This is a genomic window from Streptomyces sp. NPDC093225, from assembly GCF_044753805.1.
Classification (GTDB): Bacteria; Actinomycetota; Actinomycetes; order Streptomycetales; family Streptomycetaceae; genus Streptomyces.
This window is the reverse complement of sequence record NZ_JBIVNX010000055.1, coordinates 1-49,600: the sequence shown is the minus strand read 5'-3', so window position 1 is coordinate 49,600 and position 49,600 is coordinate 1. Positions and strand designations below refer to the sequence as shown.

Annotated in this window: 37 protein-coding genes and 1 pseudogene; 15 read left to right on the top strand and 23 right to left on the bottom strand. The window is 69.5% G+C overall.

Annotated elements, in window-relative coordinates; translation table 11 throughout:
• Positions 1-440 precede the first annotated feature (440 nt).
• Together ACIQCH_RS32895 and ACIQCH_RS32890 are read left to right on the top strand one after the other, a co-directional pair.
• Entirely contained in the window at positions 441-761 is a 321-nt protein-coding gene (locus ACIQCH_RS32895; protein WP_402587016.1) for a hypothetical protein, read from the top strand.
• A 189-nt stretch (positions 762-950) separates the two neighbouring features.
• Positions 951-3,473 (top strand): Helicase associated domain protein, encoded by a 2,523-nt coding sequence (locus tag ACIQCH_RS32890; protein WP_402587014.1) that lies wholly within the window; start codon positions 951-953, stop codon positions 3,471-3,473.
• A gap of 572 nt (positions 3,474-4,045) precedes the next feature.
• Here the strand turns inward: ACIQCH_RS32890 and ACIQCH_RS32885 are convergent.
• The 5 genes from ACIQCH_RS32885 to ACIQCH_RS32865 form a co-directional block, all read right to left on the bottom strand.
• Positions 4,046-4,273, bottom strand: coding sequence for a hypothetical protein (locus ACIQCH_RS32885; protein ID WP_402587012.1), 228 nt, complete (start codon positions 4,271-4,273; stop codon positions 4,046-4,048).
• A 94-nt stretch (positions 4,274-4,367) separates the two neighbouring features.
• Entirely contained in the window at positions 4,368-4,712 is a 345-nt protein-coding gene (locus tag ACIQCH_RS32880; RefSeq protein ID WP_402587010.1) for a hypothetical protein, read from the bottom strand.
• A complete protein-coding gene (locus ACIQCH_RS32875) occupies positions 4,709-6,013 on the bottom strand; it encodes a hypothetical protein (protein WP_402587009.1) in 1,305 nt (434 codons plus the stop codon). The genes ACIQCH_RS32880 and ACIQCH_RS32875 overlap by 4 nt, the downstream gene beginning before the upstream one ends.
• Before the next feature lie 22 nt (positions 6,014-6,035).
• A complete protein-coding gene (locus ACIQCH_RS32870; RefSeq protein ID WP_402587007.1) occupies positions 6,036-7,442 on the bottom strand; it encodes a mobilization protein in 1,407 nt (468 codons plus the stop codon).
• A 17-nt stretch (positions 7,443-7,459) separates the two neighbouring features.
• Positions 7,460-7,792, bottom strand: coding sequence for a hypothetical protein (locus ACIQCH_RS32865; RefSeq protein ID WP_402587005.1), 333 nt, complete (start codon positions 7,790-7,792; stop codon positions 7,460-7,462).
• 699 nt (positions 7,793-8,491) lie between these two features.
• Here ACIQCH_RS32865 and ACIQCH_RS32860 point away from each other — a divergent pair.
• Both ACIQCH_RS32860 and ACIQCH_RS32855 read left to right on the top strand, forming a co-directional pair.
• Positions 8,492-8,752 carry an SH3 domain-containing protein gene (locus tag ACIQCH_RS32860; protein ID WP_402587003.1) on the top strand — a complete coding sequence of 87 codons (261 nt, stop codon included), beginning with the start codon at positions 8,492-8,494 and terminating at the stop codon, positions 8,750-8,752.
• Positions 8,753-8,831: 79 nt separating this feature from the next.
• Positions 8,832-9,513, top strand: a pseudogene (locus ACIQCH_RS32855) (transposase); the annotation flags it as partial.
• A 72-nt stretch (positions 9,514-9,585) separates the two neighbouring features.
• On the opposite strand, the gene ACIQCH_RS32850 reads toward ACIQCH_RS32855, so the two are convergent.
• Positions 9,586-11,130 carry an FG-GAP repeat domain-containing protein gene (locus ACIQCH_RS32850; protein ID WP_402587001.1) on the bottom strand — a complete coding sequence of 515 codons (1,545 nt, stop codon included), beginning with the start codon at positions 11,128-11,130 and terminating at the stop codon, positions 9,586-9,588.
• Positions 11,131-11,397: 267 nt separating this feature from the next.
• Entirely contained in the window at positions 11,398-14,763 is a 3,366-nt protein-coding gene (locus ACIQCH_RS32845; protein ID WP_402586999.1) for a hypothetical protein, read from the bottom strand.
• A gap of 220 nt (positions 14,764-14,983) precedes the next feature.
• Between ACIQCH_RS32845 and ACIQCH_RS32840 the strand changes: the two genes are divergently transcribed.
• Positions 14,984-22,048, top strand: coding sequence for a polymorphic toxin-type HINT domain-containing protein (locus ACIQCH_RS32840; protein WP_402586997.1), 7,065 nt, complete (start codon positions 14,984-14,986; stop codon positions 22,046-22,048).
• Positions 22,049-22,106: 58 nt separating this feature from the next.
• Here ACIQCH_RS32840 and ACIQCH_RS32835 read toward each other — a convergent pair whose 3' ends face one another.
• The 9 genes from ACIQCH_RS32835 to ACIQCH_RS32795 form a co-directional block, all read right to left on the bottom strand.
• Complete coding sequence (locus tag ACIQCH_RS32835) at positions 22,107-22,793, bottom strand: hypothetical protein (protein ID WP_402586995.1); 687 nt, start codon at positions 22,791-22,793, stop codon at positions 22,107-22,109.
• 197 nt (positions 22,794-22,990) lie between these two features.
• Positions 22,991-23,551 carry a DUF4913 domain-containing protein gene (locus ACIQCH_RS32830; RefSeq protein WP_402586993.1) on the bottom strand — a complete coding sequence of 187 codons (561 nt, stop codon included), beginning with the start codon at positions 23,549-23,551 and terminating at the stop codon, positions 22,991-22,993.
• Entirely contained in the window at positions 23,541-25,277 is a 1,737-nt protein-coding gene (locus tag ACIQCH_RS32825; protein WP_402586992.1) for a type IV secretory system conjugative DNA transfer family protein, read from the bottom strand. The genes ACIQCH_RS32830 and ACIQCH_RS32825 overlap by 11 nt, the downstream gene beginning before the upstream one ends.
• A complete protein-coding gene (locus ACIQCH_RS32820; RefSeq protein WP_402586990.1) occupies positions 25,277-26,791 on the bottom strand; it encodes an ATP-binding protein in 1,515 nt (504 codons plus the stop codon). The genes ACIQCH_RS32825 and ACIQCH_RS32820 overlap by 1 nt, the downstream gene beginning before the upstream one ends.
• A gap of 5 nt (positions 26,792-26,796) precedes the next feature.
• Positions 26,797-28,245, bottom strand: a complete 1,449-nt coding sequence (locus tag ACIQCH_RS32815) for an SCO6880 family protein (RefSeq protein ID WP_402586988.1) — start codon at positions 28,243-28,245, stop codon at positions 26,797-26,799.
• The gene (locus ACIQCH_RS32810) at positions 28,242-29,705 is read right to left on the bottom strand and encodes a hypothetical protein (protein WP_402586986.1); all 1,464 of its coding nucleotides are present in this window, start codon (positions 29,703-29,705) and stop codon (positions 28,242-28,244) included. Before ACIQCH_RS32810 ends, ACIQCH_RS32815 begins: the two co-directional genes overlap by 4 nt.
• On the bottom strand, positions 29,702-30,493 hold the full coding sequence (locus ACIQCH_RS32805) for a hypothetical protein (protein WP_402586984.1): 792 nt from the start codon (positions 30,491-30,493) through the stop codon (positions 29,702-29,704). Before ACIQCH_RS32805 ends, ACIQCH_RS32810 begins: the two co-directional genes overlap by 4 nt.
• Positions 30,490-30,798 (bottom strand): hypothetical protein, encoded by a 309-nt coding sequence (locus ACIQCH_RS32800; protein ID WP_402586982.1) that lies wholly within the window; start codon positions 30,796-30,798, stop codon positions 30,490-30,492. Before ACIQCH_RS32800 ends, ACIQCH_RS32805 begins: the two co-directional genes overlap by 4 nt.
• A 9-nt stretch (positions 30,799-30,807) precedes the next feature.
• Positions 30,808-31,290, bottom strand: a complete 483-nt coding sequence (locus ACIQCH_RS32795; RefSeq protein ID WP_402586981.1) for a hypothetical protein — start codon at positions 31,288-31,290, stop codon at positions 30,808-30,810.
• 191 nt (positions 31,291-31,481) lie between these two features.
• Here ACIQCH_RS32795 and ACIQCH_RS32790 point away from each other — a divergent pair, with 191 nt between their 5' ends.
• Positions 31,482-32,531: an NlpC/P60 family protein gene (locus ACIQCH_RS32790; protein WP_402586979.1), complete on the top strand. Its 1,050-nt coding sequence runs from the start codon at positions 31,482-31,484 to the stop codon at positions 32,529-32,531.
• A 67-nt stretch (positions 32,532-32,598) separates the two neighbouring features.
• Positions 32,599-32,931, top strand: coding sequence for a hypothetical protein (locus ACIQCH_RS32785; RefSeq protein WP_402586977.1), 333 nt, complete (start codon positions 32,599-32,601; stop codon positions 32,929-32,931).
• 909 nt (positions 32,932-33,840) lie between these two features.
• On the opposite strand, the gene ACIQCH_RS32780 is transcribed toward ACIQCH_RS32785, so the two are convergent.
• Positions 33,841-35,418 (bottom strand): hypothetical protein, encoded by a 1,578-nt coding sequence (locus ACIQCH_RS32780; protein ID WP_402586975.1) that lies wholly within the window; start codon positions 35,416-35,418, stop codon positions 33,841-33,843.
• A 156-nt stretch (positions 35,419-35,574) separates the two neighbouring features.
• Between ACIQCH_RS32780 and ACIQCH_RS32775 the strand changes: the two genes are divergently transcribed.
• The 6 genes from ACIQCH_RS32775 to ACIQCH_RS32750 all read left to right on the top strand — a co-directional run bounded on the left by ACIQCH_RS32775 (position 35,575) and on the right by ACIQCH_RS32750 (position 41,523).
• Entirely contained in the window at positions 35,575-35,727 is a 153-nt protein-coding gene (locus tag ACIQCH_RS32775) for a hypothetical protein (protein ID WP_402586973.1), read from the top strand.
• 480 nt (positions 35,728-36,207) lie between these two features.
• Positions 36,208-36,531 carry a hypothetical protein gene (locus ACIQCH_RS32770; protein ID WP_402586971.1) on the top strand — a complete coding sequence of 108 codons (324 nt, stop codon included), beginning with the start codon at positions 36,208-36,210 and terminating at the stop codon, positions 36,529-36,531.
• Between the two features lie 8 nt (positions 36,532-36,539).
• A complete protein-coding gene (locus ACIQCH_RS32765) occupies positions 36,540-37,217 on the top strand; it encodes an RNA polymerase sigma factor (protein ID WP_402586969.1) in 678 nt (225 codons plus the stop codon).
• Between the two features lie 5 nt (positions 37,218-37,222).
• Positions 37,223-38,869 carry an IclR family transcriptional regulator C-terminal domain-containing protein gene (locus tag ACIQCH_RS32760; RefSeq protein WP_402586967.1) on the top strand — a complete coding sequence of 549 codons (1,647 nt, stop codon included), beginning with the start codon at positions 37,223-37,225 and terminating at the stop codon, positions 38,867-38,869.
• Positions 38,870-40,283: 1,414 nt separating this feature from the next.
• Complete coding sequence (locus ACIQCH_RS32755; protein WP_402586965.1) at positions 40,284-40,964, top strand: hypothetical protein; 681 nt, start codon at positions 40,284-40,286, stop codon at positions 40,962-40,964.
• A complete protein-coding gene (locus tag ACIQCH_RS32750; protein WP_402586963.1) occupies positions 40,957-41,523 on the top strand; it encodes an RNA polymerase sigma factor in 567 nt (188 codons plus the stop codon). The genes ACIQCH_RS32755 and ACIQCH_RS32750 overlap by 8 nt, the downstream gene beginning before the upstream one ends.
• A 241-nt stretch (positions 41,524-41,764) precedes the next feature.
• Here ACIQCH_RS32750 and ACIQCH_RS32745 read toward each other — a convergent pair whose 3' ends face one another.
• The 4 genes from ACIQCH_RS32745 to ACIQCH_RS32730 all read right to left on the bottom strand — a co-directional run bounded on the left by ACIQCH_RS32745 (position 41,765) and on the right by ACIQCH_RS32730 (position 44,789).
• A complete protein-coding gene (locus ACIQCH_RS32745) occupies positions 41,765-42,508 on the bottom strand; it encodes a helix-turn-helix domain-containing protein (protein ID WP_402586961.1) in 744 nt (247 codons plus the stop codon).
• Between the two features lie 9 nt (positions 42,509-42,517).
• Complete coding sequence (locus ACIQCH_RS32740) at positions 42,518-42,793, bottom strand: hypothetical protein (protein ID WP_402586959.1); 276 nt, start codon at positions 42,791-42,793, stop codon at positions 42,518-42,520.
• 570 nt (positions 42,794-43,363) lie between these two features.
• Positions 43,364-44,047, bottom strand: coding sequence for an HNH endonuclease family protein (locus ACIQCH_RS32735; RefSeq protein WP_402587018.1), 684 nt, complete (start codon positions 44,045-44,047; stop codon positions 43,364-43,366).
• A 142-nt stretch (positions 44,048-44,189) separates the two neighbouring features.
• Positions 44,190-44,789, bottom strand: coding sequence for a hypothetical protein (locus ACIQCH_RS32730; protein ID WP_402586957.1), 600 nt, complete (start codon positions 44,787-44,789; stop codon positions 44,190-44,192).
• Positions 44,790-45,059: 270 nt separating this feature from the next.
• Between ACIQCH_RS32730 and ACIQCH_RS32725 the strand changes: the two genes are divergently transcribed.
• A complete protein-coding gene (locus tag ACIQCH_RS32725; RefSeq protein WP_402586956.1) occupies positions 45,060-45,269 on the top strand; it encodes a hypothetical protein in 210 nt (69 codons plus the stop codon).
• Positions 45,270-45,455: 186 nt separating this feature from the next.
• On the opposite strand, the gene ACIQCH_RS32720 is transcribed toward ACIQCH_RS32725, so the two are convergent.
• The gene (locus tag ACIQCH_RS32720) at positions 45,456-45,683 is read right to left on the bottom strand and encodes a hypothetical protein (RefSeq protein ID WP_402586954.1); all 228 of its coding nucleotides are present in this window, start codon (positions 45,681-45,683) and stop codon (positions 45,456-45,458) included.
• Positions 45,684-47,137: 1,454 nt separating this feature from the next.
• On the opposite strand from ACIQCH_RS32720, the gene ACIQCH_RS32715 reads away from it, so the two are divergent.
• Entirely contained in the window at positions 47,138-48,634 is a 1,497-nt protein-coding gene (locus ACIQCH_RS32715) for a helix-turn-helix domain-containing protein (protein WP_402586953.1), read from the top strand.
• A 113-nt stretch (positions 48,635-48,747) separates the two neighbouring features.
• Here ACIQCH_RS32715 and ACIQCH_RS32710 read toward each other — a convergent pair whose 3' ends face one another.
• On the bottom strand, positions 48,748-49,314 hold the full coding sequence (locus ACIQCH_RS32710) for a hypothetical protein (RefSeq protein WP_402586951.1): 567 nt from the start codon (positions 49,312-49,314) through the stop codon (positions 48,748-48,750).
• Positions 49,315-49,600 lie beyond the last annotated feature (286 nt).

Genomic DNA, 49,600 nt, shown 5'->3' with positions numbered 1-49,600 from the left:
CCCGCGGAGCGGGTCCCTACGCGCTGCGCGCGTAGGAGAGAACCACCTCACTGCGCTCGGTGGGGCCCGGCTTCGCCGGGCTGGTGCCGGCCCTTCGGGCCGGAGTCCTGCGCTGCGCTCCGGACTGTTCGGGGTTCCGCTGCGCTCCACCCCGAACTGCCTGCTTCGCAGGCATGAATGACCCCGTTTCACGGGGCCCGGGCCTTCGGCCCGTCGGGCGGGCTCGCTCCGCTCCCCCACCCGGATCCTTCCGGCTGCGCCTCCAGGACCAGCCCACTCCGCGGGCAGCTGACTGCAGAGGAGGTGGCGAAGGGTCAGGACCGCCCCACGACCGGCGAGATGGTTCCGCTGCGCTCCACCATCCCTTGCAGCAGGGCCCTTCCCACTGCAAGGGATGCAGCGTTGGTGACCTATCGCATCGTCCGGCTGTTAAGCCGATCATGAAACCCTCACTGCGCACCCTCACCGCGATCGCTCTCGCGGGCGCCGCCCTCTCCCTCGCCACACCAGCCCACGCCACCACCCAAGACACTCCCTCCCCCACGAACCCCGCGGGCACGAAGTCGGCGTGCTTCTCCCTCAGCGGGCCGTTGCAGCTCGCCACGGAACCCGCCGACGAGCTCGTCGAGGCCCTCGCCGAGCTCCTCGGTGTGGACCTGGGCGAGGAACCCGTGGAGAAGATCATCACGTGCTGGGGAGCGATCCCAGACGACCTGCTGCCCAAGCCCCCCGTGCCGCCGACCCCCTACCCGCACCCCTGACCTGACAGCCCCCGCCACTCCCCCACGGTCTGTCTCCACCAGTGCTGCGCACCGGCGGAGACAGACCGTTCGCATGCCGTGCGCACCTCACGAGAGGTACAGTCAGCAGTGCACCACCTTGAGATGCACTGTGTTGTATCCCGAGAATCTGAGCCCTACCTGCGCGGGTGTTTTTCAGCGGAGTGACGAATGTCGAAAGCCAGTGAAATTACGCTCCGACCTCATCAGGAGGAGGCTGTGGAGGCCATCGTCCGAGGTCTCGATATTCCGCTGGGGAAGCGTGTGCCGAGGGAGGGTCTGCGGGCCACGGTGGTGGCCGCGTGCGGGACCGGGAAGACGCACATGGCGGCTGCGGCCGCGCTCCGGCTGGCTCGGGGCGGGCGGGTCCTGGTGCTGCTGCCCACCCTGGACCTCCTGATCCAGACCGCCCGGGAGTGGCGTACGGCCGGCCATACCGGGCCGGCGGTGGCGGTCTGCTCGCTGGAGGACAACGCCGAGCTCTACGGGCTCCAGGTCCGCTCGACGACGTCGGCGCCACAGCTCGCGCTGTGGCACGGACGGGGGCCGGTGACCGTCTACGCCACCTACGCCTCCCTGCCCGTGATCGCCGAAGCCCACCGCGGGGAGTACGGGCTGCCGATGGAAGCCTTCGACCTGGCGGTCGTGGACGAGGCGCACCGCACCTCGGGGTCGGCGGGGAAGGCGTGGGCGGACGTGCACCGCCAGGAGGTCATCCCGGCGCGGCGCCGGCTGTACATGACGGCCACCCCTCGGATCTGGGCGGAACGGCCGCCCAGGACGCGGGCGCAGGAGCTGGAGCAGGCCGAGGAGCGGCGGCGGGAAGAGGAGGAGCGGCGGCGGAAGGCGGAGGCCGAGGGCCGGGTCTATGTGCCGCGGTCGCGGTGGGACCGGCTCCCGAAGGAGATGGCCTGCTCCATGGATGACGTGCGGGTCTTCGGGCCGGTGGTCTACGAGCTGTCGCTGGCCGATGCCATCGCCCGCGGGCTTTTGGCGAGGTATCAGGTCGTGGTCGCCGAGCTGGTCGACCCGGTCGTCACCCCGCAGAGGCTCTACAGCGAGGAACGCTGGGAGGAACGCCTGCGCGGCCAGCGCCTGGCCGCCGTGCAGACGACGCTGCTGGAGACCATGGCCGAGCACGATCTGAAGACCACCATCACCTTCCACCACCGCACCGTCGAAGCCGAGGCCTTCGCCGAAGGCCTCGACCGGGTCGCGGCCCGGCTCCACGCCGTCGACCCCGTACGGCACCCCGCCACCGTGTGGGCGGGGTGGCTGCGCGGGGAGCACGAGGCCGAGCACCGGGCCGCCGTGCTCGCCGACTTCGGCCGCCGGGCCGGCCGCGCCGTGCTCGCGAATTGTCGCGTTCTGGGGGAAGGCGTCGATATCCGGGCAGTGGACTCGGTGGCCCTCATCGACCCCAAGGGATCCGCCGTCGACATCGTCCAGGCCATCGGCCGGGCGCTCCGCCAGAAGCCCGGCGAGGGCAAGATGGCCACCCTGATCGTTCCCGTATTCTTGCGGGAGGACGAGAATCCCGAGGACATTCTCACGTCGAAGTCGTATGGGCCCCTTATTCGGGTTTTGAATGGGCTCAGGGCGCATGATGAGCGTGCTGTGGAAATGCTTGCAATTCCTCAGGAGAACCAGAAGCGCATCGTTCAGCCGTCGCCTCTGGTCGGGAAGGCGCCCGCCGAGGGCGAGGAGGAGGACCGGCTGCTGCTCCGGTTCGCGGTCCCCCGGGATCCGGCGCTGATCGCGAAGTGGATCAGCTACCAGGTCTTCAACACCGAGCGGCAGGACTGGCGCCGGGGCGTGGAGGCGGCCTTCCGGTACCGCGAGCGCGAGGGCGACCTCCAGGTGCCCTACGAGCACGCCGAGGGCCCGTACCCGCTCGGGCGGTGGCTCTCCGACCAGCGCAGGGCGTTCCGGGCCGGGCAGATGACCGGGGAACGGGCGGCCGAGCTGGAGGGGCTCGGGATCGTGTGGGACACCGCCGACGCCGCGTTCGAGGAGAACCTCGCCGCCGCCCGGGCCTACCACCGGCTGCACGGCACCCTGGCCGCCCCGCGGGGCGCGGCGATCCTCGACGTACAGGTCGGGCAGTGGCTGACGAACGTGCGCCGGCCCGGCGGGCTCGGGAAGGACCCGGTGCGCGCGGAGCGGCGGGCGGCGGCCCTGGCCGCGATCGACGAGGACTGGAACCCTGCCGTACGCGGGTGGACGGTGGACTGGCAGCGGCACTACACCTACCTCACCCAGCTCCTCCACGAAGGCGCCCGCCTGAAGGCCATCACACCCGGGGTGACCCGGCACGGCGAGGACGTCGGCCGCTGGCTGGCCACCCAACGCCGGGACTGGAACCGGCTGAACACCGAGCAGCAGACCCGCCTCGGGAAGCTGGGCGTCACCCCGGCACGGGCCGTACGCGCCCACAGCGCGCCCGCGAAGACGAGCGCGGCCTCCACGTCCGGACGCGGTGCGGAAGCCTTCCACAAAGGCCTCCAGGCCCTCGCCCAGTACCTCGAACGGGAAGGCGGGGGCGCTCCGGGGCGCTCGCACGTCGAGCGCCTCCCGGACGGGAGTGAGCACCGTACGGGGGTGTGGCTGGCCAACCAGCGGCAGCGGCGCGACCGGCTCGACCCGGCGCAGCTCGAAGCGCTCGCCGGGCTCGGGCAGGAGTGGGCGAGGTAACTCGACTTGGCCTTCCCCGACAAGGGCCGGTCTCCGACTCCTCCCGGTTTGCAGCAGCCCCTGGCGATGGTGACTGCCATCCAGCGTGATCGTTTACTCCGGCATGACCAACACAGCACGGACTCTGGCGGTTCTGGCCCTGACGACCATGGCGATCACCCTCCCCGCCACAGCACACGCAGCCGACAATGACCCAGCCCCGATCCCGTTCCCCAATCCCGTGGGCCCGATCCTCGACCTCGCGGCCGACGGGGCAACGGGGGTCGTACGGCTCTGGAGCTTCACCACAAACACGAACCAGCTCTGGAAGCTTGAGCCCGTTGGGAGCCTGACACCCTTCCCCCGGTAAAGGGGCCTGCCCGGGCGGTCGGCATCACCTGGCGCGGTCTTACCCGCGAAAGCCCCCGGCCGGGAGTGAGCACCGTACGGGGGTGTGGCTGGCAACCAGCGGCAGCGGCGCGACCGGCTCGACCCGGCGCAGCTCGAAGCCCTCGCCGGGCTCGGGGTGGGGTGGGCCGCCACGTGAGTCCCGGCCGTCACCGGCCCCTTCGGGGGTGACGGCCGGAGCAGGCCTACGAGCCGTCCAAGGCGCCGCGCAGCCGGCGCGCGAAGGGCCAGGCGATGACCAGCACGCCCGCGATCTGGAGCCACAGCGCTCCGAGCCCCTGCGCCCACCACCGCACGAGCGGCGCGGACGCGGGCGCGGCGCCGTCGGCCAGCCAGTAGCTGAGCTGGCCCAGCCCCAGGAGGAGCAGCCCCACAGCCAGGAAGGCCACCTCACGCGCCTTGAACACCTTCACTCAACTCCCCTTCGTGGTCACAATGTGACGTTCCGTAAGCAGGTCACCGTACTCCTTCCGGCACCGTGGCGCCGGATGCTGTGTACGGTCCCGGCTACGGATGGGCTCCAGGCCCGCCGCCCGCCTCGCGGGCGGCATGGCGCTGGACCTCCTCCGAAGGCGTGACCAGCGGGCCGGTCGGCGGCGGAGCGGGCTGCGGCCGGTACACCGCGCCCCGGTACAGGAAGACCACGCCGACCAAGCCGCCCAGGACCGTCAGGACGAAGTCCGCCTCCACCAGCCCGAGGTGGCCTGCCCGCCAGCCCGCCGCGACCAGGGCACCGGCCAGCAGCAGGCCCTCGACGCCCATCCGGTCCCGGGCGGGCAGCCTCCACCAGGCCGCCCGTCCCCGCTCCGCCCACGCACCGATACCCCGCCGTCCCGGGGCTGTGGCCGTCATCGGCCCCGTCCCGAGGTCCTGGTGGGGGCAGCCTGCTGCCGGTGCGCGGGCACCGCAGGCTCCGAGGGCGCGGCCTGGCCGGGGGCTGCGCCGGTGGGGGTGGTGGTGGAGCGGGAGCGGGCGGCGGAGGCGGAGGCGCGGGGGCCGTCAGGAATCGGGGCACCGGGCGGGGTGGTCAGGGCGCGCAGGGTCGCGCCGACCATGCGGCCCGCGAGCTCGCCGGGCGGGCCCTGCTCCCAGGCGGGGTTGTCCATCAGCCCGGCCTTCAGCCGGGCGCGCAGGCCTTGCTCGCCTTCCGGGCCGCGGGCGACGTCGGCCATGCGGGCCGCGAGCAGGGGCCAGGCCCGGGTGGAGACCAGCAGGGCGGTCTCCCGTTCGGAGCCGATGTAGTCCTGCGCGATGGTCACCAGGTGGCTGTTCGCCGCCCCGCTGACGCCGAGCTGCTCAAGGGCGGCGGGCCGGTCGGACAGGTCGAGGTCGTTCGGAACGGTCAGGCCTTCGGTCAGCGGCCCCCACATCGCGCGGGCGTCCGCGCTCACCACCACCGGCTCCGGGGCCGGGGCCGGGGCCGGATCGGGAGCAGCGGGGGCGGCTGCCGGTGCGGCGGGGGCCGACGGGTTGGGGGCGGGGGCGGGCCGGGCGGCGGGCACCCCGGCCGCGGTCGCGGGTCCGGCTGCCGGTGCGGCGACGCCCTGCTGGGCCAGGAGCGCGGCGACGGCCTGGTCGACGCCGATGCCCTGGCCGTGCGCGGCGGTCAGGAACCCGGTGACGTCGACACCTTGCTGGTCGAGGTGGGCCATCTTGGCGGCCATGTCCGGCCAGGCCGGGGAGGACAGGATCGCGTCGCGCACCAGGCCCTCGGGCATCGCCTGCTTGAGCAGGTCGGCCCACCGGTCGGTGCCCGCCGCGCTGATGCGCGCGGCGTTGGCTTCCACCGCCTGATAGACGGTCTTCGCGGCCTGGCCGAGCTGGGGCAGGAACGTGGTCAGGTTGACGCCGGCCCTCTGCAGCAACACCATCTGCCCGGCCATCTGCGGCCAGTCCTGCCCCGACATCAGGTCGGCGAGCACCCCCTCGTCGAGCAGCGGGCGCAGCGCGTCGGCGGCCCAGCCCGGGGCGAGCTTCTCCTCGCCGTCGGCGAGTTCGGCCTCCTCGCCCTGGCGGAGCTTCTGGGCGGCGCGGCGGACGGCGTCGGAGATGGTCAGCATGAGCCGGAAGGCCGCCGCGGCGGTCTGCGCGGCTTCGGCCATCGACTCGGCGAACGGATCGACGGCGGCGGGGTCGGGTGCGGGGGTGGACACGACAGGGCTCTCCTCGCGGGGGTCAGCGGGACTTCCCCGAACCCGGCTTGGGCGGGCCGGGAGCACGGGGCGGCACACCGGTAACGGCGCCGGGCGCGGTCGGGCCACGGCCCGCCGCCGGTGACGTCCGCGCGGTACGCGCCGGACCCGGCCGCTTCGGGGGCGCGCCAGCCACGGCGGCGGCCTCACGCAACAGCCGTCCAGCGTCGGCCGCGGCCTTCGCCTGCGCGCGGTGGGCCTGGGCCTCGTGCCACAGCCGGGAGGCCTCCACCGCCTCCACCAGCGCCACCAGGAGGGTCAGGACCACCATCGCCCCGCCGCCCCGAGCAGTGCGCGGGGCCCGCTCCAACGCGCGCGCCGACGCCCGCCATCCCGCACGCGCCCGGCCCTCCAACGACCGCTCGCCCGGCGCCCGGCCGGCTTGCTCGAAGGCATCCGCCGCCGCCACGAGCCGCTCGCGAACAGCTGCCGGGGCGTGCGCGGCCGCGGCCACCAGGAGGTCGCCGAGCGCGGCCACATCACCCGCGCCCTCCGCGCGGCCGGAGCGGGCGAGCGCGACCGCCGCCTCCCGCACCAGGCGCTCCGCCGCCGTCCAGTCCGCCGGACCGACAGCGGGCTCGAAGCGCTCCCGTACGCGGGGCAGCGACAGGTCGTAGGCGAGGGAACTCCCCGAGAACCAGACGGGCCGGCTACCGGCGTCGGCGCGGTCGCCGGGGAGCGCGACCGCGTACCCGAGCAGGACACCAGCCTCGTCGCGGCGCTCCCGTACGCGAAGGCCCGCGTCCCGCAGCCGCTCCAAGAAGTCGGTGTCGGTCCCGGCGAGCGCGGCCGCGGTGCGGACGGTGCGCTGGAGGGACTGCCGGGCGGTCTCCACAAGGCCGCGCCGGTCCGCCTTCGCCAGCTCCCCCGTCGAGGGGCGGCGCACCGCGGTGCGGTCCTGCGGCGACATCGGCGTCAGGCCCCAGCGGGCCTCAAACTGCCGGGCGACGGCGTGCATCGCGAGGATGTCCCCGCGCAGCCTAGGCTGCCGGCCGTCCACCCGGGCCAGGGTCGCCACGAGGTGAATGTGGTCCGGAGCGTGGCGCACCGCGATCCACCGGCAGGCCTGTTCGTCGCCGTACGGGGCGATGCCCGCCGCGTCCACCATCGCCGCCGCGACCTCCGCCCACTCCTCGTCCGACAAGACCCGGTCACCGGCGTGGTTGCGGACCGAGACGTGCCACACGTGCTGGGGCGGGCGCGCCCCGCGCAATGCCTCCACGGGGGCGTCCAGGAGGTCCGCCAACTCCCCCAGACCCATCCGGTCCGGCTGCCGCACTGGACACGGCAGGTGGGGATCCCAGGCGGTCACCAGGTGGGGGTCGGTGTGCTCGTCGCGCTTGCCCGGACCGAAGAGATACTCCAGCAACGTGTACGTGTCGTCGCCCATGTCCGGCTTCTTCGGCATCACGTGCGGGCCCGCCTCTCCCGCATCACCGCCACCGTCGCCTCATCAATCCGCACCACCGCCGCACGGGCGTCAGCCAGAACCTGCTCCAGCCCCGTCCCGGCCGTGCCGTCGGCGCCGAGAGCATCCAGGCGGACCGTGATCTCCCGCAGGCCGGCACGCGCCCGAACGAGCTCGCGCAGGACGTCGGCCCGGTCCGCGGAGACCGGCACCAGCACCTGCTGCGCGACCGCCATCACCTGCTGCCCCACCCACCCCGCCGCCGACATCCCCTCACGCCCGGCGGCCGCACGGACGACCGCCAACTCCGCCGGTGTGAACGCCACACCCACCCGCTCCGACCGCCGCTCCCCCGACTCCCGCTCACGCCGGCGGCCACCCACACCAGCCACCACCCCACCACCCCATCTCGACCACACCAGGACACCGGAAAACGGTCCGCAGGCCCGGAACCAAAACAAGACTAGTCAGCGCCTAATGTTCCATTCCGCACTAACTGGCTGCCAATTTCTAATGCCTGAAAAATCCTCCCAGCCCACCGCACGCACCCCTGCCGAAATCACCCCGCAGGCAGCCCACAACCACCCCAACCAGCGACCCCGCGAAGAAACCCAACCCCCGCACCACCAGCCACACCACACCCCCACCACACCCCGCGCCCACGCCCACGCCACGCCCCCGCCACGCCCCACGCCCACACCGCACCCACCAACCACAACCCCACCAACCACCCCCACCACCAACCCCACCCCCACACAGACACACGGCGACTCCGCATTTGGGGGCACCTTTCCCTTGAGTGCTGAAATGCTAAAAAATAGCGGAGGGGAAAGAGTCCTGAAGGTTCTCACGAATCCCTCGTGGAACCTAGGAGAAATTCAGCCCATGACACGTCAGGGTGATCTCGACCCGAGACCCGTAACGCAGGGAACCTCCTGGAGTTTTCCCGTTTCATGAAACGGATTATTTTTGCGAGTCTCCTAGCTCTTGCGCCACTCGCTGCGGCATCTGCTCACGCGGCGGCTGTTCCGATGTCCGCTCCGGTGGCGGTGGCCGAGTGGAACAGCTGTGGCTACCAGCCGACCACCAACCTCAAGTTCCGCACCGGGCCGACGAAGAACCACACGGCCGTCGGCATCCTGACTCCGAAAGACTCCATCCACATCCTGCGGGAGAGGAACGGCTTCTACGAGGTTGAGCTCGATGGCGCCTCGGAGACCGGCCTCAAGTGGGGGACGAAGGGGTGGATCACCAAGCACGTGAAGCCTCACGTGTGCATGACACTCGACTAGGTCTGTTGCGAAAGTGATCTTGTTCGTTGGTGATCACTGGCTGTGCGGTGTCTGGATTTGACGAACCCGGCTTGAGTCGCTGCTGCCGCGGGGTATCAAGCCGGACCGGCCGCAAGTGTGGACGCGGCAGCAGCTGATAGACGGCATAGGGTGGCGGACCCGGACCAGTGCTCCCTGTCGGGACGTGCCCGAGCGGTATGGGCGGTTGGACCGGGTCTATGACCTGTCTCGGCGCTGGCAGAGGGACGGCACCTGGGCCCGCATCCTGATCCAGCTCCAAAGCCGAGGCGGACGCGAAGGGTCTGATCACCCAGACGGACTCGTAAGAGCACGAAGTACAAGCTGATCGCCGTCTTCGAGCCCTTGCGCCAGGTCACGGCCCGGCCGCTGCCGCGTCCTGCGGTCATTGGGGCGCCGCACCGCAGTTCACCGAATCATGGCCCGGATCCGCGTGGCCCGAACCGGCGGCGGGCACCCCCGTACCAGGCCGGACCACGTCAGCGGCGAGAAGGCATGCAGCCCACCCGCAACCGCAGCCATCTGCGAAGACGCCAGATCAAACACACGATCCCAGAACCGAAAGACCAGCGGGCCAACCGCAAACGCCGTGGCAGCAAGGGCGGCTGGCCCACCGGCTTCGACAGGGATCTCTACAAGCGCAACGAAGTCGAGCGGACGATCGACCGGCTCACCACCGAGCCGTAGCCACCCGATACGACAAGCGTGCCTACGTCTTCCACGGCACCGTCACCACACCCGCCTCTGGCTCCGCTAATGATCCGGACAGAACCGAGCAGGGGTGCGTGAGTAGCGACTCGAAGGAGTGTGGCTGCTCAAACGAGGCTGTTGTAGGCCTTCCACCTACTGCTGACCTTGCTGCGGGTTGCGAAGGGCGTGGAGTTGGCACCGGTGCCCTTGTACAGCCACAGCACGCCGGCGGTGTCGCGGGCGACGAGGTCGGGCTTGCCGTTGTCGGTCACGTCACCTACGACGGACAGGGCGTTGTACTGCTGCCAGCCGCCGCCGATCTTCGTGCGGGTGGTGAAGGGAGTGGTGGTCTTGCCGGTGCCCTTGTACAGCCAGAGCACACCGTTGTTGTCTCGGGCGAGCAGGTCGGGCTTCCCGTCTCCGGTCAGGTCTGCGGAGCCGGTCAGCTGGTTGTACTGCTGCCAGCCGCTACCGATCTTGGTCCGGCCAGCGAAGGGGGCGGTGGGCTTGCCAGTGCCCTTGTGCAGCCAGAGCAGACCGTTCTTGTCCCGGGCAATCAGGTCGGAGAACGTGTCTCCGTTGAGGTCGCCTGCCCCGGCAACCGTGTTGTACGTATTCCAGCCAGTGCCGACCTTCGTGCGGGCCTTGTACGGGTGCTGGTAGTCGAACTGTCGCTGGTAGTACCAGAGGGTTCCGCTGCCATCGCGGGCGACGAGGTCTCCGCGGCCGCGCTCCATGGCAGCGGGGGTGGCGTTGGGCAAATAGTTGAGGTCCTCGCTGACGGGTTCGAGCTTGGTTATTTGGCTGTACGCCTGCCATCCGCTGCCGATGCTGCTGCGTGAAGTGAAGGGTGCAGTTGCTTTGCCCGTGCCGCGCTGTCGGTAGAGGGTCCCCGCGACGTCGCGGGTGAGCAGGTGGTGTCGGGGGCGCAGGGCGCCGGTGCCTGCGGTGAAGGTGGCTTCGCGGTTGAGTTCGCTGCCGTACGGGGCGAGGTCGTAGATGTCGTGGACGACATGGGTTTCCAGGCGCCAGGTGTCCATGCCCGTGGGGGCGGTCAGGGTGTACTCGATGGTGTGGTCGCCGGCGCTGACCTTGCACTCGAGGTTGTTGACGAGTTGCATGATGCGGTGGGTCTCGAACCTGCATGAGGCGCCCGAGCTGGTGGTGACGTTGGTGATGCGCACGTCGTCGTGGCGCCAGAAAGGCTGACCGTCGGCAGTGAGGTAGTAGGTGTTTACATTGCCGGGGTCGGTGGCGTGGATGCGCAGCCTGTGCCGTGCGGAACGGCCGGCGGGCACGGGAGGGGTGTCGAAGGCGACGGTGTTGCGTGCGGCGGCTGTGGCCGGGGTGACGACGTTGAGCAGCGCGTGGCCGTGCGTGGCGTCTACCGGGGCGTTCTCGGCGTTCTGCACGGACTGCACGGCGGCGGCGACGCTCTCGCCGTAGGGCACCCACGCGTAGCCGAAGTGGACCGTGGTGCTGCGTGCTGTGGGGGCGATGGAGTAGTCGAGCTTGCTGTACCCCTCGAGCAGTGGGCGCTCGCAGGTGTAGACACCATGGGTGCCCTTTACGGCCTCGCAGTCGGTGTACTGGAGTTTGAACGTGTTGGGGAGCATTCCATCCGCGGTGGTGGTGCCGGTGAGGGCCTTGGTCGCGACGGCGATGACCATGGTGCCGCGGGCATTGAGCCCGGAGATGTGCTGGGGTTCTGCCAGCCAAGAGGCGCCCGGTGCCGCAACTTGATTGGCCGCGGTGAAGGCGAGCGGGATGTCGGCGGCGGCGGCCGGGGTCAGGGCCAGGGTTGCGCTGACACACGCGGCGACCGTTGTTGCTGCAGCGGTGTATCGAAGGGGCGTACGCAAGGGGGAGACTCCTACTCGGATGCCCCCGGCCAGTGGGCCGGGGGCATTGTGACGCGAGATTATTGGGCGAGTGGCTTAGAACAGGCCGGTGATGGCCGTGCTCCAGGAGCCGGTCCCGACCAGCTGTGGAGATCGGTGGGTGGTCGTGCCACCGGGGTAGAAGAGAAGGCAGCCGGTGGGACAGGTGGTGCTGGCTGTACTTCCATCGCTCTTGACGTAGGGCACAACAGCGTCGGGGTCAGCGGACGTCGTGGCCCACAGGTCACCTGCCGACTCGCCCGGGGTAGGGACGAACCGCTTGTATGGAGTGGGGACGCCAGCGACGGTTTCGGTAAAGGCCTTGACCGTCCCCTGAATGTTGCCGGCGGAGGTCAGCAGAGGCCTGCTGGCCGCGTGCCAGCCACCGTTGCCGTAGACCGTCTTGGCGTCGAAGTCGATGCTCCAGACGCCGCTGGGGCTCTTCTCACCAGGGAAGAGGATGAGGTCGTGGTCGATCTCATCCCGCGCGAGGATGTCCTTGATCCCATCGCCGTTCTGGTCGCCGACTGCGAGGATCGTGCGGGTCAGCCATCTAGACCCGTTGCCGATGCGCCTTGCGCCATCCCCCAGGTCGAAGGGAGCCGTCTGGTTGGGGGTGAAGTCCGCGCGCGTCTTGCCGGGATACAGGTAGAGGTCGCCGTCGGTGCACGCGTCGTCAGTGCACTGGACCGTCACCAGATCGTTTCCCTTGGCGTATCCGCTGTCGGCGCGCTCGTCGATGTCACCAGGAAGGATCATCTGCCGAACGCTCTTCCAACCGCCAACGTTTCCAGAGCTTGAGGGCGGGTTGAGTACGCGGCGCGTCGAGTAGCGAGGCTCGCCCCGACCGTTGCCGGGATACAGGTAGATGTTGTTGTCACTCAGGCGCGCGATGACGTCTTCGTAGCCGTCGACGGAGAGGCCGGGATCGGTCAGGTTGGTGAAGTCACCACCATGAGCGATGAGAGCGCCGCTCCAGCCTGCGGTGCCAACGAAGACGGCAGGGGCGACCTTGCCGGTGCCGTCGCCGCCATAGAGGCGCAGGCGCCCGCTGGTGTCGGTGGCGAGAGCGTCGCCGTAGCCATCGCCGTCGAGGTCCCCAAGCCGGTCATGCTTGTAGTTCGCCGTGTTTGGGGTTTCCCCGGGTTCGTAGACGACCTCAGCCTTCGTCGTACTGAGGATGGTGGTGTCTGCGGCGCCGTCGGTCGGTGAGTGGTTGCCCGCTTGGTCGTAGGCAAGCACGTAGAGGATGCTGTTCGGATAGCCGACCGGCATTACGTCGATGGTGGCCGTGTAGCCGCTGGAACCGACTGGGACCCAGTTACCGTTGGAGCAACGAGTGCTCGACACGGAGATCGAGTGGTCCATGGCCCAGCAGAACCCCGCGAGGTCGCCGGCCTGGTTGTGCAGCTTGAGCCGGACCGGGGTGCGCGCCTGGAACCTGGCGCCATCCGGAATGGGGTCGCCAGCCTCTGTCCACACGTCGACGCCGTACTTGGGGCCGATCCTGTCGACAGTGAAAGAACAGTCGGACGTGTAGGCGCTGGCCGGACCCTCTCCGTCAGTGGCACGAACCTTCCACTTGTAGGTGCCGTTGACCAGGTCCTGGGCATGGACTGTGGCAGTAGCGGTCTGGCCACTCGCCACTGTCTTACTGCCGTAGCTGACTGGGACGGCCTTCCCGCTGGAGTCGGTGACGACAAACTCGGATGTGACCGTGCCTCCGTCCCGGTCGCGGAGCCGGGCGGTCATGGCGAGGCCACTGTTTCCGATGGAACCACCGCACGGCACCAACTTGTTGCCGTCGCCGCCGGGAGTCCACGTTCCCTCGAAGGCATCAGCGTCGAGGACCTCGGGTTTGAAGTTGTAGGTGATCTCAAGGGCCGGGTGGTTGCGGAACCGCTTGTAGCTGTTGACGTTACCCCGGTACGAGAGGGGGGTGCGCATGCCCAGGACGAGGGGGTCCCAGCCCTTGTCAGCTGCTTCCTGGACGTATGCGGTCAGTGCCGCGGACTTGAAGTCGTGGCCAGGGGTGTCGGGGCAGAAGTACTTGTTGAAGTCGGCGAAGGAGTCGGCGTCGAGTTTGGAGCCCCAGTAGTTGTCCTGGTTGTTCCAGGTGGGCATGGGGTCGAGCTTCTTGGCGCTCCACAGCTCGGTGGGGCCGGCCGCCGAGGCGTCGCAGCCCCAGGTGTGGGTCAACTCGACGGCGAACGTGACGTCGGTGATGGTTGCCCCGTACAGCCCCGTGGTGTCCATGGCGAAGAAGGAGCTGGTGTCGCCGGAGCCGTTGTAGCCGACCCGCGGCTCGTCGGCAGGGTTGTCGGAGTGCCAACCGATGCCGTTGGGGTAGGCGTCGTTCGGGGTGTCGGAGTAGACGACGTACCACCCATCGGTGCCACCGCCGGTGAAGACCGGGTCGATGACCAGGGGGAACTGGTCCGCGGATGCCAGCAGGCCCGCATCCGGGGTCAGGGTGAGGGTGGATCCCGTGACGTCCGCGGCGACGGGGGCACTCTCAGCCTTCGAGGCGCCGCCTTCGGTCTCGGGGGCGTCGGCCACCGGCATGGCCGCGTTGCTCAGGGTGGACTGCGTACTTCTGGCCGGCGTCGCCCCGCCCACGGCCTTGTTGTCGGTCGTGGCTGGGGACGGGTTCGGTGCGTCCGCCGCAGCGGGGGGCTGCTCCCACATCTTGGGCTGCGGGGCCTTGAAGACGACGTTCCCTTGCGCGTCCTTGGCCAGCAGGACGTCCCCAGGCGTGTCGTCGAGGGTCACGCCGTGAGACTCGATCCCCAGTTTGATGGTCTTGAGCGCGGGGTTGGCGGCAGCCTGCGGGGTCTTGACGATGAGGTGCTCGGCGAAGCCGTCGACGTCCGCGGTCAGCTTCAGGTCCACGTCCGGCAGCACGGACTTGTAGAGCGCGGTGTTACCCTCCACCACCGGCTCCGGCAGCGGGGCCGGCCAGGTCAGCGCCAGGCTCTTGCCATCGCGCTTCATGGTGACCAGGGGGGCGGTGCCGCCGGTGGAGAAGGAGATGCCGAAGGTGGCGGCCTTGGGACCGAGGGTGCCGTCTTCGCGGCGTTCGACCTGCGGATCCGTCCTGCGCCAGGTGAGGTCGGCGCGCGTCCAGACCGGGTCAGCGTACTGACGACGCGTCATAGAGCCGTCGGGGTTGGCGAAGGTCTCCGCGTATTCCTCGCGGCGGTCAACGATCTCGATGCGGTGTCCGGCCTTGGCGGCCAGGGTGAACGCCTCTGCTTCGGACGCCGAGGTGACCTGCTGTTCCGCTTCGGCCGTGGACTCGGTCGTCGTGTCGGCCGCCGCAGCAGGGCTGAAGGTGGTGAGGGCAGCCGCAGGGAACGCCAGGGCGAGGAGTATCGCCAGGGGACGTCTGGAGCGGCTACCGCGAGAGGTGGTCTGTCTCATGCGCGGCGCTTTCTCAATGCGTAAATTGCTGGAGCGGTAGCACATTACGCAAGGGATCAGCGAATTGCGAAGCGAGCCATTCAGCGGGTGGAGTATCTCCGAAAGGTCCGATTGAGACCTGTAGATGATCTATCGTTGCGGTTCATGACGATGCATCACAGAGCAAGAACCTGCAGGTCAGAGTGTTGTCAAGATCACTCTTGCCCTAAAGGTGGCAAACATGTTGGATGCGGAGGCTAGTTATCTGTTTTTCAATTTGGGGTGGGGTATGCATACCGGCCGTCCATTTTTCCGCGAGCAATTCAGGGGGCGGGGGTGGATCGGTGAGAGACGGCGGCGAATGCGTGCGTCCGTCGTCAGCGTCACCGCGACGGCTCTGACCGTCTCACTGCTGTCCGGACCCGCTTGGGCCGGCCCCGCGGCCGCGTTCAAGCCGCGCGCCGTGGAGAAGATGAAGTCCGTCGACGGGCACGACCTCGCACCGAGGAAGCCCAAGGCGCCTTCTGCTTCCGCGGCCCGGACGAAGTGGAAGCCCTCAGCAGTGCACTGGCCTGCGGCCGCCAGCCGTGAGGTCCTCCTGTCACATCCAGCCGGCTGGATCAAGGGAGCAGCGCAGGAGGCCGGCGCTCTCTCTCCAGCTGAGGGACTGCCGGTGAAGGTAGCCTCGATCGATGGCAGGGGGCAGCGTAGGGGCGTGACCCCGCCGGGCAAGGTGCGCGTGAGCGTGGCCGACCGGCGCGCCACGGTGAAGGCGGGCGTTAAGGGCGTACTGCTTTCGGTGCAGCGTGCGGATGGCTCCGCCGCGCCCGGCACGGCGCGCGTGGAGCTCGACTACAAGGCCTTCCGCGATGCATATGGTGGCGGCTGGTCGTCCCGCCTTCGGCTGATGAGCCTTCCTCCCTGTGCGCTCACCACCCCGGACAAGCCCGAGTGCCAGGAGCGCACCCCACTCGACACGCACAACGACAGCAAGTCCGGCACGCTCACAGCGACAGTTGCCCTGCCGATGGCCGCGGCGCCCGCCAAGGGACAAGCAGCCTCCCCGTTCGTGGCGCAGACCGGCGGGACGGCGCTCCTGTCCGCCGAGGCCGGCACGTCCGGAGACGAGGGTTCCTTCAAGGCGACCTCGCTGGCGCCGAGCGGCTCGTGGTCGGCCGGCGGGAACTCCGGAAGCTTCGGCTGGAACATCCCGATCGGCGTCCCAGCAGCACCGGGTGGTCTGGCTCCGAAGATCAACCTGTCGTACAGCTCCTCCGCGATCGACGGCCGCACGGCGTCGACCAACAACCAGGCCTCCTGGATCGGTGAGGGCTGGGACTACTCGCCCGGCTTCGTCGAGCGGACGTACGCCGCCTGCGAGAACGACAAGCAGGACGGTGCCAACAACACCGAGAAGGTCGGCGACCTCTGCTGGAAGTCGGAGAACGCCACCCTGTCGCTCAACGGCTCCAGCAACGAGTTGGTCTGGGACGCGGGCAAGAAGCTCTGGAAGCTCTCCGGTGACGACGGCTCCCACGTCGAGCGGCTCTACGACTCCGCAGACAACGGATCCGGAGACGAGGACTTCGAGTACTGGAAGGTCACCACGACCGATGGTACCCAGTACTTCTTCGGCAAGAACCGCCTGCCCGGCTGGACCACCGGCAAGCGTGAGACGAAGTCCGTCAACACCGTCCCCGTCTTCGGCAACCACGACGGCGAGCCCGGCCACGCGAGCACCTTTGCCTCCTCCGACGAGCAGCAGGGCTGGCGCTGGAACCTCGACTACGTCGTGGACCCGCACGGCAACGCGATGGCCTACTACTACACCAAGTACGTCGGCTACTACGCCAAGAACAAGAAGCTCGACAGCCCGGCGGCCTACACGCGCGACAGCGTCCTGACGCAGATCGACTACGGCCTGCGAGACGGGCACATCTACGACACGGCCAACCCGGCCGGCCGCGTCACGTTCGGCCTGGTCGACCGCTGCGACGCGGAGGACTGCACCCTCGACGAGGCGCACAAGGCCGACTGGGGCCCGGACGTTCCCGTCGACCTCCTGTGCACCAGCGGCACCCAGTGCACCATGGCCGCGCCGAGCTTCTGGTCCACTCGGCGCCTGAAGACCATCTACACGTACTCCCTCGTCGGCACCACCCTCACGTCCGTCGACAGCTGGACCCTGACCCAGTCGTGGCCTGCCACAGGGGACACCGCGAACGCCAGGCGCGCGCTCTGGCTCAACTCCATCCAGCGCACCGGACGAGCGGGCGGCCTGGGCGACCTGACCCTTCCCGCCACGACGTTCGAGGGCACCCCCATGCCCAACCGCGTCGACGCCGCGGACGGCAAGCCGCCACTGAACAAGTACCGCATCACCAAGATCACGAACGAGACCGGTGGCCAGACGCTGGTCACCTACAGCCCCACCGAGTGCACTACCTCCGCCCTCCCCACGGCTGACAAGAACACCAAGCGGTGCTACCCGTCGTGGTGGACGCGCGACGGGGCCACGGATCCGGAGAAGGACTGGTTCCACAAGTACGTGGTCACCCAGGTGACCGAGGACGACACCACCGGCGGCACCGGATCGCCGTCCAAGACGACCAAGTACACCTACTCGACGCCGAACTGGCGCCGCGACGATGGCGAGTTCACCCTCGACAAGCACCGCACATGGAACAGGTGGCAGGGCTACAGCGCCGTCAACACCTACATCGGCACCACCAACCAGACCAAAACCGGCGCCACCTACTTCACCGGCATGGCCGGCGACAAGCTCGCCGACGGCACCACCCGAGTCGTCCCGGAAGTCTTCGGCGTCCCAGACCGGCCGGACTTCGCGGGCCGAACCGCGCAGACCCGCACCTACGAAGGCACTTCCGGCCCGTACGTCCTCAAGACTACGAACCTCCCGTGGGAGTCTGCAGAGACGGCCACGCAGCCGGTCAAGGGCATCACGGACCCCGACGCCCCTAGCAAGCCAGCTCCGGTTCTCCCTGACAAGACGGCGCACCTGTCCGGCACGACGACGACCTTCAGCGACACCCTGCTGGACGACGGCACCACGTGGCGGCGCAACACCACGACCCGCACCTACGACGCCGCCTACGGCCTCCAGCTGACGGAGGGCGACGACGGCGTCGGCGGCAAGGTCGAAGCCAAGTGCACCAAGACCTCGTACGTCACCCCGGACACCACAAACTGGCTGATCGCCTACCCCTCCAAGGTGGTCACGACCAGCCACTCCCCGTGCTCGGAGTCCTCACCCAACGCTGAGGTCACCGGAGCCACCCGTACCTACTACGACGGACAGGCGTACGGCGTAGCCCCCAAGGCCGGCCTGGCCAACGTCACCAAGGCGGAGGCTGCCTCCGGTCTCGACGGCTCGGGCCTTCTGGCTTGGGAGACCGCCGCACAGTCGACCTTCGACCAGTACGGCCGCGCTCTGACCATCACCGGCCAGGACGGCAAGACGACCACGACGGACTACACCCCGGTCACGGGCGCCCAGCCGACGTCAGTCAAGGTCACTGACCCCAAGGGCTACACCGCCACGACCACATTCGACGGACTGCGCGGACTCGCCCTCAAGGTCACCGATGCCAACGGCCGGTCCACCACCTCGGCCTACGACTCGCTCGGCCGCCTCACCAGCGGATGGGCCAAGGGCCGCGCGACAACCGACAAGCCCAATGTCGCCATCAGCTACAAGCTGTCGTCCACCAGCCAGTCCGCGGTGACCACCGAAAAGCTGTACGAGGACGGCACGACCGGCACGTCCGTCACCCTCTACGACTCGCTGCTGCGCCAGCGGCAGACGCAAACGGACGCCATCGGAGTCGGCCGGGTCCTCACGGACACGTTCTACGACGACCACGGCCGCGTCGCACGGGCCAACGCCCCTTATCACAACAGCAGTGCAGTTTCGACGACGCCGTTCGTCGCAACCGACAACCTGATCCCCAGCGCCACGACGACGGCCTACGACAACCGCGACCGCACGACGGTCAGCACGCTGCTGTCGCTGAACGTGCCGAAGTGGTCGACCACCAACACCTACGGCGCCGACTGGTCCGCGGTCGTCCCCCCGGACGGCGCAACCGCCACACTCGCCGTCACCGACCCCCGTGGCCGGGTCATCGAACGGCGCGACTACAAGGACCGCAACCCCGTCATCGGCGCAGCGGCCACCCAGTACGAGAAGCACACCTACCAATACGACACCGCCGGCCGCCTGGCCCGCGTCAGCGACAACTCCAGCCGCAACACCTGGGCCTACACCTACGACCTCCGAGGCCGGCAGCTCACCGCGAAGGACCCGGACAAGGGACTGGCCAGCACCATCTACGGCACCGACGGCCGCATCCAGACGGTCACGGACGCACGCGGCATCACCCTGGCCACCACCTACGACGAACTCGGCCGCAAGACCAGCCTCCGCAAGGACACAGTCACCGGCACCAAACTCGCCCAGTGGACGTACGACACCGTCACCAGCGGAAAGGGCCTACCGGCCACCTCCACCCGCTACGACGGCACCGCCGCGTACACCACGGCGGTGACCGGCTACGACGCAGCAGGTAGGGCGACCGGAACCAAGGTCACCGTCCCGTCCGTGACGGGTGAGGAGCAGCTGGCCGGCACATACACGGTGGCGACCACTGCCACTGACGTGAACGGTCTGCCGAAAACACTCAAGTACACGACCGGCAATGCCAACGCCGCCACGGCCTTGCCGGCAGAGACGGTCACCAACTACTACGAGGCCCAGGACACGCTGCGCGGCGTTGACGGCGACCTCGGTCAGGTCTACCTGCACGGCGCGAAGTACACAGAATTCGGAGAGCTCGCGCAGGCCGAGCTCGGCAACATGGACAAGCGCGTCTTCGAGACGCTCATCTACGACGCTTCCACTCGGCGCGTTGCCAGCACGCTTGTGGAGCGCGAGACAGCAACGAACGCGTCTGGCCCATCCAAACTGTCAGACCTCCGATACACCTACGACGATGCGGGCAACGTCACCCGCATCAAGGAGCTCCAGAACGACGCGACGGTCGAGGACGACCAGTGCTTCGACTACGACTGGGCGCGCCGGATGACCGACGCCTGGACGACGGCCGGCAGCTGCTCGACCAAGCCCACCACCGGCGCCGGCACCGACATCCTCGGCACCGTCGACCCGTACTGGACCAGCTGGACCTTCACCGACACCGGCCAGCGAGCCACGGAAACCCAGCACAAGGCCGGGCCCGTCACCGCTGACACCACCCGCACCTACACCTACCCGACCACGGCGAACGCCGCCCAGGCCCACGGTGTCCGCAGCGTGACCGCCAGCGGCGGCACGACCGGCACCGACACCTACACCTACGACAAGACCGGCAACCTCGAGACGAGGAACCCGGCAGTCGGCGCCACCCAGACGCTGACCTGGAACGAGGAAGGCAAGCTCGCCACCTCCACCATGTCCAGCTCCACCACGTCATTCCTCTACGACGTGGACGGCACCCGTCTCCTCAAGCGCGAGCCCACGAAGACAACCCTGTACCTGCCCGGCGGCCAAGAACTCACCCTGACCAAGACAACCGACACACTCGCCGGCAACCGCTACTACAGCGTCCCCGGCGGCACAGCAATCCGCGCGACAGACGGCTACGTCAGCTTCCTGATAGCCGACCACCACGGCACCAACACCCTGTCGGTCACCGCATCCAACCTCGCCGTCAACCGACGCAAACAACTCCCCTACGGAGGTCAACGCGGCGGCACACCGGTCTACTGGCCTAGCCAGAAGGGCTTCGTAGGCGGCGACATCGACGCCACCACCGGCCTGACCCACATCGGCGCCCGCGAGTACGACACCAGGCTCGGCCAGTTCATCAGCGTTGACCCGGTCTTGGATCTCGAGCAGCCCCAATCCCTCAACGGCTACAACTACGCAAACAACAACCCCACCACCGACAGCGACCCGACCGGCCTCTGGGTCGACAACTGCAACAACTACTCGGACTGCACAGCCAACGGCGGCCACCGCAACGACTGCACCGGAAACCTAAACGACGGCAACTGCGCCACCGGCGGAGGCGGTGGCGGAGGCGGCGGAGGCGGAGGAGGAGGCGGCGGAGGCGGAGGAGGAGGAGGAGGAGGAGGAGGAGGAGGCGGAGGAGGCGGAGGCGGCGGCTCCACCCACACAGTGCTCAAGTGCTCTGGAGCCCGGCCTCGATGCCACAAGGTGGAGACGAATCAGCCAGATGGCGACTGGGCGGACTTTGGAGCTGCTGCTCTCACAGGAGCCGTCGAAGCAGTCACCTTCGCCTGCAACCTGTTCAAGCTTGCGGGGGAGGTGGAATGCGCTGGCGACGCCATGCGTCGTGAATTCTCCCAGAGGGGATACCAAACAAATTCGCTTGCATGGGAACAAGGAGAGGGATTCGGTGGATCAGTAGCGGGCCTTCCACTTGGGCCGCTCGCACCGGAGGTTATAGAGGGAAAGACGTTCGCCTCGGCCATCGTCGGCAAACAATGCTTTCTCGCTGGCACACGTGTCCTAATGGCGGATGGAACAACGAAAGCCATTGAAGACATAAAGGTCGGCGAGAGGGTGCACGCTACGGACCCAGAGACCGGAAAATCCGGCTCCCGCAAGGTTACCGAGCTGATACGCTCAGAGGGAGAGCGTCACCTCAATCGACTGTCCATCTCAACCCCAGACGGCAGCAAATCCCTAACCGCAACGCGGGAGCATCCCTTCTGGTCGCCATCTGAGGGACGCTGGGTAGCTGCTGGGGCACTCCGTGCAGGCATGACGCTCCGCACCGCAGACGGCAAGACGGTAGCCATCACAGGAAATTCCGCTTATGCTGCTCACGTCAAAACGTACAATTTCACTGTATTCGACCTGCACACTTACTATGTGCTCGCAGGCCGGACTCCAGTGCTCGTGCACAACCGATGCGGCCCCTTCATCGGACAGCTACCTAAGGACTACGAGCGACGCACGGCGGGAATCCTTGACGTTGGAAACGATCAGCTTCCAATGATCAGCGGGCCAGGCGGTCAATCGGAGCTCCTCAGCTACCTCCCGGGGCGCACCAAGGCTAACTACACCCACGTGGAAACCCACACATCCGCATTCCTGCGCATGAATCCAGGGATTCGCAAGGCCGTGCTCTACATCGATTACCCCACAGGGGCATGCCCAACGTGCTCCAGAACCCTTCCCGACATGCTCCCCGAGGGAGTACCACTCTGGGTCATTTCCCCAAACAAGACAGAGAAGTACACAGGATTGCCTGACTAGGGAAACGTCGATATCGGCAGCCGATTCTAAGAATCGGCTGCCGATTCGTTTTGGTTGACTACCAGGGGAGAGACAAGTCCTCTGCCTGATCTTGCACAGAGGCGTACGTCCGCCAACTAATGCCTGAAATTTCGTCCGCCCACGAAACGTCGTCAAGCGAGTTCGCTGCAAGAGTGACATCGTAGCCACCTTGCGCGCTATCAGTGGAATGAACTAGGGCTAGCCATTCCCCACCAGACAGGATCCGGGAGTCTGGTCCTGGCCATTTCCAGGCCGGAAATGGAAGTTCTTGAACCTCACCCTCAGGCCACAGATCAGTCAACTCTACGCCGTGCGCAACCTTCGTAACGGGGGCACCAAGAACTGCCTCCAAGATCGTGGCGTGATGAAGGAAATCGTGGAGCCCCTCGCCAGTCGGCTCCCAGGCGGATGTCTCGGCAGAGGGTTCTCTCTCGTAGACCGCAAAGTTAGAATCGTTCGGGTCGAACGCCCAGATCCAAGTTCCCTGATTTTCAACCCAGAATGGAACCACTCCGTCTTCGATGTGGAGTTCGGCAAGCGGAATGGCGTAATTGTGCGATGTAATAACGCCGCCCCAACGGGCGGAAATTTCATGCCACCACACAAGCGCCCTGGGGATTGCAGGAGATACACTCAATTCCACCTCCTTCAATCGCGGGGCGCCATACCACCTCTGAAGGAAGTCCGTTAGGTCCTGATTGCTTGCGAAGGTCGACGAGCTCATGTGTGACATTATGCGCCACGCGGCGCGGTTCATCAGGCCTTGCTCACAGACCGCCCATTCCGGACTACTTTCTGAGATAGTGCAGTGGCACGCTCCGCTCCCTTTCCATCACCACAGCAGCGGGCTCCGCGAAGATCCGCCGGAGAGGACCTACTCGGGTCGGTGAGCCCCGGGGGAACTACACGGTTCCTCGGGGCTCACGCGCGGTCTGCGGGCACGGCCCATGCGCTGGGGACCAGGGACGGCATCCGGTGGGCCACCTGGTGTTCTCCCTTGGTGCAGCCTTGGAAGGGGCCGGTTGAGGCGCGGAGCTCGCGGATGCAGGGGTCGTAGTGGTCGCGGTGCCACACGCCGGGACCTGTGTACCCGCAGGTGGCAGGGTCGGTGAGCTCCTGCCAGGACAGCCAGAGGGCGTGGAGCCGGGCGATGGCGACGGGGTGGTCGCTCCACCGGTGGCACCATCGGGCGTCGGCGGAAGCCTCGGCCAGGTAGCCGGGGACGAGTACGCCCTCGACCCACTCGACGAGGGCGCGCAGCTCGCCCTCGTACTCGGGTGAGTCCAGGAGCAGGATGAACGGCGGGAACTGCCACTGCTCGTCATTGGGCTCGTCCGGCCCCGGGTGCTCGGTCTGGGTCTCTGCGGCGGCTGGGCCGGCGGGCTGCGTGAGTGACTTGACCTGGGCGGCCAGGGCTCGGATCTGCGCTTTGAGATCCTCGACGTCTTCGGCGAGGCTGCCCGACAGGAGGCTATCGGCCACTGCGCGCTGCCTTTCGCGCCTCGTGGGCGGCGACGGCGCGCTTGGTGATGGCGAGCTCCTCGTAGTCCTTCTCGGGCCCGAGATGCTTCATGCTCTCCTCCAGGTACCAGGGGCGGAGCCGGATCTGGGCGATGGGCATGCCAGTGGACAGCAGCAGCGCCGAGCCCTTGGGCATCGCGCGGACGTCGGCGGCTTCGAGGATCTGCTCGCGCTGCTCGCTCCAGGACTGCGAACCGCCGTCGCGGCTCTTGGAGTAGCTGCCGCGCTGGACGGTGTGCTGGCCGATGAGGGTCGCGATGTCGGAGACGAAACGTGGGTCGTCCACGCCGGCGCCGATGACCTTCTTGGTGGCCGCGCCCCACAGGGCGTCCATGCCGACCTCGCCCCAAGCGGCCACGCCTTGGCGGTAGGACTGGAGGATGACGTAGGGGTTGATGCCGCGGGAGCCGAGGTGGCTGAAGAGGTCGGGCAGGTCCTTGATCCGGCAGATGTTCGCGGCCTCGTCCAGGACCGCGCGCATCGGCTCGGGTAGCCGGCCGCCGTGCCGCTCGCCGGTCTCGGAGGCTGAGGTGAAGACGGTGTCGGCGAGTGCGGCGACGACTGCGGAAGCGGGGCCGCCCTTCTTGCTGAGCAGGTAGAGGGTGTCGCGGGTGAGGGAGAACTCCTCCGGGTCGAAGCGGTCGCGGTGCTTGTCGGGCATCACCCAGGCCAGCACGGCTTCGTCACGGAGTCCGCTGAGCGCCGTCCGGGCGTTCTGGAAGATGCCGCTCTGGGTCTCCTCCGCGATGGCGATGCTGCCTTCCACCTGCTCGGCCAGGACCGGCTCGTGCTGGTGGAGGATGCGCAAGGGGGCCTTCTCCTGCGGGTCGGCTACCCAGCGCATGATGTCCTTGATGCTCGCGCCGTCGTGCCAGGCCGCGCGGAATAAGCCGACCAAGAGGTCGTTGGCGGACTGGGACCAGAAGGGGTCGGCGCTGTCGCTGCTGATCTGGTTGGTGAAGTGCGAGGCCAGACGCTCGGCGCGCTCCAGCGTCTCGCCTTCGGCGAGCATGTCCCACCACATGGACCGTTCGGTCTGGGCGACACCTTGTGTGTCGAACACCCAGGTGGTTCCGGCACGTCGGCGGTCGGAGTAGGTCGCGGCGTAGACGTCGGCCTTGTTGGAGGTGAGCAGCAGGGCGCCGGGGGCTTCCATCGTGATGGGGATGGCGAGCGCGGTGCTCTTGCCGGCTCGGGGGGCCATGATCGCGACAAACGTATCCTCGTCGGACCCTCGGAGTTCGACACCGCTGGTCATGTGGTCGCCGAGGAGGATGCCCCGATCGCGGGGTTCGATCTGCTTGGGGTCGAGGCCCTTGAGGGAGCGGCGGAGTCGGGAGGCTGTGATGGCCGCGGGCTTGGGGGTGAGGTCGCGGACCTGGTGGAGGGTGGCCAGGCCCAGGGGGTTGTAGAACCAGCGCAGCGCGACGCGGAGGCCCCAGATGACCAGGACGATGGCGGCCAGGTCGAAGAGGAAGGCGCCGATGCCTGAGGCGATCGGCGAGGCCCAAACCGATGTCCAGTTCCTGACCATGTGCAGCACGGTCAGCGGGGAGAGCGGGTCGACGGTTTCACCGGCGACCAGCGAGCCGAGGGCCGCGCCGGTCCAGGTGGCCGCGGCCAGGGTGATCGCGCCGCCCGCGACCACGCCGCCGGCCAGCCAGTTGCGGTCGGAGTCCGTCATCATCAGCGCTCACATGCCTTCGGATCGGTGTGGTAGAGCCGTGCTTCGGTGGCGGTCAGCTCCGAGGCGGCCGCGATGCCCGGCCGGGTGCCGATCTTGATCATGTACTTGCCGCGTCCGGGGTGGACGGCGTCGCCGGTGTCGAGGCCGGTGGAGGTGGCCGACGACCACGAGGTGATCATCATGCGTTCCTGCTCGGTGAGCTGCCTCTTGCCGGTGACGCGCACGAGCTCTTCCTCGGTGGAGGCGCCGATGATCCAGGTGTCGCAGCGGTCCATCAAGCCCCTCGCCTTGGCCCGGTCTTCCTCGGTGGGAAGGGCTTCGGTGTCCAGGAGGCTGTGGGTGACGAGGATCGAGATGTCGCCGTCGCCGCGGGAGAGGCGGGTGATGGAGTCCATGGAGTCCACCAGGCCCGGCCCGCTCCTCAGGGCCCGCCACATCTCGTCCATGGGCAGGACGAGGCGGCGCTGCATCAACCCCGTGGAGCGGGCGGCGTCGATGGAGGAGTAGGTGTACGCCCAGGTGGCGATCATCCCGGCGGACAGGACGTCTTGGCCGCGTGCGCGCAGGGCCGAGATGTCCACGGACACCGCCGGGGCCGCGATGTCGAGCGGATGCGTGGTGGGTCCGTCGAACAAACCCTTGAGCGGACCGGAGACCAAGTTGTCGAGGCCGGCGATCACCGAGCGGGTCAGATCGGCGTACGCGCCGCCCTCGGCGGCGAGCCGGTTCCGCAGGGGCTCCGGGGCCTGGCGCAGGACGGTGATCACGTCGGGAACAATCGGGTCGTCGCCAGGTACGGCGTCGGCGGCCAGCTGCACCGCGCAGGTCAGGGCGGAGCGCTGGACCTCGTCGGCGGTCCGGCCCAGCCCGTGCTTGGTGGCCAGCAGTGCGCCGAGCGTTTCCAGGCGCCGGCTGTTGAGGACGTCGAGGAGAACGGCGCGCTCGCTCGCCGGCAGCGACCAGACGCGCTTCTTCAGGGGGCCGCTGTCGAGGGGGTTGAGGCGGCCGGAGCCGTCGCCGATGCGGATGACGCTGCCGCCCAGGCCCTGGATGAGGGCGCTGTACTCGCCTTTGACGTCGCCGGGGACAACCGGCATGAAGCCGAACGCTGAGTAGAAGAGCAGGATGCGTTTGACCAGGGCTGATTTCCCGGCGCCCGGCTGGGACATGACCCACACCCCGCTGTTGGTGGTGAGCTTGCCCACCCAGTCGGCGGGGTCGATGCACACCAGCTCCCCGGTCAGCACGTCCCGGCCGACAGGCACCCCGCGCGGTGGCAGGCCAGCGCCCAGGAGGAAGGGGTAGACGCCGGCGGCCTGGGTGGAGGGGCCGGTGTAGATGGTGCCGGTGTCCTCCACCGGGGCGCGGCCGCCGAAGCGTCCGCCCCAGCCGGTCCGGGGCGCGTACAGGCGTCGTCGCCGCTGCCGCTCGGCCTTCTCGGCCAGGGCTTGGCCGTCGGGGCGCGGTGGTGTGGTGGTGTGGCGTGGGCTTTGGAGCTGGGGGGTCTTGGCCATGTCGGTTACCTGATCAGGGGGTTGTAGCCGACGGGCAGGCCGGCGGCGAAGATGGCGGCCTGTGCGCCGTATGCGGGCCGCATGCGCAGGGACCTGGTGGCTTTGACCGCGCGGTCCAGCTCTTGGCGGGCGGCGGGCAGGTCGGTGGCGCGCAGGGCGGTGACGGTGACCATGAGGGTCCAGTCCACGACCTGCGCGCCGCCGGCGGCTTGGGCGGCGGCCTTCTCCGCGCGGGCGTAGTCCGCCTTCTGTGACCACTTCGCCCGGCCTTTGACCTGGGCGGTGGCGTCCGCGCGGTTGGCGGCCGCGCTGATCTCGCGCTCGAGGACGGCTTCGCCCTCGTGCGGGGACAGGACTCGGTAGGTGAGGGTGATCCGGCGGGGGAACTTCCCGGGGCTGAGGAGGGGGAGCAGCACGGAGTAGGCGATGGGGCGCTTGGGCATCTCGCGCAGGACGTAGGAGAGGGAGACGGCTCCGTCGTGGGCGTACTCCTCGAAGAGGTCGTCGACGGCGACCGGGCCGCAGTCGCTCCAGGAGAGGTCGGCGAAGTCCTCATCCCGTGCGTTGAAAGTGCTGGGGTCGTAGGCGGAGCGGACCAGGCGGCGCAGGTCGACGTCGGTGGCGCGGCGGACGATGTCGGTGCCGGTGCCGGACAGGTCCAGGCCGTCGACGACGCGGAAGGTCTCGGCGACCTTCCCGGGAAGGTCGGTCGGTGGAGTGACGGTCGCGCAGGGGTCGACGGTGACGCTCATCCAGGAGGCGACCGAGGCGGTGGCCCGCGGTGCGGTGCGTACGAGTTCGTCGACGACGGCGGCCGCGAGGGCGGGGGCGTCGGGGACGCGGCGGGCGTTGATGTCGTCGCTGAGGGCCTCGCCCGCGCCGGGGGTGATCTGGATGGTCACCGAGGCGCCGCGGATCTGTTCCTCGGTGCTCATCGCGTCCAGGACGGAGGACCAGGTTCGCAGGTTGCCGCGGACACTGCTGGTGGGGGCCATGAGGCTGCCACCGGGGGCCAGGAGGGTGGAGACGGTCATGTGGCCGGTGGTCCGGTCGTGGACGACACCGACCTGGCGACCGCTGGTGGGGTCGTGCGCGGCAATCAGGGTGGTGGAGGCCGCGACGCCGGGCAGGTCGAGGGCGTAGGGGTGGGGCAGCAGGACGCGTCGGTAGTTCGTGGCCTCCGCCCTGGTGGCCAGCTTCCAGGCCAGGGCCGCCCGGTAGTAGGCCAGGGCGGACATGCCGTGGCGGCGGGCCGCGGCCAGGCCGATCACGGTGAGCGTGATGGGGAGGGTGACCAGCAGGGTCAGCGGCTGCATGGTGCTGAGCAGGGCCTCGACGGCGAGGAAGCCGGCGGCCAGCATTGTCGCGGACGTCGAGAGGTTGCCCAGGCCGAACGTCCGGCGGGTGCGGAAGCCCTCGATGCGCAGGCCGTCGGGCACACCATGGGTAGTCATCGGTTACCCCCGTCCCCGATGGTCGCGGAGGCGCCCTGGATGGCGTCGTTAACGCCGTCGTAGACCTTCAGGGCGAGTGCGGCGCCGCCCGTTGCCGCGGTGGATCCCCCGGTCGCGGCCGCACCGGTGGCTGCGCTGGTCTCGGTGGCGGTGCCGCCCAGGCCGGCTGTGGCGTCGGGGCCGGCGCCCTGCGCGGGGATCGCCGCGTCGCCCTCGTTGCGGGAGGCCTGGGCGAGGGCGTCCTGCCCGTCGCCGCCTTGTGGGCCCATGGACTGCTCGATGTACTGGGCCTGCTGGACCGGGTCGGTGCCCCGGTCCCCGCCGCGACCGCCGCCGCTGGGGTCCGGGTCGGGGTCGTCCCCGCCGCTGTTGCCGGTGCGGGCGCCGAGGTAGGAGCTGGCTGCGCTCGCGGCCGCGGCCATACCTCCAGCGGCCATGCCGCCTCCGGCCGCCGCCCCAAGCGGCGCGAAGATCTTCATCAGGGGGCCGGGGGCGAGGATCGCGAGGGCGAGGGTGGCGCAGCCGCGCAGCCATGGCACCAGGCCATGGCCGCGGCCGACCTCGGAGAAGCCGATGCAGATGATCAGGCCGACGAGCGGCTTGTAGGCGATGATCGTGAGCGTGCTGGTCACGAGGTTCGGCAGCCACTTGCGGGTCACCGATCCGCCCATCAGGCCCGCTCCGGCGATCGGCAGCAGAAGGCACTGGATCGGGATCGCACACTGGCGCAGGAAGATCATGACCATCTGGACGAAGCCGATCAGCAGCAGCGCCAGGCACAGGCCGCCGACAAGGACGGGGTTGGCGACAGCCGCGGGGACCATCACCGCGATGATGCGCTCGAAGGCGCCGTCCTTGTCGAAGACGGCCTTGACCATGCCCTCGGTCAACAGGTCACCGGCCCGCAGCAGAGCCGCCACCATCGTCAGGCCGATGACGCTGAGCACCATGTTCTGGGCGTAGCCGGACAGCAGTTGACCCCAGTACTTGCCCTGGCCGGTGACGGCGGCCTTGCCGATCTGCCACATGGCGCCGAACGCGGCGATGACCCAGCCCAGCCACACAAGCATCCCCGCCAAGGTGGCGTCTTTCTCGAAGAGGCCGGTCTTGGCGAGGTCGAGACTTGGGCCCATCAGAGACAGGGTCAGCACGGTGCGCAGGATCCACTTGGCGACGTCGGTCGCGGACTTCAGGACGTCGCCGATCACGGAGTCCCAGACACCGGTCCAGTACTCCTCGACCTTCTCCTCGGTCTTGTCGCCGACCACGTCGCAGGCCTCCCGGCCCTTGAAGAGGGTGGCGGCCAGGCGAGCCATGGCGCCCAGCGAGCTGCTACTGCTGGCGACCCGGCAGGAGACGTCCACCGACTCGCCGACTGGGCCGTCGGCAGCGGCGGGCGCGGCCAGGCCGACCCCGAGCAGCGCGGTGAGGACCAGCAGCAGGGCGGCCAGGCGCCTCACGAGGCCTCCCGGATCGCACTCCAGGCGGCGGAGTTGAACGCGGGATCACCCGGGGCGGCGATCTCGGGCCGAGGTTCGCTGGCGGCCACCGCCCGACTGTAGGCGGCAAGGGAGGTCTTCCAATCGTCGTCGGCCCACTGGGCGGCGACGACGGAGCGCATATAGGAGCCGATCTCCTTCTGCGTCTCGGAGGCCTTCATCGTGACGCGGGAGAGCAGCCAGACACCGACCTCGTCCACCGACTCCCTGATGATCTTGAAGCCGACCACGCGGGTACGCACGTACGCGCCCGGCGGGAGGTCGCTGCCGGCAGGGAGTCCGAGGGTGCGGCGGACCTGCTTGTCGGCGTCGATGCCCGCGAGCTCGACCACCTCCCGGTTCTGATCGCTCTGGTCGGCCGCGATCAGGTAACTGTCGAAGATCTTGAGCTGGGCCTGCTGGTTGTCGTACGCGCCCTGGAGGCTGGTGGAGTTGGAGGCCGCCATCATCGCGACGGCCCCGAGCGTGGTGTGCGGGAAGCCGACCTCCATGTCCCGCTCGTCGGTGCGCGCCCCGCGGGGCAGGGCGGCCCAGCGGGCGGGTTCGGTCCAGTCCGCCGGGGGCGCATACCTGGCTGACGGTGAGGCTGATGCCGCCGCAGAGGCGCCGGCCCTGCCGGCGTCGGGCGTGGAGCCGTCGCCGTCGCCGTCGCCGTGAAGTATGGCGTAGCCGGTCAGGGCTAAGACGGCGGCGACCAGTGCTAGGGCCGTCGGCATCATGTATTTGGTGAGCTGGCCGGCGTGCCTCACGCCGCGATCCCGTTGATCATGGGGATGAGGATGCCCGCCATCAGGACGGCCAAGATCCCCGCACCGATCCATTTGAAGGGCTCCGCGCCGTTGCCCTGGCGGCCCTTGTCCGCCCAGGCGAGCTTGTAGATGCCGTAGCCGGTGGCGCTCCCGCCTGCCAGGACGAGCATGTAGAGGCCGTAGCCGATCAGTTCGATGAGGACGGGGCCAAGACCCGGGATCGGCGTCGGCTTGGCACCGGGCAGCAGGCCTCCGGGGTCGCCCTTGTCGCCCTTGCCAGCAAGGGCGACAGCAAGCGTGATCATGTCCATCGGCTAGTTCCCTTCCAAAGCACTGCGCAGCTTGCGGGCCGCAGCCCGGACGTCCTTGTGCTCCATGGCCTCGCCGGCGGTCTCGACCGTGCGCAGGACCGGCAGGTACGGCACGTAGGCCGTCCCGATCACCCGCGCGCCCAGGGCCCGGATGCGGTACCGGGCCGCGACCGGCGGCGGGGCCGGGGCGTCGGCGACCAGGACCAGCCAGGGGCGCGGCAGGTGCACCGACCAGGACTCGCGCAGCAGGTGTTCGACGCAGACGGCGTTGCTGACGGTGGTGTCGGCGATGACGACCGGAGTGACGCCCATCGGCAGCGCCTCACCGGGTGCCAGGAAGCGGGCGCTGTCTTCGTCCTGGTCGGCGAGCATGGGCTGCACGAGGCCTTTGGCGATGCTCCAGCCGGCGGTCAGGATGAGCGCGTACCGCAGGCCGGGTTCCTCGGGGCGGTCCATCGCGGGCGGCACGATCTCGGTGACGGTCATCGCCCCCTCTCCCCGCGCATTTGCGCTCACCTGATTGCCCTTTGTATCCAATGAGCTACAGAGAGTAGCGTCACTGGTGCGCACAGCTGACACCAGGTCAACGGACGGGCCCGTGATCAGGCACGCAGGTGCTGTCGGCTGCTGCGCGATCACTCGTCCAGGTGACGGGTCCGAGCAGTAAGGGGGAGACGATGAAGGCCGCGACCGGCTGCCTCCTGGGCGTGCTCGCGCTGCCGGTGGTCGCTCTGATCGTCGTCGCCGGGCTGCTGACGGCCGCGGGTGCCGATGCCGTGGGCGGCGAGGGCGGCGGCATGCGGGGCGTGCCGCCGGAGTTCGAGCCTTGGATTCGCCGGGCCGTCGACGAGTGCGACCACCCCGAGCTGACCCCCGCCCTGATGGCCGCTCAGCTCTTCCAGGAGTCCGGCTTCCGCACGGGCCGGGACACAGTCAGCCCGGCCGCCGCCAAGGGCCCGGCCCAGTTCGTGCACGCCACATGGCTGACCTGGGGGCGCGACGCCGACGGCAAGCACGGAGCCGACCCGTTCGACGTCGCCGACGCGGTCATGGCTCAGGGCCGGTACATGTGCTCCCTCCTGGGCGACGCCAAGGCCTCGGGCTACCGCGACGACGTCCGCCGACTCGCCCTCGCCGGCTACAACGCCGGCTGGGGTGCCGTCGCCCGCTACCGGGGCGTGCCCCCGAAGGAGTTCGCGGGAGGCGAGACCTACCGCTACGTCAAGGCGATCATGGACTCCATCGACGCCTTTGAAGGCCCCGCCACCCTGTCCGTCACGGGCCGCGGAGCCGGCGCCGAGGCACTGCGACGCGCGGCGGCCCGGGTCGGCACCCCCTACGCGTGGGGCGGCGGAGGGCCCCGCGGCCCCAGCCGCGGCTTCTGCGACGGCCACAACGGATACCTGCGCGGCCGATGCACCGCCTCCACCACCGAGGGCTTCGACTGCTCCTCCCTGGTCCAGTACGCGTACTGGCCAACCACCCACCTCCCCCGCACCGCCGCCGCCCAGTACGCGGCCACCTCCCACCACCCCATCGCCCGCAGCCAGCTACACCCCGGCGACCTGCTGTTCTGGGCCCACCCCGGCGGCGGCATCTACCACGTCGGCCTCTACGCCGGCGACGGCCACGTCCTCCACGCCCCCCGCACCGGCCGCAACATCGAGGTGACAGCCCTCACCGACGCGATGCCCACAGGCGACTACCTCGGGGCCACCCGCGCATAGCCGACCGACGGTCCCCGACCCGCGCCGCCCGCCGCGCCCGCGGCCGGCAGCGGGCATCATGCCGGGCATGAAGGCAGACGAGATCCTCAAGAAGGCAGAAGCCCTCCAGGCCGCACAGCTGGCCGCCAAGCAGGCCGCAGTCGAACCCCTCGCCGCGATCCTGGCCCGGCGGATCCAACTCCAGACCGAGCTGGCCGAGACCGAAACCCCCTACGGCAAGGCGTACGTCGAGGCCGAGAACGCGGGCTGGTCCGCGACGGAGCTGGCCGCCCTCGGCGCCACCGAACCAACCCACCGGCCAAAGGTCCGCCGGGCCCGTCCGAGTAAGGCACAGCCCCCGGCCACGGAAGCGGACTCCGGCCCGGAGATCCCCTCCCAGAACCCCTCGGTCAACGCCTGACACCCGCGGTCACCCAGTTGTAGTGGGGCGCGGCAGGCCGGGCCGGCCGGAGGTGCAAACCGGCATCCCCCGGTGAGAATGCGTGGCCTGCGCCGCCGCCGACTGCGGACCGGCCGGGCTGGGCAAAAGCAGCCAGCGGTGGGGAAGGGCGGCGGGTGGCACAGACCGCCCGTCCGCCAACCTGGTCGGGAGCGAGACCGTACCCCCGCCGTCAACCCTTCGCTGCGTGAGGCGAGCGCACTGCCCGGACGTGGCTGATGGGGAGCGGGCTGCTGCCGCGATGTGGCCAAGCCCGGCACCGCTCTCCAGCGCTGCACACTTCACCGTGGCCGAGCGTCCGGCGGAGCGTGGTCCGGGGCGGCGTTTCAGGCGCTGCGTTGCCGGCATCCGCCACGGTCGTTGACGGCTCGGGCTCCTCGTCCAGTGCCGGGTGGGATGACGCTTTCGGCATGGGTGCGGGCCTAGTTTACGAGGAAGAGCTCCGCCGCCTCCAACGCGGTGGCCCAATCCGCCGCGGCCCGGCGCACGTCAGCAGCGATCTGCGGCTCGAGGCCCCGGGCCGTGGTCACGACGGTGGCGAGGGTGATGGCGGCGGCGAAAGCGCTGGCGGCGCGGGTGAGGGCGGTGGTGAGGAGGACGACTGCACTGTCACGGCAAGCTCCCTGTATGCGGTGGGGTATTGGCGTGGTCGAAGGTCGCGGAATCGGTGTGCGCCAGGGTTCGCGGGGACGAGGATGAACACAGGCGAACACATCACTGGCCCGGGGGAAGCACGTGCACGACGAGCAGAGCGGTGGTGCGGCTTTCGAGCTGGACGGTCAGGGGTGATGCCGGCTTCCCCGTACCGCGGGGGTGTTCGGTGGCCGTGGCCGCAGATTGCGGACGTGAGCTCGTGCATGGAGAGGACTTCTACTTCGTGCCGGCGCCCGGTGGGGGCCAGGGCAGCTGGTCGAGGATCAGGAGAATGGACCAGGTCGCGTGGAGGAGCAGGGCCGCGATGCGAGCTGCCCTCCGTGGCGCCCTGCAGGCTCTGAGGCAGGCGTACAGCATCGGAAGGCACAACAGGGTCGCCGCGAAGACCGCCCCGCTGATCGTATGGTCCTTCGCCAGCTGGTCCATGGCCACTCGCTCCGCGGACCAGTAGGCGAACCCCGTCATGAGGATCAGGGCGATGATTCCGAGGGCCAGGAAGACGAAGTCGGATGCGTCCCGTTCCGGCCTGGGCCGGGGCTCGGCAGCCGGGCGGCGGCGAAAGCCGAGCTCGGTCTGCGACTCCGGCTCCGGCACGAACCAGGCGATCAGCCGTCTGACGCATCGGTGGCGTCGTACGGCCGGTCTCTGCCGGGCGGCGGCTTCCGCGGCTTCGGCCCAGTGGGTGTTCCTGGTCGCGCCAGGCGTCTTGGACAAGTTGGACAAGCTGCGGTCGAGGGCGCGGGCCTCGGCGACGCCGTCCGTATAGAGCAGCAGCCGGTCGGCCGGCACGATCTGGACGGTCGGGTCACGTGCGACGAGGCGGTGCACGAGCTCGCGCCGGGCGGCGACGGGTCCGGCCAGTGGCGCGCCCGCGGCGTCGTCGCTGGTCGTGGCCTTGTCCAACCCGTTCTTGGACAGGGGTTGGACAGGATCCTGGACAGCGGCTTGGACGTGGACGTCCAGCTGGTCGACGTCGTCGTGGTCGTTGGCGTCCTGGAGGTCTTCCTCGATCAGCGCCTGGTCCTGCAGGCCTTCGACGGTGATGAACTCCAGCCGTGCATCGAAGTCGGCATCGTCGGTGTCGGCGGCGGCCGCGTCCTGACCGACAGGCTCGAGGGTCGCGGGCGGGGTGATGTCCAAGTCGTCCTGGGCCTCGTGCTCCAGGCGGCGGATCTCCTCCTGGGCGGCCAGGACCTCGGCCATCCAGAACTCCTGCTGCTCCTCCGCCGTCATCCGGCGGCTGCGAGCGCGCTCCTGCTGGACCTGGACCCGGCCCAGCCGCTCCCGGGCCTGTCCGAGCTGGCGCTCCCTGCGGGCCCGCTCCCGTTCGTCGCCGAGCTTGAGCTGGAGCTCAGCGTTCTCCAGCCGGCTCTGGGTGTAGGCGAGCATCGGCCGCAGCTCGGCGAGGTGCTTCTCGGCGTTCGCGGCGAGCGCCTGGTACTTGATGACCTGCTGGAGCGCGTCATCACGGCGCTGGTGCTGGCGGACCAGCCCTGCGCCGTCGGCCGGGTCGCGGCCGGCGCGGCGCTCGGCGGCGGCCGCTTGCCACAGCTGAAGCGCGTGGACCGCCCTGGTCTGGCGCGTCGGTCCGACCGGCGTGAAGGACTCCACCAGTCGCCCGACGAGCTGCTTGGGGATGAGCTGGGAGCCGTTGAGGTAGTTGCCCCAGCTGGAGCTGCTGCGTCCGAACGTCTCGGCCAGCTCGCGGACCGGAGTGTTCTTGGTCAGGGCGACCAGGAAGGCGGCCAGTTGCCCGCCCGCCGTGGTCTCGTCGATCTCACGCTGCGGCGCCACCGCACTCCTCCCCCGCTGTGCCGTCCACCCGTGACCACCCGATGACCACGCCCACATGCCCCCTGACCAGGCTCGACACTTCAGGGCCGCCCTTGGACAGTCTTTTCGCGGCGAAGCTCTGCTCACCCAATCGGGCCTGCCACCAGGGAGAGCACCATGAGCCTGTCCACGCTGTACGCCTTCCTCGCCCACGACGTCCTCGGCAACATCGCCGCCGCGTTCCTGGTCGCCGGGTCGGGGTACACAGCCAAGAAGATCCGTGCCGGGGTCCGCAAGCGGAACGGCGAAACTCCCGACACCGGCCAGTAGTCGCACCAGCGGCCCGCCCATCAACAGCGGGCCGCTCAGCTCGCCGGGGCCCGTCGGTACCGCGGTCCGCCACGGGCCGTACCCCGCCCCGGCGGCCGATCGGTCCTCCTACCGCCCTTCAGGCCGGTGAAGTCCCGGTCCATCACCACGAAGGACAGCGCCGTCGTGCTTCGATCGGCAGCACCGGGCACGGCCGACCCGGGCGCCACCTCATCGAAGGCAGGCCTCCCGGGTGGCAGTTCGCCCCTTCGGGGCGCCGGTGCACGGGCGAATCGTCACTTCGCACCGGCCAACCCGCTCCCAACGTGCCACGGGCCGGCGGCCATCGTGCCAGTCGAAGCTGTGTCCAGCTGTTTGCCCGAGACCATTCGAATGGGTGATGCGAAGGGTGTTGGAGGGAGAAGTGGGGTGGGTCGGCTGTCTGGGTGATGAGGGCTCGATCCGGGCCCGTACCGATCGCAGAAGAGAGAACGACGCCAGATGCCCTTCGACTGGACCGGGGTCCCCCCGGCTGTGGGCGCGGCGGCCGCGGTGGCGGCCGCCCTGATGAAGCTGTGGCGGGAGCACAGGGCCCGCACGGCAGAGCCGGAAGCCCCACCTCAAGACGCGCCCGTCGTGGCCGCGGTGGTGTCGGCTGCGGCGGCGGTGGGGCGGGTGCCGGTCGCGGTGCGCGTCAAGACTGCCGGCCCCGCGCGGGTGCGGGTGGCCGTCGCCGACGGTGGCGGGCTGGTCCTGATCGACGTGGCGGTCGGCCCCGGTGGCGGCTCGTCGTGGCCCTCGGCGAAGGAGCGTGCGCCGTGGTAGCGGGTGAGATGCCCAAGAGGCCGGCGCGCTCGCGCACGGCCAAGCCGTTGGCGGCAGTGGAAGCGGGCGGCGTGGACTCGGGCGAGGAAGGACGTCGCGGCAGCGGGTGGGCCGAATCCGAGCAGGCCCAGCTGCTGGCTCGCGAGGCGGTGCGGTTCCTGGCCGACGAGCCGGCGGTGCTGCGGGGGAAGACTGACGGGAAGCTGTCGTGGGCAGCGTGCGAGGACGTGGTCGCGCAGGCGGTGTCCAACGTGATCAGGCGGGCGGCCGCCGGGCTGCTGGGCGACGTGGTGAACCTGACCGCCTACCTTCGCAGGGCCGCCTGGAACCTGGCGCGCAACCAGCTCAAGGCCCAGGCGCGCGAGGAACTGGCCGCGGAGACCGTGGAGTCCTCCGCGGCGCCGCCAGCACCCCCGCCGGATCAGGTCGCGGTCGGAGACGTGGACCCGATGCGGGACCTGCTGATGCGTGCGATCGAGGCAATGCCGACCTCGGTACGCCGGCAGGTGGTGAAGCACCAGATCCAGGGCCTGACCGACATCGAGATCGCGGCCGCGCTCGGCATACGCACCGACCGGCTCCACCGGGAGCGACACAACGCGTTGGTCGAGCTCCAGCACGCGCTGGGGGCGTTCATCCGTGATGCGCACCGGAAATCATCAGGACGCAGGAAGAGGGACAGGTGACGGTGGTGAGCCGTGTGAACGACGACAGCCGCGACCTTCCGGCGTCGGCCGGAATTGTGGAGCTGCTGGCGGCTCTGAGGGGGCCGGCGGACTTCTGGGACCGGCCGGAGGGAGACTTCGGGCCGCTGAGCGCCCTCTACGGGTTGGACAGGGATGCATGGGAGCGGGCGAACTCGCTCTATCTGCTCGGATCCAAGGCTCTGGGGCGTGGTGAGCTGGCTGTGGCGGCGGACTGGCTCGGCGAGGCTGCGGCCGCAGGGCATCCGGGGGCGATGTTCCGCATGACCGCGGTCACGCTGCGGGCGGGGGCGGACTGGGTCGACGAGGCGCGGTTCCTAGTGGCCGAGGCCGCCCGGCACGGCCACGGTGACGCTGCCCGCCTCCTGGCCGGCCTCGCCCACCGCCGCCCCGCCACAGAACCTGGTGAGCCGGAGGACGGGCAGTTCTTCGACGAGGTGCGCGAAGGGCTCGGCGTCGCCGAGCACCTTCTCCACCCCGACACCGGCGACACCCCACAGAGCGCAACGCAGCTGGTGGGCGCGGTGGGCGCGGAGGGTGGTGAGCAGCCGCGCCTGTACCTCGTACGCGCCCCGCAAGTTCCCGAGTACGGGCCCACCCCGGACGAACCGGCCGGTCCGGCCGGCGGCGCGCGGCACCTGGCCGCGCTGCCCGAGGGCGGCCGGCTCGTTCTGCCGATGCCGGACCTGCGGCCCGATGCGACCGCGGCGGCCGTGCACCTGGTGCGCCAGGCCGCCGCCGAGGCGGACACCAGCAGCGGGGGGCCGGTGGAGCCGTGGTGGTCGGCACACGCGCTGCGCCCCGCCGTCCTCAACGACATGGCCCGCCGCCGCAACACCCCCGCCCCCGTACCGGCGAAGTGGCAGACCACCCAGCGCGCCCGCGACCTCCTCCACGCCATCAGCACCGCCGGAGGGATCGACAGCCGCGCGCTGGCGCACAAGGCCAGGCTGTCGCTCGGTGCGACCGTGCGGCTGCTGGACTGGCTACTCGAGCAGCGGCTCGTCGAGACCGTTGGCGGCGCCTACTTCACCGGCCCCATGCTCGACCTCGTCACCAAGGCGGACCCTGGCCGGCGGATGCTGGGCCTGGCCCTCGAGCGGCTGCGGGACGACCTCGGCGCCGCCGTCTACATCAGCACCTACGCCCACGGAGAGATCGAGGTCAACGGCTGCGCCTACAGTGCGACGGCCCCGCCGGTCCACGAGTGGGCGCCCTTCACCGAGACCGCGCACGCCAGCGCCGTCGGCAAGAGCCTCCTGGCGCAGCTCGACTTCGACTCACGCATGAACCACCTCACCCGCTACCCCACCGAGCAGCTCACCGAGCGGACCATCACCAGTCCTCGCGATCTGATCGAAGTCCTCGACGAGCCCGGCCCCCACGCCGCCCAGTTCGACCTCCTCGAATACTCCGAGAAGGAAGTCTGCGTCGCCTACTCCCTCGGCCTACCCGGCCGCGCCTCCAGCATCGCCTTGTCACTGCCCGCCCACGACCACTCCCGCCTGATCACCGCCGCCCAAGGACTCAGCCAACGCGCCACCGGCCTCCTCCTCGCCCACCTCCTCACCGACGACAACCAAGCCGCCACCGCCACCCGAAGAGCAGCAGAGCAACGCCGCGCCCTACCCTGACCAGCCCTTTTTGTGACGTCGTCACGTAAACCCTTCACGCGGGGCCGCCCCCACCCGGGGCGGCCCCGCCGACGCTCCGCCCCGCCACCGGCTGCTCCGCGAACCGGTTCAGGGAGCCCACCACGCTGCCCCGGGCAAGCCGGGCCAGCCGCGAAAGCCGAGACCAGGACGGACGGCCGCCCACGCGGGCAGGCCCTCGCTCGCATCCCTCTCCGACCGCCAGAAGTCAGCGGGTTTTTGGGCATGACAAAGCCCCGACCCGGCGTCGTGCACAGCCATGTCGGGGCCCTATCACCCTGCATGCAGCAATCCGGTATCCCGAGTTCTTTGGCGAGAGCGGGGATGGTCCGGACTGTCTTCCAACTCGGCAACTAAGTCCGGGCTGGAGCCTGATGGAGAGCAGGATAGCCCGTATAAGGCTTCCCGCCCTGAAGACAGAGGTGTCCCCTACAAGAGGCACAACCGCTCCATGCCTACTAAAGGCAGCCCAACCCGGCTTCCGTGCAGCCAGCGTGATGTGATGTACGTCACATCACGAAGAGGGTGTTCCCTCGGTGTTCGAATCCAACCCCCACCCTATCGGATGTGACGGTCATCACGTCGCAGGTCTTCACAGGGCACACCGTCCAACGCCCACGGTGCGTCACCTCCGCATCCCCCATGTTCGAAGCGGGTCCTGACGCCCCCGTGCACTGACGCATGGGAGGGGACTCCAGGAGCGGCGAGGGGCATCAGGGGCGGACGAAGCAGCGCAGCGCCTGCGGCTCCGCCCTGGCCGCCCAACCCCAACCCGGCCGACGGCGCCCTCCCGGGCGGGCCGGCCGACTCGAGAACACCGCCACCCCTTCCCGGCGCCGACGAACACGTGCGCTCGACCACCCGGCTCCGCGGCACGCGGTCTCAAGCACCGCCCGCCGCCCGAGGTCGCAAGCGGGCGCCGGACGGGGGCGGTCGAACTCCTGTCCGCGCTGGGGTGGTTCGCGATGACGGGCCCTGCGCGGGCGGGAGTAGGAAGGAGCGAAAGGATCTCGGCGGGTCGGGAACCGGGGACGCGCTGGGTCCGTTGGACGTTCGAAGTCATCTTCGTCGCGAACGGCATCCCACTCGCTCACCTGCACGACTGACCTGCACTTGTTCGGCCGCCACGGACACCAGCCCCCTCCCCCACTCCACGGAGCCGGGCGGCAGGCAGAAGGCGGGGCGAACTGCTGGTGCCGCGGGGGGATGTAACGCAGCGTCGAGGTCTGCTTCAATATTCGGAACAACACAACAGACCATGCAGGACCGGGACTTCGTGAACCCTTTGGCGAGAGCGCACGAGCCCCCGGTCTCTTCCAACCCGGTGTTGCCGGGCTGCTCCCCGTAGCCCGGCAACACCGGTGTCGCTGGTCACGACACCGAAGGAGGACTCCTCGTGGGTCACTCTCAGCTTCCGGGTACCAACCCCACGCGCCGGCGCCGCCTGAAGAACTGGATCAAGTCCACGCCCAAGGCCTTCCGCCGCGCGCTGTCCCGCACCGACATCTGGGTGCAGGACCACACCGTCCTCGCCACCGTCCTGGCCCTGGCCGTCTTCCTCACCGTGACCGGCATCGCCATGGGGAAGTGGGGCGAGGCCTTCCTCGCGCTGGCCAAGGAGTACCAGCCGCTGTTCACCATCGTCTGGATCGTGATCAGCGCGATCCTCCTCATCCTGGGCACCTTCCGCAGCCGCCGCGCCGCCCGCCTCATCGCCGCCGCCGAGGCCGCCAAGACCACCACCGAGACCACCGAGACGACCTCGGAGCCGGCCAAGGCAACCGCCGAGACCGCCGAGATCAGCACCGAGGCCTCCACGATCACCGCCCTCGACGCCGAGGCGGCCGACGCCGAAGCCGGCTCTCAGGCCGGCGCCGAGACCGACATGGAGACCGCGACGGGCCCGAAGCCGGGCATCACCACCAGCGCGGAGACCGACACCGACACCGACACCGACAGCGGCGTCGACGCCGCGAACAGCGAGGACGCCATCATCTCGGTCATCTCCGCCCCCGCCCCGGTGCCCACCCAGGCCACCCACACCACGGCCACCGAGCCGGGAGCCGACCGTGTCTAGCAGCCGGCTCCTGATCGACCACCGCTACCAGGACCCCAGCAGCATCGAGCTCCGCGACTTCGCCGAGTTCTACAAGACCATGGCCCCCCGGGTCATCTGGACCGTCCGCAACACCCTGGGCACCCAGTACATCGAGGGCGGCAGCGCCGACGACATCGCCCAGCAGGTCTGGGAGACCATCCTCAAGAACTGGGAGCGCGTCGGCCGCCTCACCGCCCCCGAAAAGTACGTCCGCGTCGTGGCCTTCAACCACACCAAGCGCGCCCAGGCCAGCCGCAACGCCGAACTCGCCGTCGGCGAGATCACCAGCCCCTACTTCCCCCACCTCGCCGAACCCGGCCCCGAAACCCGCATCGAGACACTCGAGATGTGGGAGAGCGTCACCGCCGCCCTCGCCCCCCGCCAGATCCAGGTCATAGCCCTCAGCGCCGACGGCTACACCGACCGAGACATCGCCGCCGCCCTCAACATCAGCCCCGAATCCGTCCGCTCACACCGCCGCCATGCCAGAAACCGCCTCACCCACCTCACCCCTCACTACCACCACACCCACAACTAACCCCCACACCACCGCGGCCCCGGACACCACCAGTCCGGGGCCGCACCCGTACCCCCCGGCCCCTACCGGGTACGGCCCCGGCCCGGCGCGGGCTGCTGCCGGTGCGCGGGCACGGTTGGCTCCGCGGCCGCGGCCTGACCGGGCGCGGCGGCGGCAGTGGTGGTGGAGCGGGAGCGAGCCGCCCTCCCCTCACGTGCATCCCGCCGGACTGACGTGCCGAGGCGCGCCCCGCGTGCGCCGCTTATGCGGCTTCGCTGCGCCCAGCTTCAGACCCGCCGTACCACCAAGCGGCGTCACGCGGCGCCACCTGCGATCGGTGCTGGATGCGCCCTGACCGCCCCGCCTGTTGTGCTGCCGAAGCACCCCTGCCGCCCATGCCGAAGAGGTCACGAAGCTTCCGGCCGTAAAGAGCCTCTTCATCGGCGGGCACCGCCACGGTGTCCCAGAGATGGAGCCAGTCGGCCAGCGCCCTCGACGCCACGCCGCAGCCTCGGAGGAATGCCTCGAACTGCTGGCGGCTAGCGGGCAGGGCCTGGCGGCTGACGACCCTTGCTGCCGTGCTCACCGGAAGAACGTGCGAGCCTCCGGCACGTTGCTGGAGCTCACGCAAGGAAGGCGCGCCGCAAGCCTCGTAGAGGTATTCCAGTGCTGCGCTCAGCTCACTGCGGTGACTGATGAGCGCGGGAGTCGGGGGCCGGCGCAGGGTCCGCAGCCGCCCGCGATCTGCGATCCGGGCCTTGAGCCAGAGACCCAGGGTGAAGGCCTCATAGTCGCCGCCCGTGGCCTGGAGGAAGGCCAAGACCGTCTCCCTGCGCGGCAGGTCCCTGCCCGAGGCCGCACGTTTGAGTGTGGCGGCCGACAGGCCGGTGGCCGTGGCCAGCTCGTCGTACGTCAGGCCTGATTCCTGCCGCCGGGCGCGCAGCCACTCGGCGAGCTGCGCACGCTCGGGCACGGCGCGGTCCACAGGCTTTTCGGGGCGCCCCACGCCGGGCCCCTACCGGGTGACCTGGAGGAGGCCACGCAGGATGCCGGCCAGCGCCTTGCGACCGCCCCCGAGGAGGAGGATCACGGTCACCGCGATGCCGGCCGTGCCGGCCAGGAGCTGGAAGATCTCCGGAAGCGGCTTGCCCAGCGCCATCAGGACGGTGCCCAGGCCCAGGAAGACGGCCACGAGCACCACGTGCGCGAAGCCGAACCGGTTGCCCGGGTGAGTCTGAGCGGGACTGGCCGCCCGCTGGCCTTGATAGGACGAGATGATGGTGCTCTCCACGGCTACTCCTCCCCTGACAGGGGGTACGGGGCCAGTCGGCCCGTGCTGATCAGTCCAAGTGCGCTTCCCTGCACGGCGATTGCCGTCGCGATGCGGGGACAGGGACAGCATGACAGCACCGCGCAGCGCGGCCACACGGGAGAAATCCCATATGCCCGGTTCGCCGGAAGGTTAGTCCAACGGTGTCCAAGCACCCCGGCCGCCTGTGGGCAATGGTGGGCACTCAATCTCAATCAAGCTCACTCGCAATCCGAGCCCGGGAATCATCCCGCTCCCGCGGACACGGCAGATCGTGCAGGCAGACCCGGGGCTTACGTATTGGGCTTCGCCCAAACGCCCACCCGGGTTCGTTCACCGGTGTCCAAAGTGCAGTTGCCGCTCCCCGTACGGCCTGCGACATTCGTCAACGTACGCGCGAAACCGCGGACTCCCCTGACAGCGACCCTTCCAAGTGCGCACCAGGGACACCGGCAGAACCCACGTTGCCGCGCGGCCTGCCACAGCATGGGGCCGACGTCCACGACGTCGGCCCCATGCTCATGAAGTTGTGTTCCGGTCACCTGCCCAGCCCTACGGAACCTGGGTGAACTCCACGTCCGTACCACCGCAGCCCGCCGCGATGTCCAACAGCCGGTCCCGCTCCAGCTCGTCAACCGCCAGCCCCCAGCGCAGCTTCGTCGCCGTCCACTCCGCGCCGTACCGGCACAGCGCCTCCGGCGACGGCGGGAGCCACTGGGCCGGGTCCTGGTCCGCCTTGCTGCGGTTCGACCGGGCCGTGACCGCCACCAGCGACGAGGGCTGGCCCTGATCGTTGGCGTAGGCCTCCCTGCGCGCTGCCGTCCACGACGAGGCCCCGGAGTCCCACGCCTCAGCAAGCGGGACCATGTGGTCGATGTCCAGCGCACTGGCAGGGGTAACCTCCTGCTCGTCGTAGTACGACCACCACACCCCGCCCGTCATCGTGCACCCCGGCCCCAGGGTCGGATACACGACCGCCTCAGCCAGCAAGACCTCCTGGCGGGTGTTGCAGCCGTCAGCCGGCAGCTCGCCAGCGTTCCAGTGCTTGAAGGACGTGCGCTGATAGCCGGTACGGTCCTCCGACGCGACCGGCAGCGCGGTGACCGCGACGCCGATCGGGAGAACCTGCGCCGCCGCGCGACGCCCCTCAGCGTGGGCGGCGTGCGCGGTGGTCGCGGACAGGGACAAGGCGAGGGCGGCGGTCGCTGCGGTGGCGGCCCGCACGAACATGATCATCACGCGGCGGTTCTACCGGCCCCCGCGGCACCGGCAACAGGACCCGAAGAGGCAGTTCACTCCCCCGGGGCAGACGAATCACCGGCGAAGCGCCACTGCGCACTTGTAGCGGCCTGCGCGCGGACGGGCCCCGGGCTCGGGCTCATGCGTGGGGAGTCCAGACTCCCAGGCGAGCTATCAGCCGCCGTGCCTCCCGCTCGCTCAATCCCAGGGCCGCGGCAGCCTGGCCTGCGTCGTGATTGCTGCGGATGCCGCGCGCAGCCCAGTAGCCCTGGCGCCCAGCCAGGACCTCCAGCGCGCGTACGGCCCGGAGGGCAGCAACTGGGGACGTGGCGGTGAGCTTGTCGATCTCCGTCTCCAGCTGCTCCAGCAGGATGGTGACCGCCTCGGGCAGGGGCACGGCCGCGGCCGCGACGTCGGCGGTGTGCGCGTCCCAGCCCCGCTCACACGCCGCCGCTTGCCCGTCCCCCGCCTCCGCCAGCTCGTCGCCGCCGATCACGTCCCAGTCCAAGCAGTGCTGCGAGCCCACCCAGCCGCAGGAGCACACCGCGCGCAGCACCGCCGCACGGGGTCGGCCTTGGCGGCCGTCGTACACGCTCCACTGCGCCACCGAGCGCCCGCCGGGCCCCGACGCGCTGTCGAAGTACACCGGGTCTGGGATGGTGCCGTCCGCCAGGAGCACGCCGACCGCGCCCTGGTGCGAGCCACCGAACTCGTCCGTCGTCCATACGTCCCGCTCCACCTTGAATCCCCTCACACAGCTGCCGCGTGATCCCCGAGCCGGCCCCGACGCCGTACCGCCCTCGAGCCTCCCCCGCTGCGGAGGCACACACCCGTGACCGACCCACAACAACCACGTTTGTTGGGCCGGCGGCCTCCAGGTCCGCGGCTGTCGGGCCGTGGGTGCCGCGGGGTCCAAGGGCCCCCGCGGCACCTCGACGGACCACGCGCTGACCGGCCCCTCCGCGGCGCACCGCAGTAACCGCCAGCCGGACAGGGCGTTGGGCCCCGCGTGACGCTCGACGGTCTCTACACCGACATCGTGGCCGAAGAACTCGACACCGACACCGCGCCCCCACGGCTGCCGATGCTGACCCACCGCGAAGCCGAACTCGCCCTCGCCCTCGTCACCGCCGTCGCCGAAGGCGAGACCGGCGAGGAAGTACGCACCACCGCCCGCGCCCTCAGCGGCAGGCTCGGCATGCGCCTGCCCACCACCTGACGCACGACCTGCACCACGCCGCCCGCCCGGCGCCGACTCCGTTGAGGTGTGGCGTGCCTCGGCCGCCGCGCCAACCAGCCAGCCACGGTGGCCGCAGGCGCGTCGAGCCCTGGGGCCGGGACGAGGACAGGGCTGCCGATGATCCTGAGAGCCCCCTCAGTTGGGCGGGAGCTCGACCGTGCGCAGCTATTCGACGGCCGGCGGCTTGGCCGCGTTCTTCACGGCCTTGCCGAGTTCATACCGGTTCTGCCCGGTATCCGCCGCGTGCATCGTGATCGCGTCCTGCAGTACGGACGCCGCATCCAGCCACGGGCGCCAGCCTTCCGCTGAGTACGGGCCGGCCGTAGCTGCCTCTCGAGCGGCATCCGCCACGTGCTGGAGCTGTACAAGTTCGTCGTTCAGTTCGATTGCCACCGCAGGATCCTAGGCCGCCGCCCGCGCACCGGCCGCCGACCCGGCCGCCAGATGCGTGTCCCCCCGCACGCACGCAACTGCCCCGGCGCGCGCTGACCGCGCTCAGCACCAGCGAGTCCACCGGCAGTGCCGTGGGACCCGGAACTTGTCGGGTCGAAGACTCAGGCCATGGCTGCGCCTCTGGTGGTCGCTTTGCGGGAGATCCTGGCCGCGCCCGTGCGGGGTCGAACTTGGGTTTGCTCGTGATCGAGTTCAGATCGGTTGGATGTCCACTTCATCGCTTTATCTGCAAGATCCGCTGGACCGGGACGTTTCTTCCGGCTGGGGCCCCGGATTCCGGTCCACGTCGGGCTAGTGTCGCGAATGCAGCTGCCCCCCGGCGGGCCGTCAAACCAAGTCCGGGGGGCTGCTGTTCCTTTCGATTCGAACAAGGGAGAATTGTGTCCGATATCCGAATCTCCGCTCAGGGCCGTACTGCTCTGAGCTGCGGTTTCGACCGTAACATGTCCCGTCGCATGGCCTCCTTTTCCTCGGACCGGGTTGACAGTTATGTCAACGCGCAGGTGACGCCGTTCATTGCGATCGTTTTCGCGGGCGTGGTTCTGATCTACGCACCCCAGCAGGCGCACCTGCTGGCCGTTCTCGTGCCGGCTCTCTGCGCCGCAGGACGTCGGTCTGCCTGGGGATTTACCCGGGCCCGGTACCGGGTGACGGGGCGTCCGCCCCTTGGATGCGCCTGCTGATCCAGGCCGGACTACTCCGGCCGGTGGGGATTCCCAACGGCCGGGAGTCCCCTTTTTCGCCTCGCCTCGCCCCCGTCCAGGGGCGAGGCGAGGCGGGACGGGGATGACGAAACACGGGATGTGGCCCGGCTCGAGGGCCCCTCCCCAGCACCTTGCCGAGGAACCTTGATGACTGAAGCTGCCGCACGTCCTCTCACTTGCCGCCACTGCCACGGTGAGTTCGACCGCCCAAAGCTGGCGGGGCGGCCACCTTCGTACTGCTCAACGTCCTGCCGCAAAGCCGCCTACCGCGGACGGCAAAAGCCGACTCGTCGTTCCTCTGCCGCGCATGACAGCGATGTGCAGCGGATCGCTCAAGCCCTACACGACAAGGCACTCGCGGCTGTGCATCTGAGCCAGCGCCCGCTTCCTGCCCGGCCTTTGGACCTGGTCGACGAAGTCCGCCGGCTGGAGCGCGACCTGCACGACCTGAAGGCCGTCGCCGTCCGACAAGCCCACGAGATGGGGGCCCTGTGGCACGAGCTCGGCAACGTCCTCTCGCTTGACCCTGGCACCGTCCGCAACCGGTACAGCAGCGAGAAGGTGGCCCGGGTGGTAGCCAATCGGGCCAGCCGCGGGGCAGGCCCGATGCCGCAGCGAGCCGCGCGAGCCTCGGCTCCGTCCGGCCGCGAACGCCCTTCCCCGGACGACAGCCCACCCCCGGACGCGTCCTTGCCCGGTCACCCTGGCTACCAGTTGTCCACCGCCCTGTCCCATCTCCAACGGTCCGCGGGCCTCACCGGTCGAACGCTGGCCCGCAACCTGGGAATCTCCCCCTCGTTGCTCTCCCGTATCCTGCTCGGCAAGCGTCCTCCCAAGTGGCCCGTGGTGAAGGCGTTCGCCGAGCTCTGTGGCGCGGACCCGGAAGACCTCTGGCCTCTGTACGAAAAGGCCCGAGGCCTGCGGGTGATGCCACCGCCCGGCCCCGAAGACCACCCCCGGGCGGCTCGAGCGCTCCAGACCACCCTGCGCGGGATGTGGCTCGCCGCCGGCCGCCCGAACACCGCAACCCTGTGCCGGGACGGACGCTTCACCCCAGAACAGATCGAAGGCGCCCTCGAATCAGACCACCCCGCGGACTACCTGACGAAGTGGTCCTTCGTCGCCCAGCTGACCGCCGCGCTGCGCGGCAGTCCGGACGACGTACGGGCGCTGTGGGAGCAGATGAGCACCGCGTTCGCACTGGCGAGAGCGACCCGACCGGTACCGGCCGCGAGCGCCCCGCCCGCCAGCAGCCGCATGGTCCCCAAGGCCGCCTCCGCCCCACGTCGGATCACGCCCGCCACGATCATGGGCACCACCACCTGGTCCACGCGGTCGCATCCCCACCTCAGGACGGGGCGGTGGGACTGGGTGCTGCGCACTATGGACGTCCTGAACACGATCGGCCACGCCTCGTCCCCGCTCGCCAATGGTGATCTTGCGCGCGCATCAGGTCTGACAACCGCATCAATACGCGAACTCACGGCCTGGCTCGAAGCTGCGGGCCTGACCATGGAACTCCAGGACGGCACGCACATCCCGGGACCCTTGCTGGTCGGCATCCACGCCGGCCAGGACGTGCCAGGCTGGCTCATGACGCAGCTGCGGGCCGATGCCCACGCAGCGGTCTACATCAGCGAGTACATCGACGGAGAGTTGGAAGCTGCCCGCTCCTGGTATGGCCCGGACACCCCTCCCGTCCACGAGGACGTGCCCTTCCGCGAGACCGCCCACGCCAACGCCCTCGGTAAGGCCTCCCTCGCGCAGCTCAACAGCGACCAGCGCACGGAACACCTCACCCGCCACCGACCCTTCGAACTGACCGCCAGCACCATCACCGACGTACTCGAGCTGGAACGGAGCCTAACTATCACCGGGCAGCGCCCCGTGTACTACGACCGACAGGAGTACAACCACACCGAAAAGTGCGCCGCCGTACCCCTCGCCCTCCCAGGCCGCAATGCCTGCGTTGGCCTCTCCCTACCGCCTGCCTCCCACTCCCGAATCTACGACGCATCTCGCCTGCTCCGCGGGCAGTCCACCACCACCCTGCTGTCCCTCGTCATGTCCCTCACCGAGATCAGCACCCCCGCCGGCCAGCAGGCTCCCGCCCAGCCCGTGGACCTGCCGCACCAGATCCACCCGCCCCAACTCCAGACAACCGCCGGCGGACTCCTAACCGCTTGATCAGCCGGCCGCTGTCGCCGTCCCCTGCCAGAAAGGCGGAACAATGTCCACCGTCACGTCCGGCCGGAAAGCTGGTACCCGCCACGTATGCAGGGTGGGCGGTGTTCCTCTGCTCAGAGCACTTCGTCGTCGGCCCGCGTCGTGAACGCTTCGACCGCGTGGCGGTGCGCGTCGATCGCCTCGTTCAGCTCAGCGGTAGCCGTCTGGGCGTTTTGCGTGTGTTGGTAGTGGTCCCACTCGACGTCGGAGAGCTGTTCTCGAAGCAGCGCGGCGGCGGCCAGCTTCTGTCGCACGGGCTCGGTTCCCACGAGCTTGACCACCGCCTCACGCTGCACCAGCTTGTCGTAGGCAGGGATGAAGAGCTCATTGTGATGGTGCCGTAGGTTCTCCCTGTCCTTTTCATCCCCGCTGAACTGGGCGAGGTAGTTGCGCATAGTCCTGCTCTGGGTCCAAAACGCCTCCGCGTCAGCGACGAAGTCGGTGTAGGCCTCTCGGCGCACCTCAGCCCGGTGATCGGCTGCCTCCGCTTCCCGGGCCCGGTCGGCCTGCACGTACACCATGACGCTGCCCGCCAGGCCGACCAGGCTGCCGATCAACCCGCCCGTCAGCCCAGCCCAGGCTGCCGAGCCGCGGGTGATCGTCGGCTTCCCACCCTCCGCATTCCGTTCGCTTTCGCCCATGCTCCAGGCGTACTTCCCCCCGGCCCGATCCACAGCCCGGGCAGGTCCAAACGGGCGGGCGGCCCCACCGCCACACGGGGCATCCTTCGAGCCGATGTCTCTCCGCGCCCCGCCAGCCCGAACGCATCCAGGACACGGGCCCGTCCGGATGGGGCGACCCAGCCGCCAGACGATCCAGCCGCCGTAACCGGCGGCGGGACGGCGCGTTGGTCCCGCGTGACGCTCGACGACCTCTACACCGACATCGTGGCCGAAGAACTCGACACCGACACCGCACCGCCGCGGC

Bases quoted from the DNA above. Each gene is read 5' to 3' on its own strand.
- ACIQCH_RS32895 (WP_402587016.1), top strand. From the start codon at position 441: ATGAAACCCTCACTGCGCACCCTCACCGCGATCGCTCTCGCGGGCGCC.
- ACIQCH_RS32890 (WP_402587014.1), top strand. From the start codon at position 951: ATGTCGAAAGCCAGTGAAATTACGCTCCGACCTCATCAGGAGGAGGCT.
- ACIQCH_RS32880 (WP_402587010.1), bottom strand. From the start codon at position 4,712: ATGACGGCCACAGCCCCGGGACGGCGGGGTATCGGTGCGTGGGCGGAG.
- ACIQCH_RS32870 (WP_402587007.1), bottom strand. From the start codon at position 7,442: ATGGGCGACGACACGTACACGTTGCTGGAGTATCTCTTCGGTCCGGGC.
- ACIQCH_RS32860 (WP_402587003.1), top strand. From the start codon at position 8,492: ATGTCCGCTCCGGTGGCGGTGGCCGAGTGGAACAGCTGTGGCTACCAG.
- ACIQCH_RS32850 (WP_402587001.1), bottom strand. From the start codon at position 11,130: ATGGTCATCGCCGTCGCGACCAAGGCCCTCACCGGCACCACCACCGCG.
- ACIQCH_RS32845 (WP_402586999.1), bottom strand. From the start codon at position 14,763: ATGAGACAGACCACCTCTCGCGGTAGCCGCTCCAGACGTCCCCTGGCG.
- ACIQCH_RS32840 (WP_402586997.1), top strand. From the start codon at position 14,984: ATGTTGGATGCGGAGGCTAGTTATCTGTTTTTCAATTTGGGGTGGGGT.
- ACIQCH_RS32835 (WP_402586995.1), bottom strand. From the start codon at position 22,793: ATGAGCTCGTCGACCTTCGCAAGCAATCAGGACCTAACGGACTTCCTT.
- ACIQCH_RS32825 (WP_402586992.1), bottom strand. From the start codon at position 25,277: ATGATGACGGACTCCGACCGCAACTGGCTGGCCGGCGGCGTGGTCGCG.
- ACIQCH_RS32820 (WP_402586990.1), bottom strand. From the start codon at position 26,791: ATGGCCAAGACCCCCCAGCTCCAAAGCCCACGCCACACCACCACACCA.
- ACIQCH_RS32815 (WP_402586988.1), bottom strand. From the start codon at position 28,245: ATGACTACCCATGGTGTGCCCGACGGCCTGCGCATCGAGGGCTTCCGC.
- ACIQCH_RS32800 (WP_402586982.1), bottom strand. From the start codon at position 30,798: ATGATCACGCTTGCTGTCGCCCTTGCTGGCAAGGGCGACAAGGGCGAC.
- ACIQCH_RS32795 (WP_402586981.1), bottom strand. From the start codon at position 31,290: ATGACCGTCACCGAGATCGTGCCGCCCGCGATGGACCGCCCCGAGGAA.
- ACIQCH_RS32790 (WP_402586979.1), top strand. From the start codon at position 31,482: ATGAAGGCCGCGACCGGCTGCCTCCTGGGCGTGCTCGCGCTGCCGGTG.
- ACIQCH_RS32785 (WP_402586977.1), top strand. From the start codon at position 32,599: ATGAAGGCAGACGAGATCCTCAAGAAGGCAGAAGCCCTCCAGGCCGCA.
- ACIQCH_RS32775 (WP_402586973.1), top strand. From the start codon at position 35,575: ATGAGCCTGTCCACGCTGTACGCCTTCCTCGCCCACGACGTCCTCGGC.
- ACIQCH_RS32770 (WP_402586971.1), top strand. From the start codon at position 36,208: ATGCCCTTCGACTGGACCGGGGTCCCCCCGGCTGTGGGCGCGGCGGCC.
- ACIQCH_RS32765 (WP_402586969.1), top strand. From the start codon at position 36,540: ATGCCCAAGAGGCCGGCGCGCTCGCGCACGGCCAAGCCGTTGGCGGCA.
- ACIQCH_RS32735 (WP_402587018.1), bottom strand. From the start codon at position 44,047: ATGATCATGTTCGTGCGGGCCGCCACCGCAGCGACCGCCGCCCTCGCC.
- ACIQCH_RS32710 (WP_402586951.1), bottom strand. From the start codon at position 49,314: ATGGGCGAAAGCGAACGGAATGCGGAGGGTGGGAAGCCGACGATCACC.